This window comes from Streptomyces sedi (genome assembly GCF_006335015.1).
Classification (GTDB): Bacteria; Actinomycetota; Actinomycetes; order Streptomycetales; family Streptomycetaceae; genus Streptomyces; species Streptomyces sedi.
Window position 1 is genome coordinate 115,344 of the sequence record NZ_VDGT01000007.1, and the last position, 57,210, is coordinate 172,553.

A 57,210-nucleotide genomic window follows, 5' to 3' on the forward strand; every position below is an offset into this window, starting at 1 on the left:
AGCGTCGGGGTCGACGTGCCGGGGCGGGTCAGCGTCTTCGGCTGGGACGACGACGAGTTGGGACGGTACTTCCAGCCGCCGCTGTCCACTGTCCGCGTCAACCGGGAGAGCCAGGGCCGGGCGGCGTTCCAGCGGCTGCTGTCCCTGCTGCACGGGAAGCAGCCGGCGGCGCCGATGGACACGGCGGGACTCAACCAGCTGATCTTCCGCGACTCCACCGCCCCACCCCCCACCGTCTGAACACACCCCCGGGCTGAACGCCCCCGGGGGGCGTCGTGCACGCCCCCCCCGCGGACGGCGCGTGAACCCACGCGACCGCCCCCACCAACGACGGGGAACGCCCCGCCTCCGCACCGCCCAACGTCCCCCTCCCAGGCCCCCGTTGACCGGCGGCGGCGCGGCGACCACGGACTCGGCCGGCCGGGGAGCCGCGCTGACGGGGAGGCGACCCCGGCCCGGGCGCCCCCGCATGTCGTCGACCCGCGCCCCCGGTGGACGGTTGCCCGCGAGGTTCCCCACGCCCCTGGGGAACGCGTGGAACCCGGGCCGGCAACGGACTTCCCGAAACCCTTGCACCCCGTCGCCCGACACACCAAAATCGCACGCATACCCACCGACCCGCACATCGGTCGGAGCACCCACCCCCGCGGCTCCGCCTCTCCGCAAAGCTAAACGAGGGACTTGTGTGATCGATAACTCATCCCTAGAGTCCCCCTTGTTGAAAGCGCTTACTGACTGAGGAGCCCCTCGTATGTCCTCACCTCCCTCCCGTCTGCGCGTCGCGGTCGTCGGCACGGGTGGCATCGTCACGGGCAGCCATCTGCCCGCGCTCCGCGCCCACGCCGACCGCGTGGAACTCGTGGCCGCCGTCGACGTCGACCCCGCGCGACTCGCGACCTTCCGTGAGGCGGCCGGCTCGCTGTGGCAGGGGGCCGGCGAGTTCACCGACCTCCCGACCATGCTGGCCGAGGCCCGCCCCGACCTGGTGCTGATCGGCACCCCGCCCTCCCTCCACCGCGAGCAGACCGTCGCCGCGCTGAAGGCCGGCGCCTGGGTGCTCTGCGAGAAGCCGCTGACGCTCTCGCTCGCGGAGTACGACGAGATCGCCGCCGCCGAGGAGGAGTCCGGCGCCTACGCCTCCGTCGTCTTCCAACACCGGTACGGCTCCGGCGCGGTGCACGCCAAGGAGCTGATCGCCGGCGGCGAGCTGGGCGCCCCACTGGTCGCGCACTGCCAGACCACCTGGCACCGCGACACCGCCTACTACTCCGTGCCGTGGCGCGGCCGGTGGGAGACCGAGGGCGGCGGGCCCACGATGGGCCACGGGATCCACCAGTACGACCTGCTGCTCCACCTGCTCGGCGACTGGAGCGAGATCCGTGCGATGGCCGCGCGGCTGGTGCACGACGTGGAGAGCGAGGACGTCTCCACCGCCCTGGTCCGCTTCGCCGACGGCGCGGTCGCCACCGTGGTCAACAGCGTGCTCTCCCCCGACCAGGTCAGCGACATCCGCATCGACTGCGCCGAGGCCACCGTCGAGCTGAGCCACCTCTACGGGCACGGCAACGCGGACTGGAAGTACACCCCGCGCCCCGGTCTCGACGACGAGGAGCGGGTGACCCGCTGGCGCACGCCCAAGGACGACCTGCCCAGCTCGCACGCCGCGCAGCTCGGCGTGGTCCTGGACGCGCACGACGCGGGCGTGCGCCCTCCGGGCAGTGGCCCCGACGCGCGCCGCACCGTGGAGTTCGCCGCCGCGCTCTACAAGTCCGCGTTCACCGGCAAGCCGGTGTTCGCCGGGGAGATCGCCGAGGGCGACCCCTACTACACCGCCATGCACGGCGACCACCCCGACTGGAGGCCCCAGCGATGACGATCCAGGTCACCCACACCCACGGCGAGCGGATCGTCGTCTCCTCAGGCGACGTGGAGCTGCTCTCCTACGTCTACCGCCCCGACCCGGACCCGTTCGAGTCGCGCAAGCCGTACATCCACCCGCTGCGCACCCTCACCGGCAACCTGGTCAGCGGCTACCGGCCCAACGACCACCGCTGGCACAAGGGCCTGCAGATGACCGCCAGCCACCTCTCCGAGCAGAACTTCTGGGGCGGCAACTCCTACCTGGGCCCCGAGGTCGGCTACCAGCGCGTCGACGACCGGGTGGGCTCGATGCGGCACGACGGCTTCAGCGCGGTGGAGTCCACCGACGAGCGCCTGGACATCGCCGAGGAGCTGACCTGGGTCGAGAACGGCGGCGCCGAGTGGGCCAAGGAGCGGCGCGGGGTCTCCGTGCACTCGGTCGACGCGGCCTCCGGTTCCTACGCCATCGACTGGTCGATCGACCTGACCAACGTCCGCGACGCCCCGCTGGCCTTCGGCTCGCCGACCACGGCCGGTCGGGAGATGGCGGGCTACACCGGTCTCCAGTGGCGCGGCCCCAGGGACTTCACCGGCGGCGCGGTCCTCGGCCCCGAGGAGGGGCAGGAGGGCCAGGAGCTGATGGGCACCCAGGGCCCGTGGCTGGCGTTCTCCACCTCGCACGACGACGTGGACGCGCACTCCACCCTGGTCTTCGCGCACGCCCCCGAGAACCTGGACGAGGAGCGGGCGGTGCACGCCTCGCACTGGTTCGTGCGGTCGACGCCGATCCCGACGGTGGCGTTCTCCTGGGCGTTCTTCGAGGAGTTCGAGCTGGCGCCGGGCGAGTCGTTCGCCTTCCGCTACCGCGTGCTGGTCGCCGACGGCGCCTGGGACAGGGAGCGGATCGCGGCCCGGCTCGGTGAGCTCCCGTGGTGAGCCTGGAGCGCCCGCTGCCGGGCGCGATCGGCCTCTCCCATCTGAGCGCCTACGAGTGGGAGGCGGCGGACGGCGTCTGCGGCGGCAGCCCGCATCTGCACCTGGTCTGCACCGAGGCGTACGTGGTGACCGGCGGCAGGGGCGCGGTGCAGACGCTGGCCCCCGGAGGCTTCCGGGAGGTCCCGCTGGAGGCGGGGTCCGTCGCCTGGTTCGCGCCGGGCACGGTGCACCGGATGGTGCAGGGCGGTGATCTGCGGATCACCGTGCTGATGCAGAACAGCGGGCTGCCGGAGGCCGGGGACGCGGTCTTCACCTTCCCGCCCGAGGTGCTGGCCGATCCGGAGCGGTACGCGGAGGCGGCGGGGCTTCCCGCGAAGTCGGGTCCCGAGGCGGAGGCCGCGGCGCGGCGCCGCAGGGATCTGGCGATCGAGGGCTACCGGCCGCTGCGCGCGGCCCTTGAGGCCGGCGACCCCGGCCCGTACCGGGAGTTCCAACGGACCGCCGCCGAGCTGGTGCGCCACCGCGTGCCGGCCTGGCGTGAGCTGTGGCGGGCCGGCGCGCTGGCGACGGCCGAGCGGACGGGCCGGCAGCTCGACGCGCTGGAGGCCGGCGACCCGGCCTATCTGGCCGGGGCCGAGGCGTACGACGCCGTGCCCTCGCGGCTGGGCGGCTTCGGGATGTGCGGCAGGCGCGACGAGTACGAGGTACCGGGCGCCACGCTCCACCAGGACGGCTGAGGCCCCTCACCGGGGCGGGACCGATCGTTCCCGCCCCGGTTCGGAGAACCCGAATGTTCTCCATATTTTCTCTTATTTCAGACCATTGACCCCGCAGTAATCGATTACTAGGGTGGCCGCTCACCATCGGGTGATCGTTCACCTCCCGGCGGGAGAGCCGCACACCCTGTGTCCCGTCCGGGACCCGGTGCCGGCCGGGCCACGGAATCGCAGCTGAACAGTGCGACGGAGGACCCCGGTCCTCGGCAACGTCGACGGGATGACGCACTCAAGGAGGAGCGCCCGTGCATCCGATACAGGTGAAACCGCCGGCGGCAGCCGCCCCGGCACCCCGGTGCCGAGATAACGCGCCACGCGCCGGCGGGTCGGCGGCGCGGGCCACGGCCACGGGACGGGTGCGATGAGCGCGCTCGGCGAGCTGAGGTCGATGAGCCGGTCGCGCAAGCGCGGCGGGCAGCAGCTTGAGGGCACGACCCCCGACAAGAAGCCTGACAACAAGGCGGCGGCGATCTTCCTGGCCCCCTGGCTGCTGGGACTGATCGGCATCACCCTCGGTCCGATGCTGGCCTCGCTCTATCTGGCCTTCACGGACTACAACCTGCTCCAGGACCCGGAGTTCACCGGACTCGACAACATCCGCCGGATGCTGGACGACGACCGGCTGGCGAACTCGCTCCAGGTGACGTTCACCTACGTGCTGGTCTCCGTGCCGCTCCAGCTGGCCGTGGCCCTCGGCCTGGCGATGCTGCTCGACCGGGGGGTGCGCGGGCTGCCGCTGTACCGCTCGATCTTCTATCTGCCCTCGCTGCTGGGCGCCTCCGTGGCGATCGCCGTGCTGTGGCGGCTGGTCTTCGGCGCCGAGGGGCTGTTCAACTCCTTCCTCGACATCTTCGGCATCGAGGGCAGGGGCTGGGTGGCCGACCCGGACACCGCGCTGGGCACGCTGATCATCCTGCACGTCTGGACGTTCGGCGCCCCGATGGTGATCTTCCTGGCCGGGCTGCGGCAGATCCCCCGGGAGCTGTACGAGGCGGCGGCGACGGACGGCGCCAGCAAGAAGCGGCAGTTCCTGTCGATCACGCTGCCGCTGCTGAGCCCGATCATCTTCTTCAACCTGGTCCTCGGACTGATCGGCAGCTTCCAGTCGTTCACCCAGAGCTTCATCGTCTCCAACGGCACCGGCGGGCCGAACGACTCGACGCTGTTCTTCTCGCTCTACCTCTACCAGGAGGGCTTCACCAGCTTCCGGATGGGCTACGCATCGGCGCTCGCGTGGTTGCTGCTGCTCATCATCGGCGCCTTCACCGCCCTGAACTTCTGGGCCTCCAAGTATTGGGTCTTCTACAATGACTGACGCCGTAACGGAAAAGCAGCCAGCCCCGGTGGACGCGCGGCGCGCCGGCGCCGACCGGCGGCGCGGGGCGACCAGCGTTCTCAAGCACGTCGGGCTCATCCTGGTGGCCCTGCTGATGCTCTATCCGCTGCTGTGGATGGTGGTCAGCTCGTTCCGCCCCAACACCGACATCTTCACCGAGCCGGGTCTGCTGATCGACACGTTCGACTTCGACCACTACCCCAACGGCTGGGACGCGCTCGCGTATCCGTTCAACACCTATCTGTTGAACTCGTTCATCGTGGTGCTCGGCTCGGTGATCGGCAACCTCATATCGTGCTCGATGGCCGCCTACGCGTTCGCCCGGCTCAAGTTCCGTGGGAACAAGCTCGCCTTCGTGGCCATGCTGCTCACCATCATGCTGCCCATCCACGTACTGATCATTCCGCAGTACGTCTTCTACGCCCAACTCGGTTGGATCAACACCTATCTGCCGCTGATCGTGCCCAAGCTGCTGGCGACGGACGCCTTCTTCATCTTCCTGATGGTGCAGTTCATCAGGGGCATCCCCAGGGAGCTGGACGAGGCGGCCAGGATCGACGGCGCCGGACACGCGCGGATCTACGGGCAGATCATGCTGCCGCTGATGGTCCCGGCCCTGGCGACCACGGCGATCTTCACCTTCATCTGGACCTGGAACGACTTCTTCACCCAGCTGATCTTCGTGACCAAGCCCGACCTCCAGACCGTGCCGGTGGCGCTGCGCTCGTTCATCGACGCGCAGAGCCAGTCCGACTTCGGCGCGCTCTTCGCGATGAGTGTGGTCTCGCTGATCCCGGTGTTCCTGGTGTTCCTCTTCGGTCAACGGTTCCTCCTCAGAGGCATCGCCACCACCGGCGGCAAGTAGCCGCGCCACCACGGGAATCGACCAGAGATCAGGAGGCACAGCATGACCGGACACGTGCGAGGACGCGTGCGCGCGGGGATGGCCGTCGCCGCCGCCGGTGTCCTCATCACGTCCTGCGGCATCGGGGACGGGTTCGAGGGCGAACCGGAACTCTCCGACGGCGACGTCACGATCAGTTTCAACTGGTGGGGCGCCGACGCCCGCACCCAGATGACGATGGAGGCCATCGAGCTCTTCGAGGAGGAGTACCCGAACATCAACGTCGAGCCCCAGTTCGCCGACTGGAACGGCTACTGGGACCGGCTGGCCACCACCACGGCGGCCGGCGAGATGCCGGACGTCACCCAGTTCGACCAGCTGTATCTCGCCGCCTACGCGGACCGGGGCGCGCTGGTGGACCTGGAACGGGTCGACGAGTTCCTCGACACCTCGCAGATCCCGCCCGAGGTGCTGGAGTCCGGCGAGGTCAACGACGGTCTGTACGCGGTGCCCACCGGCGGCACCGCCAACGGCATCCTCGTCAACACCTCGCTCTTCGAGGAGTACGGCGTGCCGCTGCCGGACTTCGACACCTGGGACTGGGACGAGATGATCGACACCGCCGCCCAGTTGAGCGAGGCGTCGGGCGGCGAGGTGCACGGGCTCAGCCCGTGGGTCTCCGACTCGTTCAGCGTCACGGTCTGGGCGCGGCAGCACGGCAACGAGCTGTTCAACGACGAGGGCGAGCTGGTCCTCGAAGCGGACGTGCTCGCCGCCTACTGGGAGCGGATGCTGGAGTTCATCGACCGGGGCGCCGCCCCGTCGGTGGCCGAGGTGAGCGAGACCAAGGGCCTGCCGCTCGACCAGGGTGACCTGGTGACGCAGAAGACGGCGATGGGCTTCATCCCGGCCGGGCAGTTCAGCACCTTCCAGGCGGCGACGCCGGACGCGGAGCTGATGCTGGCGGACTGGCCGACCGACGAGGACACCCAGGAGGGTTACCAGTACCTCAAGCCCTCGATGTACTGGTCGATGTCGTCGACCACCAAGCATCCGGCCGAGTGCGCGCTGTTGATCGACTTCCTGATCAACGACCCGCGCGTGGGCAGCATCTTCGGCCTGGACCGGGGCGAGCCCGGCAACCCGGCGTTCAAGGAGGCCATCGAGCCCCAGCTGGACGACAGCGAGCGGCGGGCGTTGGAGTTCACCGAGCAGATCCAGCAGGAGGTCGGCCCGCAACCGCCGATCGTCCCGGCCGGCGCCAGCGACGTCGACCCGATGCTCGGTCGCTACAACGACCAGGTGCTCTTCGGGGAGTTGAGTCCCCAGGAGGCGGCCGAGGGCATCCTGGACGAGTTGAACGACGCGATCAGGGCCAACGGCTGACGGCACGTCAGGCGCGTGTCTCCGGAGCCGGGTTCCCGCCCGAAAAGGGCGGGGCCCGGCTCCCGCGCGTGGGCGGCGGGAAAGTTCGCGGCGTCCGGACCGGTGACAGTGCCGTGGGTGCTTGCTTGGATGGCGGCACGTTCCGCCCCGGCCAGGGAGTGTCTCGTGCCGCTGTCCCGCCGTACCCTGCTCGCCCTGCTGCCTGCCGCGACCGTCGCCGCCCAGGCCGCCAACTCCACGCCGGCCTCGGCCCGTTCGTCCCGGCGCGCGGCGGCGGACCCGGCCGTCGACCACGCGCGGCTGCTGGCCAACACGGTCGCCACCTTCGCCGGCACCCCCGAGGCCAACGCCGCGCCCGAGGTCGCGCCGAAGCTGGCCGCGATGGCCGACGCCGCGCGGCGGTGGCTGGCCGACTGGGACGCGGCGGGCGAGGGCGAGCTGTTCGCCGGGCTGCCGCTGGGCAGCGACGACTCGGCGTTGAACGCCTCCTACCAGCGCCTCTACGAGATCGCCCTGGCCACGGTCGCCCCCGGCGACGCCGCCCCCGACCTGGGCGGGAACGCGGCCGTGCGGCGCCGGGTGCTGGACGGGCTGGCCTGGCTGCACGAGCGCTACTACGGGGACCAGTCGGCGGGCTACTACGGCAACTGGTTCCACTGGGAGATCGGCATCTCCACCCACGTCACCCGCGTCCTGGTGCTGCTGGCGGCCGAAGCCGCCGAGCACGCACCGGAGTTGACCGAGACCTACCGTGCCTCGATGGACGCCTACCTGCGCAACGGGCGGGACGGCGACGTCGACCTGGACTCCCGCTTCCACACCGGCGCCAACCTGGCCGACATCACCGTCAACCGAGTCCTCCAGGGCGCGGTCACCGGAGACGAGGCGCGGATCGTGAAGGCCGTCGCCGACCTGGCGACGGTGCTCGACCCGATCGACCCGTACGCGCTGCGCCACGGCGTCACGGACGGCTTCTACGCCGACGGCTCGTTCCTCCAGCACGCCTCGGTGGCGTACACCGGCTCCTACGGCGTCAGCCTGCTGGGGCGGGTGACGCAGGCGTCCCGGGTGCTGGAGGGGACGGGGTACGTGGCGGGCGGCGAGCTGGTGGAGACGGCGCGCGGCTGGCTGGTCGACTCCTTCGCGCCCGTCGTCTTCGAGGGCTGGATGATGGAGACGGTCAGGGGCCGGGCCGTCTCCAGGACCACCGGTGGCTACCAGGCGGCGGCCCCGGTGGTGGAGGCCGCGGTCGACCTGTCGGCCGCCGTGGGGGACCCGGCGTCCGCCGCCGCGCTCCGCGGCTATGTGCGGTATCTGCGCGGCGCCTCTCCCGTCGCGCCGGACCCGGTCGCGTTCGTCTCGCCGGTGAGCGTGGCCCGTTACGCGGAGATCCTGGCCGACGAGGCGACCCCGCCGGCCGATCTCGGCCCCGAGTCCCGGCATCTGGCGTTCCACGCGATGGACCGCACGGTGCACCGCAGGCCCGGCTACGCGTTCGCGCTGGCCCGCAGCTCGCGGCGGATCAGCCGCTACGAGTACATGTCGGGCGAGAACCTGATGCCCTGGTTCCAGGGGGACGGCGCCCACCAGCTGTATCTGACCGGTCAGGACCAGTCGGCGGCGTTCGGCGTTGACCACCTGACCACCGTCTCCCCCTACCGGTTGGCCGGCGTCGTCGCCCCCGTCGAGGAGCGGGCGACGGTGCCCGAGCTGTACGGCGCCGCGTGGTACGACAACCCGGAGGCCGGCTTCACCGCCTCGTCCGAGGCGCAGAACACCTATGTCTACTTCCCGCGCTCCCTCAACTCCCACTCCGGCGGCGCCACCCTGGACGGCTACGGCGCGGTCGGCCTGGTACTCGCCGACGACGTGGCCTGGCGGGACGCGGAGGCGGGTCTGCTGCCGGAGGACTTCGTGGCCTACCGCAACGCGTCGGGGGTGCGTTCCTGGTTCCTCCTGGACGAGGAGGTGGTGATGCTGACCGCCGGGGTGCGGGACGCGGCGGGTCGCGCGGTGACCACGACGGTCGACAGCAGGATCGCCGCGCCGGACGCGGACGTCTCGCTGACCGGGCGGCTCGCCGACGGCCGGCCGTGGGAGGGGCCGGGTGGTGAACAGCCCCTGTCCTGGCTGCGGTTCGCCGACCGGGACGCGGGCGGGGCGGTCGGCTACGCCTTTCTGGAGCCGACCGGGGCGCACGTCGGCTGGCAGACGGTGACCCGCGACCGGCGCGCGGTGCGCACCGGCAACCCGGACACCCCGGTGACCCGGCGCGTCTTCACGCTCGGCACCGAACTCCCGGCCGGGGCGGCCGAGTCGGGGACGCTGGCGTGCGCGCTGGTGCCCGGCGCCACGGAGGAGGCACTGGCCCGTTACGCCGGGGGACCGGTGCGGGTCCTGGTCAACTCGGAACGCGTCCAGGCCGTGGAGCACCGGGGGTTGGGGCTGCTGGGCGTCAACTCCTTCGCGCCGGGGCGCCACCGGGTCGGCCCGGTCGAGGTGGAGGGGGCGGCCTCGTTGCTGCTGCGGCACGCGCCGGACGGCACCGTCGCCCTGGCCGTCGCCGACCCGACGACCGAACGGGACCGCGTCACCGTGACGTTGCGCGGGCGCCGGCTGCAGCCGGTCGAGGCGGACGAGGGCGTGGGGGTGCGGCGGATCCCGGGCGGGACGCGGGTGACGGTCACGACCCGCCGCGCCTACGGCGCCTCCCGCACGGTGCGGTTCGCGCGGTAGGCGCGTCGCCGCGCCGTGCGGAGACGGCCGAGGGGGCCGGCGGTGGGCCGGCCCCCTCGGGCGTGCGGTGCGGTGGCACCCGGTGCGCGTCAGCGGTAGGGCATCGGCTGCGGCGGAGGCATCGGGTACTTGGGGCCGGTGCCGCCGAGGAAGTACCCGGCGAAGAGGGCGGTGGCCGGGGCCAGCGCCATCAGCGGCCAGGTCATGCCGTGGGCGATGTCCGTCCACGCCTCCCAGACGTCCGAGAAGTCCTCGAAGAAGAGTGTGAAGGCGCTCTCGGCCCCGTCGGAGGCATCGGAGATCAGCACCGCCATGGCGAAGGTCTCCCCCAGCAGCATCGCCACCACGGCGCCACCGGCCGCCAGCCAGTAGAGGCCGATGTTCCCGCGGGCCATCAGGGCCGCCGGAAGGCCGATCGCCCCGCCGACCAGCGGTGCCAGCCAGGTGAGTTGGGCGATGTCGATCTCGGTGTCGCCGTTCTCCATGGCCTCCTTCATCAGGTCCTCGAAGTCGACGACCATGCCGGTGAGGAAGCCGTAGAGGAGGAACATCCCGACCGCCACCGCGATTGTCAGACCGAGCGCGGCAGTCGTCCTGTTGGCGGAGCCCGGAGGCGGCGGGGGCGGGAACGGCGCCGGCGCGGGGCCCTGCGGGTAGCCGTAGCCGGGCTGGGGCCCCGGCGGCGGCTGCTGCGGGTAGCCGTAGCCCGGGCCTCCCTGGCCCGGCGGCCCGGCAGGGCCGGGCGGCGGGGCGGCGGGGCCGGGCGGCGGGGCGGCGGGGCCGGGCGGCGGGGCGGCCTGGGGAGCTCCCGCGGGGGCTCCCGGTGGCGGCTGCGGAGGCCCGCCCGGCGGCGGCGCGGTGGGCCGGAAGTCCGGCTGCGTGGCCGCGTGCGGATAGCCGTACCCGGGCCCGCTCGGCTGGCCGGGCGCGCCCGGCGGTGGCGGCGGCTGACTCATGTTTCCCCCTCGTTCCTACCCGGCCGCCCGGCGCGCGCGCCGGGGAGCACGGCCCCCATCAGTTCATCTCCAACGCGCACAGCAACGTCGAGTTCCCGTCCATCGACCAGTAGTAGTACTCCCGGTTGCCCGCGTCCGCGGCGCACTCGTCGCCCGTGTTGTTGCTGGTCGCGTAGACGGCCAGCACGTTGAACTTCCTGTCGTACGGCGAGGGCACGGAGCCGCTCTCGCAGTCGACCCAGCTCATCAGGTTGGCGTTGGTGCCGGAGCCGAGGAAGCACTGACCGATCTCGAACTGGCGGGTCAGGCAGAGCGCCACGGTCTCGGCGCCGGCGGTGTAGTAGATGTACGAACGTCCGGCGTCCGTCGGGCAGTCGCTCAGCGAACCGGTCGTGGCCGAGACCCAGACGCCCGCGTTGTCCGCCGAGCAGTCGACGACCTCGGGCGTGCTGCTGCTCCACTCGGTGTCGCTGGTCATCCAGGTGGCCAGGCAGTCGCCGGCGCTCACCGAGCGGTAGAGGTCCAGCGTCGGGTCGGACGGCTCCTCGGTGGGGGTCGAACCGCTGTCCCCGCCCCAGTCGTCGTCGCCGCCCAGGTCCCCGCTGTCGCCCCCGAGGTCGCCGCTGTCCCCGCCGAGGTCGCCGCTGTCGCCCCCGATGTCGGACTCCAGGTCGTCGAGGTCCTCCAGCCCCTCCAGCTCCGGCATGTCCTCCGGGTTCAAGCCCTCCACGTCCCCCATGCCGGGCGCGGGGCCCATCGCGCCGTTGTCCCTGGCGTCGGCCCCGGTGGCGGCGGCCAGCCCGAAGGCGAGCCCCGTCACCAGCACGACGACCAGCGCGAGAATGCCCAGGCGCCGCCCCTGATCGGCCTTCTGCGGCCCGCCCCCCGGACCCGGCGCACCCGCCGGACCGGGCCAGCCCTGTATGTGGCTCATCGCACTCCCCCGTGTCCCCGTGTCGTGCACTTGTTCACCAGCGGCAGGTTAGCAACTCGCGCGCGTTCGCACACACTCGCGGGCCATTCTGTTGCGAATCGGGAACACGCCCTCGGGCGCCCACGCGGAATAACACGCCAACTCCCCTGTGCGCAAAGCGAGAAGGCCCCGTGAGGACCCGCGCGGCTAGTACACCCGTGCCGCCCGTCGCCCGTGCGGACCTATTTCCCCCGCCGTGGCGCGAGAGGCGCCCGGGATCCGAAATAATCTCCTCAGTCCAACCAATTCCCGGGAGTTGATCCATGCGCCCCTCAGTTCGCACCACCTTCGGCACCGTCGCCGGCGCCTTCTTTCTGGCCGCCACCGCCTTTTCGATTCCGGCCCACGCGGCCGAGGGCGAGGTCTCGGTCTTCAGCACCGAATTCGGCCCGCTGACGACCTACGACAACCCGGTCGGCTGCCACAAGCTCCCGCTCGACGCGCATGTGCTGTCCAACCAGACCGAGCGGCCGGTGACCATCTACGCCGACCCGTTCTGCGTCACCCCCGGCCTGACCGTGCAGCCCGGCTACGGCTCGCACGTCGCGCCGGGCAGCGGCTCGTTCCGCGCCTGACCCGGGCGCCCGCCGGGTGGCCGCCGCGTGCGCACGCGCCCCGAGACGGGCCATCGACACGTGACGACGACGAGACGTGGGAGAGGGAGAACCGGTGAGCGACACGGTCCTGGCGGTGGTCGGCCTGGGGTACGTGGGGCTGCCGCTGGCGGCGCGGGCCTGCGAGGCGGGCCTGGCCGTGGTGGGCTTCGACGTGGAGCCCTCGGTGGTGGAGGGGCTCAACGCGGGCCGCTCACACGTGGGCGACATCCCCGACGCGACCGTGGCCGCCATGCGGGCGAGCGGGTTCGTCGCCCGTGACGATCCCGCGGTGCTGGCCGGCCGGGACACGGTGGTGATCTGCGTGCCGACGGGACTGGACGCGGCGGGCCGCCCCGACCTCTCGGCGCTGCGGGCGGCCGGCCACACGGTCGGCCGCCACCTCGGGCCCGGCACACTCGTGGTGCTGGAATCGACCAGCCATCCGGGCACCACCGACACGTTGTTGCGTGAAATCCTGGAAAAGGAAAGCGGCCTGCGTGCCGGCGAGGATTTCCATCTCGCCTACTCCCCCGAACGCATCGACCCGGGAAACCCGCACTTCGGGCTGAGAAACACCCCGAAAATCGTGAGCGGATACACCCCGCTCTGCCTGAAACACGCCACCGCGTTCTATCACCGACTCGTCGATCGTCTGGTCCTTTCCGCCGGCACACGCGAGGCCGAAATGGCGAAGCTTCTTGAGAACACCCACCGCTATGTGAACATCGCGTTGGTGAACGAGGTGGCACGCTACTGTGAACGGGTCGGTATCGACGTGTGGGACGTGTTGCACTGCGCCGGCACCAAACCCTTCGGCTACACCGCCTTCCAGCCGGGGCCGGGCGTCGGCGGGCACTGCGTGCCGGTCGATCCCCGCTACCTGGACACCCACGCGGCCGAACAGGGCTTCACCTTCGAACTGCTGACAGCGGCCCGCCGGGTCATATCCGCGATGCCGACGCGGGTGGTGGAACGCGCGACCGTCGTACTGCGCCGCGAGGGCCGGGAGTTGGCCGGCAGCCGGGTGCTGCTGCTGGGCGTCTCCTACAAGCCCGACGTGGCCGACGTCCGGGAGTCCCCCGCCTTCCCCATCGCCTCGCTGCTGCGCTCGGCCGGCGCCGAGGTGGCCTACCACGACCCGCTGGTCACGGAGTTCGCCACCGACGGCCTACCGGTGCGACGCGAGACCGAGCTGCCGGCGGCGCTCGGCCGGGCCGACCTCGCGATCCTGCTCCAGGACCACTCCTGCTACCCGGCGCGCCAACTCGCCCAGGCGCCCTGCGCGTTGCTCGACACCCGCGGCAAGACCGCCGGGGCGCGCGTGACGCTGCTGTAGCGCCGCCCCCTCCCCCGCGCCGCACGGAGACCGCTCCGTCCGGCCACTCCAAGCTGGCACCGGCACGCCCCTCGGGCCGCGCCCGGTCGCCGGGCGGCACGGGCACGCCCCGCGCCGCTCCGCTCGCGAGAGCACCATCCAACCCGCAACCATCAAGGAGATCGAGCCATGCCCAACCCCGTGATCGACGCCCGACTGAGCAAGCGCTTCGACAAGTGGGACTTCGACCGCAACGGCGTGCTGGAGCGGGAGGACTTCCACCAGGAGGCCTCGCGGATCGCCCGGTCCTTCGGGAAGCCCGCGGACTCGGCCGAGGCGGACGCGCTCCGGGACGCCTTCTTCGGGCTCTTCGACTACCTCTCGACGCAGAGCGGCGACAAGCCGACGATCTCCCGCGACGAGTTCCTGCGGTCCGCCGGTGACCTGGTGTACACCCAGGGCGAGGCGGCCTTCAACAGGGCGCTCGGCCCGGTGGTCTCCGGCCTCGTCGGCCTGGCCGACCAGAACGCGGACGGCCTGATCAACGGCGACGAGTTCGCCTCCTGGCTGACCGCCCTCGGCCTGGACGCGTCCTCCGCCAAGGAGGCCTTCCAGCAGGTCGACACCGACGGCAACGGTCAGCTGACCGAGGAGGAGCTGCTGGCGGCCGTCCGCCAGTACCACTTCGGCCAGCTGGACGTCGAGCTGCTCGGCTGAGCGAGCCGCCCTCGCACGGCGGCCGGGCCGGCGGTCACCCCGCCGGCCCGGCCGTCCCCGTCTGCGCGGAACGGGTCACGGCGGAAGCGGAACGGGTCACGGGGGAACGGGTCACGTCGGCCAGCAGCCGGACCCTGTCGACCAGCAGGCTCCTGGCCTCGTCACGTTCGAGCTGCCCCAGCAGCACCTGCACGGTCAGCCCGTCGGCCAACGCCAGCAGCGCCCGCGCCTCGGCCGCGGCGTTCACGCGCGCCCCCGACTCCTCCGTGACGTCGGCGACCAGCCGGGTCAGCAGCGACGCGACCTCCGGATGCCCGCCCCGCAGCGTGAGCGCCAGCGGCGGCGTGACCGCGGCGCGCGCCACGAACGCCAACCACACCTGGGCCTCGGCCCGTTGCTCCTCGCCCAACAGCGCCACGTCGAGCAGCACCCGTTCCAGCGCGCCGGGGCCCGGCTCCGCGGCGGCGGCGCGCGCCCGTTCCACGAAGCGTGCGCTCACCCGGGCGAGGGCGACCGCCAGCATCTCGTCCTTGTCGCGGAAGCCGCGCTGCACCGCGCCCATCGAGAGACCCGCCTCGCGCGCCACGTCACGCAGGGTGACCCCCTCGATGCCGTGCCGGTCGGCGAGCCGGTGCACGGCGTCGATGACCCGCTCCCTGCGCTCCACGTAGTCCACCTGCTTCGGCATCCGCGCCCTCCCTGGTCCCGGGTTCTCGCCACCACCCCGGGAGTTTATTCGATGCACTCGCATCGCTTCTCGGGTACGCTCCGATACAACCGCATCGGAACGAGGAATGCACCCATGGACAACACTCTCTGGCAGCGCACTGCCGACGAGCTGGGGGCCGCCGTCGGCAGGGGCGAGCTGAGCGCCGTCGAGGTCGTCGAGAGTCATCTGGCCCGCATCGCCGAGGTCAACCCTCAGGTCAACGCCGTGACACAGTCGATGGCCGAGACCGCGCGCACCGAGGCCGCCGCCCTGGACGCCCGCCGCGACGCCGGCGAGCGCCTCGGCCCGCTCGCCGGGGTCCCGTTCACCGTGAAGGAGAACATCAACGTCGCCGGCGTGCCCACCACCCACGGCATCGCGCGGTTCCGCGAGTTCACGGCGCGGCGCGACGCGCCGCCGGTGGCGCGGCTGCGGGCGGCGGGCGCGATCCCCGTGGGGCACAGCAACATGCCGGACCTGGCGCTCGGCGGGCTGCACTCGCGCAGCGAGCTGTTCGGCGACACCCGCAACCCCTGGAACGCCGGCGTCACCCCCGGCGGCAGCAGCGGCGGCGACGGGGCGGCGGTCGCCAGCGGGATGGCGCCGCTGGGGCTCGGCAACGACTCGGGCGGCTCCGTGCGGCTGCCCGCCGCCTTCTGCGGCGTGACCGGGCTCAAGCCGAGCGCCGGCCGCTTCCCCTCCGACCACCGCATGGGGCCGGACGACCCCTCGCTGGCCTCCCAACTGATCCCCGTCGACGGTCCGTTGGCCCGAACGGTGGGCGATCTGCGGTTGGCGTACGAGACGTTGGCCGGCGCCGACCCGGTCGACCCGCGTGCCGTCGCGATGCCCCTGAACGGTCTGGCGCCGCGGGCGCCGTGGCGGGTCGCCGTGGTGCGCGACCCGGGCGGGCAGGGGACGCACCCGGCCGTGCGGACGGCGGTGGCAGCGGCTGCCGACGCGCTCTCGGACGCCGGGTACGAGGTCGAGGAGATCGAGGACGTCCCGCGGCTGGCCGAGACGCTGGAGGTGTACGGGCGGCTCATCATGACCGAGTTCTCCCTGGCCTGGCCGCACATCGGCCCGGTGATCCCGGAGAACAGCCGCGCCTACATCGAGATGTCGATGGAACGGGCCAAGCCGGCCGATCTGGCCGAGTATCTGCGGCTGACCGGCGTGTGGTTGGGGCTCCGCCGCTCCTGGGCCGAGCTGATGACCCGTCACGAGCTGGTGCTGGGACCGGTCTTCACCGAGCCGCCGGTCGAGCCCGGGCTTGAGTCCTCGGGACCCGAGGGGTTCGAACGGGTCACGGGCGCGATGCGGCTGTGCTCGGCGACCTCGCTGGTCGGCCTGCCGGCCGTCTCGGTGCCCGGCGCGGTGGTGGACGGTCTGCCGCAGGGCGTGCAGCTGATCGGCCCGATGTTCCGCGAGGACCTGTGCCTGACGGCCGCGGAGGCGGTCGAACGCCGCACCGGCGTGCTGACCCCGATCAGCCCTGCCGGGGGCTGAGCCCAACCGTCGTGGCGGGTGCGGGAGCGACTGCCGTCGTGGCGGGTACTGGTGGGTCGTCGGGTGCGGGCCCGTGGACGGTTGCTCGCGCAGTTCCCCGCGCCCCTTCACGCCCCGTGGGCGGCTCGGGGGCGCGGGGAACTGCGCGCGTGCTGGGTGCCGAGCCGCACACGACAACGAAACCGGACCGGGCAGACCGGTGGTCGCCCCCCGGTACCCCTCACGGCGTGAAGGTCACCGCCGACTCCGGGGCCAGGGCGAGGTCGGCGCCGGTGACCAGGCGGGGGGCGTGGACCAGGATGTTGTAGTGGTTGGGGAAGTGGCAGGCGTCGAAGCCCAGCAGCGTCCCGATCCGCCGCCCCCCGACGTGCAGGACGTCGCCCCGGTCGAGGACTCCCGCCGCCTCGATCTCGGCGAAGCCGAGAAAGCCGACGCGGTCGATCCTGGCGCCCGGGGCCTCGTCGCGCTGGTCGGTGACCACCAGTTCGTGGACCTCGCCCCGGCGGACGCAGCGGCTCGCGAACGGTTCGAGCCGCATCCCGCGTTCGGTCCTGGCGTGCAGCAGCACCTTCACCAGCACCCCGGCGACCGGCCGCTTGGCGCCGTTCTCCGTGGCCGCGTTCGCGCCGTTCTCCGTGGCCGCGTTCACCGCACGCCCTCGACGACCGCGCAGGAGGCATACACGTCGGCGACCAGTTCCAGGGCGCGCAGACCGTCCGCGTGGGCGGGCCGGCCCTCGGCCACGATGCCGGCGAAGTCGGCCAGCAGATGGCGGTACTCGTGCCACAGCGAGGACTTGAAGCCGGCGTAGCCGGCGAGCAGGTCGGCGCGCAGTTCGGTGCCGTCTACCAGACGGACCATCACGTCCTTGGTCTCGCCCGGATGTGACCAGTCCAGCTCGACGCGGGCCGAGGCGCCGGAGGCGGCGGACAGCCGCACCGAGGCGCGCCGGTCGACGCCGGCCGCGTCGCGTTCGACCCGCGCTTCCACCACCCGTACCTCGCCGAGGAGTTGGCGGACCAGGTCGAACGCGTTGGGACCGTTGTCGGCGACGCAGCCGCCGCCGCAGCGGGCGGGGTCGAGGTACCAGGTGTCGTCGCCGATGTGCTCCTCGATCCGCTCCAGATAGCGCACGGTCACCGAGTCCACCGGAACGCCGGCGGGCACCCGTCTCACCAGGGCCGCCAGTTGGTCGTTGTAGCGGCGGTGGAACGCGGTGTGCAACGGCAGTTGGGTGGCGTGGGCCAGTGCGGCCAGCGCGCGGCCGGACGCGACGTCCAGCGTCAGCGGCTTCTCCACGAGCACCGGGACGCCGGCGCGCAGCGCGTCGCCGGCGATCGCGGCGTGCAGGTGGTTGGGGGCGGCCACCACCAGGGCGTCCGGCCGGGCCTCGGCGAGCAGCGCCCGGTGGTCGGGGTGGTGCGCGACGCCGGCCGGAAGGTGGTCGGCGACGCCCAGGGGGGCGTCGGGGCGGGGGTCGCAGACGCCGACCAGCTCCCAGTCGGGGCTGTCGGCGATCGCGGCCAGGTAGTAGCGGGAGATGACGCCGAGGCCGGCGAGGCCGAGGCGGCGTGGGGTCGGGTGGGTCATCGACGGGCCTCCAGTGCGGGCAACTCAAGCCCCAGTGCGGTCAGTTCGCTGTGGAGTGCGACGGGCAGCGGAACGCCCCCGGCGCGGCGTTCCGCGGCGCGTTCGGCCTCCCACCAGCCGGGGTAGCGCACCGGTTCGTCGCCCAGCGGCGGGCAGTCCCGCACGGTGGCGAAGACGGAGCGGCTGGCCTCGGCGAAGGCGCCGGGGACGGCGCGCAGCATGTCGGGGTCGATCGCCAGCAGCAGCAGGCCGATGTCGTCGTCGGTGCCGTGTGGGCGGCCGTCGCCGGCGAGCGCCTCGGGGGCGGGGCCGACGGCGGCCCCGGGGAGCAGCGCGGCGAGCAGCTCGACGGCGAGGCCGAGGCCGAAGCCCTTGTGCGCGCCGGTCTCGGGGGTGCCGCCGAGCCAGCGCAGCCGGGCGTCCCCCCGGTCGAAGGCGGCCGGGTCGGTGACGGGCGTGCCGTCGGCGTCCTCCAGCCAACCGGCGGGCACGGCCCGCCCGTTGGCGGCGGCGGTCCGCACCCGGCCGGTGGGCACCACCGTGGTGGACATGTCCAGCACGAAGGGACGTTTCGGCAGGGCGGGGGCGGCGACGCTCAGCGGGTTGGTGCCCAGCAGCGCGGGCCGTCCGCCGGGCGGTCCCGCGATCCGCTGGCCGCCGCAGTTGCTGGCGACGACGCCGACGAGGCCCGCCTCGGCGGCGCGCGCGGCGTGGAAGCCGGCGCAGCCCAGATGGGTGGCGCCGCGCACGGACACGAGGCCGACGCCGTGGCGGCGGGCGCGGGCCACGGCCAGGTCCATGGACTCCGCGGCGGCCCACAGCCCGAGGGCGCGCCTGTGGTCCAGCAGCACGCACGCGCCGAGGTCGTTGGCGATCCGCGGCTCGGCGTCCGGCCGTGCCCTGCCGGAGGCGAGCAGCGGGTGGTAGAGGCGCGGCAGGTTGAACACGCCGTGGGAGTCCATCCCGGTGAGGTCGCCGTGGACCAGCGCCTCGGCGGCGAGCAGCGCGCGTTCCTCCGGCACGCCGTGGTCGGCGAGGAACGCGCCGACGGCTGAGTGGAGTCGGGCGTGTTCAACGGTGACTGTCGGTCCGGCTATCGCGGTCAACGGCGGCTCTCCTCGTGGGTCGGGGTCGCCGCCGCGCGGTCTCGGGCGAAGGCGACCAGGGTGTGGGCGATGGTCTCGGCGAACTCGTCCAGGTCGGCGACGTCGACGAACTCCCCCGCCGCGTGGGCGTGGTTGGCGTCGAGTGAGCCGGGGCCTAGCACGGCGGTGAAGGTGTCGGGGTGGTCGGCGAGCCAGAGGGCGTCGCAGGTGAACGGGGGCTCTTCGACCGGCCACGGCCGCGCGCCGGCGCCGGACAGCAGCGCCTCGGCCCAGGGGTCGGCGCTCTCCAGGGTCGGCAGGCCCCGCTTGTCCCAGTCGAGCCGGGTGAGCGCGGCGGCGTCCCGCGCGGTGCGACCGAACTCGGCGGTGCCGGCGAAGCGTTGGTGGAACGCGGCGAGTCCGGCGGCCAGTTCGTCGGCGAGCCGTCGCTCCAGCGCGGCGCCCTCGGAGGCGTGCCGGTAGGGGAGGTTGAGCAGCAGGGTGCCTCCGCCGTGGACCCGGTTGTGGAGGTGGCCGGTGTGCAGCCCGGCGACGCAGGGTGAGGGGGCGCCGGGTCGGTGTCCCGAGTCCAGGGCGTGGGCGAGGTGTTGGGCGAGGAAGCCGAGCAGCACGGTGGCGTTGTGCCCCGCGCCCGGCCGGTCGTCGACGGCGTCCTGGCCGCGCACGGTGATGCGGGCGGTGGCCGCGGCGCCGACCCGGGTGAGCAGCCGGCCGCCGGTCGGCTCGCAGAAGAGGTTGATCCGCCCGAGGTGTCCGGCGGCGACGAGGGGGCGGGTCCCGATCGTGCCCAGGGCGCCGCCCTCCTCGCCGGCCACGGCCTGGACCAGCACGGCGGCGGAGCGGCCGACGGCCGGCTCGCGCGCGAGGGCCGCCCGCACCCCGGCCAGCAGGGCGACGGCCGGCCCCTTGGCGTCCACGGCGCCCCGGCCGGTGAAGCGGGAGCCGTCGAAGCCGACGGGCTCGACGCCGGCCACGGTGTCCAGGTGGACGTTGCACATCACGGTGGCGGCGCGCGGCAGCGCGGGTCCCAGCCGCATCAGCAGGCTGGGCTGCCCGGCGAGGAAGGCGGGGTCGGCGAGCCGGGCGGCGACGGGCGCGGGCAGCGGTCCCGAGCGCACCGCCTCAGGCGCGGGCGGGGCGTGGCCGAGCACGGTGAGTCCCAGCGCCTCGGCGGCGCGGGCGTAGCGGCGGCCGGCGGCCCACAGCTCGGCGGGCGGGTCGCCGTCGCCGGCCTCCAGCGGGCCGGCGGTGGGCAGCCGCAACAGGTCGAGCAGCAGGGCGTGTTCGCCGGGGGTCAGGGCGGCGTCGGCGGCGTTCACCGGCCGCCCCGCGCGGTGGGCGGGGTGAGGCGGGCCAGCAGCCCGGCCAGGGCGTGGCCGGCGGCGACGAACGGGGCGGAGCCGGCGGTGCGGCGCGCGCCGCTGTGCGGCTGGTGTGCCAGGTGGGGTTCGAGGGACAGCGGCCCCTGGTAGCCGCCGGCCCACAGCAGGGCCAGCATCTCGCGGAGTCGGGCGTCCCCCTGTCCCGGCAAGGTGTAGTGGACCTGGCCTCCCACCTGGTGCGCGTCCTTGACCTGGACGTGTCGGACCCAGGGCAGCAGCCGGCCCAGCATGGCGAGTCCGTCGTAGCCGTGGGGAACGCCGTTGCCGGTGTCGAAGACCACGGCGAGGGCGGGGCTGTCGATCTCCTCCAGCAGCCAGGCGATGCGTTCCGCGCTGGTGCCGGCCCAGCCGGAGCAGTTCTCCAGCAGCAGGGTGAGGTCGAGCTTCTCGGCGCGTTCGGCGAGCCGGGCGAGTCGTTCCAGGACCAGCGCGCGCCAGCGGTCGGCAGCCAGCCCGCCGCCGGGGTAGGTCATCACCCGCACCCAGCGGCAGCGCAGCACCTCGGCGCGGCGGGCGAGGGCGTCCAGGGTGGCCAGGTCGGCGGAGAGCGGGTCCGTGACGTGGCTGGCCCAGTTGCCCAGGGCGGAGTCCAGGCAGACGACGGCGAGGTCGGACTCGTGGAGGCGCGCGGCGAGGTCGGCGCAGGCGCGGGCGGGGAGTTCGGCGACGCCGACGCCGTCGACGGACCTGATCTCGATGGCGTGCCAGCCGAGTTGGCGGAGCGCGGCGCACTGTCCCGGGGCGTCGGGCGCCGCCTCGTCGCCGATGCCGGCCAGCGGGGCACCCCAGGGGGTGCTGCCCACGCAGGGCTCGGACGTCATGAGAGGGCCTCCAGGGAGGGTGAGCCGGTGGGGATGGCGGCGCGTTCCTTCGCCTCGCACAGCAGGCGCACCACCGCGTGGTGGACGGGGTAGGTGACCCGGCGGCCGGTGGCGAAGTTCCGGTAGGCGTCGCGCAGGAACGCGGCCAGCGCGTCGTCGCGGAAGATCGCCGGCTCGCGGCCGGTCACGGTCAGCCGGGCATGGTCGTCGCGTTCGCTGATCGGGTAGTGGCCGACGGCCTCGCCGTCGGCGAACCGCAGCCGGACGCTGCGGCGTTGGATGGGCGCGGTCAGGTCGGAGCGCAACTCGCTGACCACGCCGCCCTCGTGTCGGAGCGTCAGCCAGGCCCCGCCCATCAGGGGGCGGCTGGCGGTCTCGGTGCGCAGGTCCTGGCAGCCGGCGCGGGTGACGGTCGCGGGCCCGGCCAGCCGGAGCACCACGCCCAGGGCGTGCGGTATCTCCACGTCGAACGCGCTGGGGTGTCCGTCGTCGCTCTGGCCGCGCAGCAGGCGCGGCTTGTCCTGGTGGAAGCTGACGGAGCGCAGCAGCCCCCACTCCCCCGCGTCGACCAACTCGGCGAGTTCGTGGGTGAGTCGGGCGGAGAGCCAGTGCGAGACGACCTCGATGTGCAGGTCGTGGCGGCGGCGCAGCGCGTCGAGCCGGTCGAGCTGGGCGCGGTCGGCGGCGAGCGGCTTCTCCACGAGCACGCGGGTGAAGCCGAGCGCGGCGAGCTCGCCGAGGACCGCGACCCGTCGGGACGGCGGGGTGCAGAGGTGCACCACGGTGGCGGCGGGGTCGCTGAGGCTGGCGGCGTGCTCCGGTGAGTCGACACGGACCACCCCGTCGAGCCGGGCGCCGGCCTCGGGGCGCGGGTCGAGGGCCAGGGGTGGGCCGGCGAACCAGGTGTCTCCCACGGCGCCGGCGCGCAGCAGGGACGCCACGTGCAGTCCGGCGCCCGAGCGACCGAGCCCGACGACAAAGGGCCGCACATTTCCTCCATGGGGATGCGGAAGGGCGCGAAGAAAAGGGACGGGAGGGGGACGGGGAATACACGCGTTCGGATCGCTCGGCGCCGTACGGAAAACGGCTCGAAGCGTTTCGAACGAGGCTTCGAACGAGTTCCCGGTGACGCTTTCGACGGGACGCGGGAGGCCCACCGGGGAAAGCACGGGGGTGACTTTCACAGCAGCCCCCGCAGGGTGTCAAGTAATGCCAACAGCTGATACCTCAAAGGGTGAATCACACCGGAGGCGGCACGAGAGAGGCGGCGCCGGGCTATACGTTGGGGCGGCCCCGGCGGGTCCGAGCGCCCCGCGCCGCACGCCCGGGCCCCCCGTTGCCCCTCCCATCTCCGGTTGGCTTCCCTTGGTTTCGAGGAATTCCTCGCGCGCAATACCCGAAGAGGTCGCGTTCTTCTCGCAGGCCGCCACCTTCGACCGGCTCTGGCCCGCGATAACGGACCGTCTGCACGAGGTCTTCGACGACGGAAAGTTCTCGCACGGCGCGCAGGTCGCCGCGCTTGAAAGGGAGTTGGCCGACTACACGGGAGCCGGCCACGTGCTCGGGGTCAACAGCGGGACCGACGCGCTGGTGCTGCTGCTGCGGGCGTGCGGGCTGCGCCCCGGGGACGGGGTGCTGGTGCCGGCCTACTCCTTCGTCGCCACCGCGTCCTCCGTCGTACTGGCCGGCGGCAGGCCGCAGTTCGTCGACATCGACCCGGTCGGCTACGCCATGGCCCCGGAAGCGCTGCGCGCCGCGATCACGCCGGAGAGCCGCTTCGTCATGCCCACCCATCTCTTCCATCGGCAGGCCGACATGGCGGCGCTCGGCGCGATCGCGCGGGAACACGGGCTGGTCGTGGTGGAGGACAGCGCCGAGGCGATCGGGATGCGGCAGGCCGGCACGCACGCCGGGCTGCACGGGCGCGGCGGCGTGCTGTCGTTCTTCCCCAGCAAGACCCTGGGCGCCATCGGCGACGCCGGGGCGGTACTCACCGACGACCCGGAGCTGGCCGAGACCGTCGGCGCGCTGCGCCACCACGGCCGGCTCGGCCGCACCCTCGCGCACTTCCCCGGGATCGCGCACGAGACGGCGCTGCCCGGGATCAACAGCAAGATGGACGACATCCAGGCGGCGGTGCTGCGCGCCAAGCTGCCGGAGCTGGAGGCGGCGATCGCCCGCCGCGCCGAACTGGCCGCCGCCTACGGCGAGCGGCTGCGCGGCCTGCCCGGCGTGCGGCGGCTGCCCGAGCCGCATCCCGAGGGCCCGGGCGAGCGCGGGGTGTTCTACGTCTATCTCGTCGAGGTGGAGGAACGCGACGCCCTCGCCGCGCATCTCGCCGGGCGGGGCATCGGCACCGAGACCTACTACCCCGTGCCGCTGCACCGGCAGCCGTGCTTCGCCGAACTCGCCACGGGCCAGGGCGCGTTCCCCGTCGCCGAGAGGGCCAGCCGGCACGCCCTGGCGCTGCCGCTCTACCCGGACCTGACGTCCGACCAGCTGGACCGGGTCTGCGACGCGATCGCCGCCTTTCCCCTCGGGGGTGGGCGATGAGCGGGTGGACCGTGCCGTTCTTCTCGCCGCGCCTCTTCGAGGAGGAGCGCGCGCGGATCCTGGAGCTGATCCACGAGGTCGGCACCGCGCCGGAGCAGCGTTTCCTTCTCGGCGCGCACACCCGCGCCCTGGAGGACGCCCTCTCCCGGGAACTCTCCGGCGCCCACGTGGTGGCCTGCGGCAGCGGCACCGGCGCGCTGGTCATGGCGCTGTCCGCGCTCGGCGTGGGCCGGGGCGACGAGGTGGTGGTGCCCGCGCTGGGCTGCGCCCCGCTGGCCGCTGCCCCGGTCGCGCTGGGCGCCGTCCCCGTCTTCGCCGACGTCGACCCGGTCACGCTGACCATGGACCCGGAGGACGCCGAGCGCCGGGTGACCGGCCGCACGCGGGCGGTGGTGCCGGCCCATCTGTTCTCGACGATGGCCGACATGCCACGCCTGCGCGCGCTGACGGACCGTCATAGGCTGCGGCTGCTGGAGGACTCGGCGGTCGCCCAGGGCGCGGTGCTCGACGGCGTGCCCGCCGGGCTGTGGGGCGACGTCGGCCTCTACTCCTTCGTCCAGGTGAAGACGTTCGGGATGCCGGGCGAGGGCGGCGTCGTGGTGACGCGCGACCCCGAACTGGCCGCGCGGGTACGGCTGTCGCGCAACCACGGGCAGGCCGAGGGCGAACGCTTCCGGCACCGCGCGGTCGGCCACAACAGCCGCTTCGACGAGGTGCAGGCCCGCGTGCAGCTCGCCCGACTCCCCGACCTGGCCGCACGGTTGGCGCGACGGGCCCAACTCGTCGACCGCTACGACGCGTCGCTCGCGCCGCTCGCCGGGCGTGGCGTCCTCGCCCCGCCGTCCGGCCGCGACGGCCGGTTCGGCTACGTGTACACGGTGCTCGCCGACGACCGCGAGGGCCTGGCCCGAGCGCTGCGCGAGGACGGGGTGGACAGCCATGTCTACTACCCGCGCGCGCTGCCGCGGCACGCCGCGTTCCGCCCGTTCGCCCCCGAGGGGGCGCGCTGGCCGCGAGCGGAGTCGGCCGCGGACCGGATGCTCTCGCTGCCGCTCCACCCGGACCTCACCGACGCCCAGCTGGCCCGGGTCGTCGACGCCGTGCGGCGCTTCGCCGAGCGGCCGGCCACCGCCGTTCCCGCCCCTTCCCGCGACCCGGAGTCCACCCACCGATGACACAGTCCCTGACCGGAACGCCCTCCCCGGCTCAGCCATCCCCCGCACGGCCCGCCGAGAGCCGGCTGCGCGCCTTCGCCCGGCTCGGCAAGCTGGACGTCTACGACTACTACCCGAGCATCGCCGTCGCCCTGTCGGCCGTGCTGCTGCCCTGGGACGACCTCCCGGCCGGCGCGGTGGCGGCGTTCGCGCTCTTCCTGCTCGGCGAGGTGTGCGTGGTCATGGCGATGGTCGCGCTCGACGACATCACCGGCTACCACGACGGCAGCGACGCGGCGAACTACGGCCCCGACCATCCGCTGCGCAACATCCTGCGCAAGCCGCTGGTGGCCGGCACGCTGACGCTCCGTCAGGCGCACCTGTTCGCCTGGGGAAGCGCCACGGCCGGAGCCGCGCTGTGGGGGGCGGCGGCGCTCGCGGCGCCGCACCGCCCCGGGTGGGCGCTGGGGCTGACGGCCGCGCTGCTGGTGGTCTCGCTCCAGTACTCCTACGGGCTGAAGGTCAGCTACCACGGCTTCCAGGAGGTCTTTCTCTGCGGCCTCGGCGCCGGCCTCGTGGTCGCGCCGCACGCGCTGGTCACCGGCTCGTTCTCGGGGTTCCTGCTGGTCCAGGGCGTGCTCTTCGGCGCGGGGCCGCTGCTCTTCGGGGTCTACTCCAACACCAACGACATCGCGGGGGACCGCGCCGTCGGCCGGCGCACCGTGGCGGCGCTGGCCTCGCCCCGGGGCAACGCGCGGTTCGTACTGGCCCTGTCCGTAGGCGAGTTCGCGGTCGCCGCCGGCGCCTCGCTCACCGGGATCGCGCCCTGGTGGTTCGTGCTGGCGATGCTGCCGGTCACGGCGGTCCGGGCCCGGCAGTACCGCACCGGCTTCGTCCACGGGGACATCATGCGCGCCCGCCGGATGGGCTTCGCGGCCCACCGGCTGGCGACCGTGCTGCTGATCGGCGTCAACCTGGCGCTGGGCGCCGGGGTGCTCGCGTGAGCGCGACCGGCTCCGGCGCGGAGCTGGACGTGGCCGTCGTCGGCGCGGGGATCGCCGGGCTGAGCGTGGCCGCGGAGCTGCGCAGGGCGGGGCGTTCGGTGCGGGTCTTCGAGTCGCTGGACCGGGTCGGCGGCCGGATGCGGACGCTGCGCCGCGCCGGCTTCACCGTGGACGAGGGCGCGGAGCAGATCTCGGCGCACGGATACCGGGCGACCTGGCAGCTGGTGCGGCGACTCGGGCTGCGCCCGCCGGAGGTGCCGGTGATCGGCCGGGCGGTCGGGGTCTGGCGCGGCGGGCGCGCCCACCCGGGAGTGGGCTCGCCGCTGGCGCCGCTGACCGGCGCCGGGCTCTCGCCGAGGGCGCGGCTGGACCTGGTGCGCTTTCTGGCCTGGGCGGCCCGGCACAGCCGGGAGTTGGACCCGGACCGCCCCGAGCACGGGCCGCTGGGCGCGCTGACCGTGACCGAGTTCGCCCGGCGCTACCACCCGGAGCTGCACTCCCATCTCTTTCAGCCGTTGACCGGCGCGTTCTTCGGCTGGGACCCGGACAGGTCGTGCGCGGCGCCCGCCGTCGGGCTGCTGCGGGAGGTGGGGCCGGTGTCGGCGTGGCGCACCTACCGGGGCGGCATGGACCTGGTGGCCCGCCGGCTGGCCGCCGGGCTCGACGTGACGACGGGAACGCCGGTGCGCCGGGTGGCGGTCGACGGCGAACTGGCCCGGCTGGAGGTCGGCGAGCGGAGCTGGACGGCGCGGGCCGTCGTGCTGGCGGTGCCGGCCCCGGTGGCGGCGCGGCTGCACGCCAACCCCCGTGCGGAGGAACGCGCGTTCCTCCAGGCGTGCACCTTCTCCCCCATGCTGAAGGTGAGTTGCGCGCTGAGCCGCCCGCTGACGCCGCGCGGCGGCCGTTCGCTCTACGCGCTGCTCACCCCGCGCGTCGAGGAGGAGACGCTGGCGGGCCTCGTGCTCGACCACGCCAAGCACCCGGGTCGGGTGCCGCCGGGCCGGGGACTGGTCAGCCTGATCGCCAGCCCCCGGCAGCTGCCGGCGCTGCTGGAGGCGCCGCCGCAGGAGGCCGTGGAACGGCTGACCGAGGCGGGCGAACGGTTTCTGCCCGGGCTGCGCGCGGCCCGCACCGACGCGTGGGTGCACGCCTTCCCGCACGGGCTGCCAGAGGCGACGCCGACGGCGCTGCGGCGGCGCGGCGCCTTCCATCAACGGCCGCCGGGGCCGGTCGAGTACGCCGGGGACTGGGTGCTGCTGCGCCCGGCGAGCGAGGGCGCGGTGCGCTCGGCGGCGCTGGCCGCCGCCCGGGTGCTGGCCCGGCTCGACGGCGCGCCGCCCCCGGTCCCTTACCACCAGAGCTGAGGAGTTCACCGTTGCGACCCGACGACATGGGGACGCTCTTCGAGACGTGCGCCAGCAGGGGCGCGGCCACGCTGGTCCATCTGGACCGGCCGTTCGACCTGCCGGGAGCCGGCGCCGTCACCCACGACCTGGCACAGCTGGCGGCGCTGGTCGAGGAGACGTCAGGCTGGTTGGCCGCCGCCGGTCTTGGCCGGGGCGACCGGCTGGCCATCGTCAAGGACAACCACTGGGACTACGACCTGCTGGCCTGCGCCGCGATCCGGCTGGGCGCGGTGCCTGCCCAGCTCTCGGCACACCTGGACACTGGTCAACTGATCCCTCTACTGGTCAGGTTGACACCCCGGCTGCTGGTCACCACGGCGGCGCTGCTGGAGCGGCACCGCGCCGCGGGCGAGGACCCGGCGCTCCACGCCGGGCGCACCGTGGTGCTCGACGCCCCGGCGGAGGGCGCCGTCGCCGTGGACGAGGTGCGCGGCGCGCGGGCCCCGGGGCCGCGCCGCAGGGACCCGGGCGCCATGCTGGTCATCAACCACACCTCGGGAACCACCGGGGTGCCGAAGCTGGTCGGCCACTCCACGCGGACCATCATCCACAAGCTGGCCAGGTTCGAGTCGTTCCGCTACCCGAGGATCGGGGTGCGGCGCGACGACACGGTGGTCAACGCCAGTTCCTACGCGCACGGCCGCACCTTCTGCTGGACGGCCAGCGTGCTCTGCCTGGCGCCGCGCGAGATCGCGGTGGTCACCTCCCGGTCCCCCCAGGAAACCGACCTCTTCCTACGAGATCACCCGCCGACGGTGTTCGAGGCGTTGCCCGACGTCTTCAACCGGCTGCGGTCGCTGACCGGTCGACTCGACCACCCGTTCCGGCGGACACGGCTCTTCGTCTCCACCTACGACGCGGTCCACCCGCCGACGCTGCGCGCGTTCCTCGGCGGGACCGGGCGGCGGGACGCGGTGTGGATGCAGGGCTGGGGCCAGACCGAGACCGGGCCGCTCACCTTCCGCTTCCACACCCGCCGTTCGCTGCGCGGCGGCAGGGACGGCGACGCGCGCGACCTCGGCCACCCCGTGCCCTTCAAGACCCGGCTGCGGGTCGTGGACCCCGGCACCATGGCGCCGCTGCCCGCCGGGCGGCCCGGGCTGCTGCTGGCCCGCACCGGCGCCCGGTCGCCGGGCTACGTAGGCGAGGAGGAACGCTGGCAGGCCAAGGAGCGCGACGGCTGGTGGAACACCGGTGACATCGGGGTCCGCGACCGCCTGGGCGCGGTGCGGCTGCTGGACCGGGAGGTGGACCACGCGCCCGGGCTGAGCTGTCTGGCGCTGGAGGACGTCCTGGAGGACCGGCTGCCCTGGCTGCTGGAGTGCGTGGTGCTCACCCCGCCGGGCCGCGACCCGCTGCCGGTGCTGGTGACGGCCGACGGCGGCTTCGACGCCGAGGCGTTCAAGCGGGCGACCGTCGACCTGCCGCCGCTGGCCGAGCCGGTGGCGCGCGCCGACGACACGATCCCCCGCACCGGGACCGGCAAGGTGCGCCGGCACGCGCTGCTGGAGCAGCTGACCGGCAGTTCCGAGGCCGCCGGCACGGGGCGGTGGACCTGATGGGCCGACTCCCCGCGCCCGGCTACGCGTTCGCCCCGGACCCGAGACGGGTCGGGCACCAGATGCGCTGGTTGGCCGCCGCCTGCGACGGGATGTCGCTGCCCCGGCTGGCCGCCACCGGTGTCACCCGGGGCTGGCGCTGCCTGGAGATCGGCACGGGTGGCGGCTCGCTGGCCCGCTGGCTGGCCGAGCGGGTCGCGCCGGAGGGCGAGGTGATCGCCACCGATCTGCGGCCCCCGGACGCGCCGCCCACGGCCGGGCTGCGGTACCTGGCCCACGACGTGGTCCACGACCCGCTGCCGGAGGGCGAGTTCGACCTGATCGTCTCCCGGCTGGTGCTCCAGCACCTGCCGGAGCGGGAGAAGGTGCTGGCCCGGCTGGCCGGGGCGCTGGCGCCCGGCGGCTGGCTCCAGATCGACGAGTACGACATCTCGGCCGAGGCGCCGCTGCTGCTTCCCGACCCGGAGGCGGAGCGGCTCTACCGGCGCTTTCTGGCCGCCAAGGACGAGGCGCTGCGCGCCGCCGGCGCCGATCCGCGCTGGGGGCGGGAGGTCGCGGCGTCGATGCGGGCGGTCGGGCTGGTGGGGATCGACCCCCGCCCGCACGTCGAGCTGCGCACTCCGGAGACGGCCAGCCTGCGGCTCCAGATCCACCACACCTACCACCTGGTGGACCGGCTGGTGGCCGCCGGAATGACGGAGGCGGAGGTGACGGCGGTGCGGGAGCTGATGTGCGACCCGTCGTTCCGCGCCTGCTCCAGCCTCTTCTACTCGGTGCACGGCCGCCGACCGCCGGTCTGAGCCCGGCGGCCGGCCGCCCGGCGGACCTACCAGCCGTCTGACCAGCCGTCCGTTGGCCAGTTGGCCAGTCGCCCCGCTGACCAGTTGACCCGCTGACCAGTCGCCCCGCTGGTCCGCTGGTCCGCTGACCAATTGACCAGTCTCGTCCCGTTGCCCCGCTGGCCCGTTGACCAGTCGACCAGTTGGCACGTGGCAAGCCGACCACTGGTCAACGGGTCGGCTGACCGGTCGCCTCGGGAGATCACCCCGGCTGTCGTGGGGCAGGGCCTTCTCGACGGCGGCCGGCTGAGCCGCTCCGGGCGTGTTGTTGCCCGGTCACTCGGTCAGTCCCGGGGCCGCGCCGCCGTCTTGGGGCGACAGCCCCTGGCGCGGGCGGATCGCGGCCTCGATGTGGGTGAGATGGGCGGCGAGGATCTCCTCGAACGCGGTGTGGCGGTCCGCACCGAGGGGGCGGACGTCGCGGGCGAAGTGGGCCAGGGCGGGGAAGCGTTCGGGGTCGGCGCCGAACACCGCGACGCGGAACAGCTCCATGCCCTGCTCGTGCTCCTCGCGGGTGAGGGTGTCGACTCCGGCCTCGGAGGTGATCAACGCCACGATGAGGACGGCGAGCCGGTGGTAGCGCGCCGGGACCTCCTCGTCGGGCAACCCGGACGCGCGCAGCGCCTCCAGCACCTCCTCCATCACCAGCCGGGAACCGGCGCCTCCCGACGCGTAGCGTCCCCAGACCGCGGCGAGCTGGGGCTGCCGCCCGAACGCCTCTCGCACGCGCAGGGCCAGCGCGGTGATGCGCTGCTTCCAGTCGCCCTCGGCGCGGTAGCCGTCCATGGACGCCAGCAGGATCCGGTCGGCGACCGCGCGCAGCAGTTCGGTCCTGCTGCGGAAGTGGCGGTAGAGGCTGGAGGAGTCGGTCCCGAGGGTCGCGGCGAGCTTGCGCACGCTGAACGACTCCGCGTCGTCCGTGCGCAGCAACTCCGCTGCCGCGTCCAGGATCTCCTCGCTCGTCCAGCGCCTTCGAGCTGCCATCTCGCCCCTCTCGTCGGCCCCACCCTACCCTTTGCACGCGCCATCGCACGCACCATTGCACGCGGTGCGTGCATAATGAGGGCGAACGAGCGTGCCGCACGCCCCCGCCACCCCGGGCCGGGCGGCCGTCGCGGAGCTGCCCGGGGAAAGACGAGAGGACGCATGACGTGAGGAACCCACTGGATCCGGCGGCGCTGGACGCCGCCATCGAGGACGTCCACCGCGCCGGTGTGCCGGGCCTGTTCGCCGAGGTGCGGGACGGCGAAGAGGTCTGGCGGGGCGCCGCCGGGGTCGCCGACGTCGCCACCGGCCGCCCCGTCACCGCGGACATGCGGCACCGGGTCGGCAGCGTCACCAAGACCTTCGTGGCCGCGGCGGTCCTCCGGCTGGTCGAGGGCGGCCGGATCGCTCTGGACGCACCGATCGGCCGGTACCTGCCGGAGCTGGTCCCCGGAGCACGCGGGGAGGCGATCACGGTCCGGATGCTGATCAACCACACCAGCGGCCTCGCGGAGTTCCTCCCCTACGCCTACCCGTCCCTGAAGGGGATGCCCGTCGTCGCTGACACCGGGCCCCAGAGCCTGGAGGACCACCGGTTCACCCGGTTCGACCCCGTCGAACTGATCGGGATGGGGGTCGCCGCGCCCGCCGTCGGCACACCGGGCGGCGCCCCCGGGGTGTACTCCAACACCAACTACCTGCTCCTGGCCCGACTCCTGGAGGAGGTGACGGGCACCGAGGCCGAGCGCCACATCACCCGCGAGGTCATCGAGCGCGCCGGGCTCCGGGACACCACGTTCCCCACCGGCCCCCACATCGAAGGACCGCACTCGCGGCTCTACGAGGCGTGGTTCGGCATGATCGACCCACCGCGCGACCACAGCGTCTGCGACATGTCCTACGCGGGGCCGGCGGCCTCCCTGATATCGACCGTCGCCGACCTCAACCGCTTCTACCGCCTGCTGCTGGCGGGGGAGATCGTCAGCCCGTCGTCACTGGCGCGGATGCGCCGCGTCGGCCCGGTCATCTCCCAGGACGGCAGGCCGATCGACTACGGCCTCGGCCTGCACCCGATGGAGGGCGCGGAACCGGGCGCCTTCTGGGGCCACGGCGGCACGGTCTGGGGCGGGGGAACACTGGCCATGATCCGGGCGGACGGCGAGCGGCAGATGGCCGTCGCCGTGAACCTCCAGCGGTGGAACCGGATCGACTCCTCCGGCAGGCCGACGCCCCACCCCGTCGACGACGCGCTCGCGCGCTTCCACCGCCTGGCGTTGTACGGCTGACCGGGCCGGTGGGCGAACCGGCGCTGTCGGCTCACCAGTAGCCGACGCGCCCGTCGAGCAGTTCGCGGACGGCGTCCAGGTGGCCGGCGTGCCGGGCGGTCTCCTCCAGCATGTGCAGCAGCATCCAGCGCAGCGTGGCCGCGGAGCTGGAGACGTCGGGGTGGCGGCCGGTCTCGTCCAGGGAGTGCTCGGCCACGATGGCGTTGGAGACCGCGCACTGCGCGCGGTACTCCTCCACCAGCCGCTCCAGGGGGACGCCCTCGGCCCGCATGTCGGCGTCCTCCGGCTCGTCGACGAACTGCGGGTTCCCCTCGGTCGAGCCGCCGAGGAAGAGCACCTCGAACCAGGTGCGCTCGACCCATCGCAGATGGGAGAGGATCCCGGCGACGGTCATCAGCGGCGAGGCGGGCAGCACCGGCTGGCGGGCCTGCTCCTCGGTCAGTCCCTCCGCCTTCCAGCGGACGATGTCCCGCTGGAGGTCGAGCCAGCCGAGCAGTTGGGTGCGTTCGTCCGCGACGAAGGGCGGACGGCTACGGGGTGAGGTCATGCGCGAGGACGCTAACGGGCGGCGGGCCGCCGCGCACCGGGTTTTCCCCCGTGCGCGGCGGCACTTCGCCGGAAACGAGCCCGCCGTCAGATCAGCCCGAGCGCGAGCATCGCGTCGGCGACCTTGGTGTAGGCGGCGATGTTGGCGCCGGCCACGTAGTTGCCCGGCATCCCGTACTCCTCGGCGGTCCGCGCGCAGCTGGCGTGGATGCCGCGCATGATGTCCTGGAGCCGCTGCTCGGAGTACTCGAAGCTCCAGGAGTCGCGGGAGGCGTTCTGCTGCATCTCCAGCGCGGAGGTGGCGACGCCGCCCGCGTTGGCCGCCTTGCCGGGGCCGTAGGCGAGCCCCGCGTCCTGGAAGACCCTGATGCCCTCCGGGGTGGTGGGCATGTTGGCGCCCTCGCCGACCGCGACGCAGCCGTTCTCGACCAGGGCCTTGGCCTCCCGGCCGGTGATCTCGTTCTGGGTGGCGCACGGCATCGCCACGTCGCACGGCACCTCCCACACGCTCCGGTCGGGGACGTAGCGCGCGTCCGGCACGGCCTCCGCGTAGGCGGTCAGCCGCTCCCTGCGGACCTCCTTGATCTCCTTCAGGAGCGCGACGTCGATGCCCTTGGGGTCGTGGACATAGCCGCCCGAGTCGGAGCAGGCGACGACCCGGGCGCCGAGCTGGTGCGCCTTCTCGGTGGCGTAGATCGCGACGTTGCCGGAGCCGGAGACGGCGACGGTCTTGCCCTCCAGGGAGTCGCCCCTGGCCAGCAGCATCTCCTGGACGAAGAACACGCAGCCGTAGCCGGTCGCCTCGGAGCGCACCTGGGCGCCGCCGTAGGTCAGGCCCTTGCCGGTGAGCACGCCCGACTCGTAGCGGTTGGTGATCCGCTTGTACTGCCCGAAGAGATAGCCGATCTCCCGGCCGCCGACGCCCACGTCACCGGCCGGCACGTCGGTGTACTCCCCCACGTGGCGGTGGAGTTCGGTCATGAAGCTCTGGCAGAACCGCATCACCTCGCGGTCCGAGCGGCCCTTGGGGTCGAAGTCCGCGCCGCCCTTGCCGCCGCCGATGGGCAGCCCGGTGAGGGCGTTCTTGAAGATCTGCTCGAAGCCGAGGAACTTGACGGTGCCCAGCCGCACGGAGGGGTGGAAGCGCAGCCCGCCCTTGTAGGGGCCGAGCGTGCTGTTGAACTCGACGCGGAAGCCCCGGTTGATGTGGATCTCGCCCCGGTCGTCCTCCCACGGCACCCGGAAGATGATCTGGCGCTCGGGCTCGCAGAGCCGGGCGACGATCTTGGCGTCGGTGTAGCGGGGGTGCTTGCCGAGTACCGGGCCGATGCTCTCCAGCACCTCGCGCACCGCCTGGTGGAACTCCTCCTCCCCGGGGTTGCGGGCGAGCACCTCGGCGTAGACGGCCTCCGACTTCTCGTGCAACGGCATGACGAACCCACTCCTGTCCTGGCAATCACGTGCCCCGCCGCGCGGGCGGCCGGAAACGACCGTGCGGACCCGCGCCCGCCACGGTGCGCCCAACGGTGCCTGCCAGGCGCCGTTGCCTGGACGAGCTCACAACATCGGCCACTGTATACAGCCAGGTGGAGGCCGAGAAGGGGCGCCGCACGGGGCGCGTTCCCCCGTCTCGCGGCACGCCCGCCGCGGCCGGCTCCCGCCCCGGCGGACCCTGGGGCAGAGACCGCCGCGGCCGGAACGCGACGCCCCGCCCGGCCTGGTGCGGCCGGGCGGGGCGGAGGGGCGGTGCCGTCAGTCGAGGGGGCGGTAGTGGACGCCCAGGGCGTCCAGCAGCGGCAGATGGCCGCGGAGCCTGCGGTCGAAGTCCGCGGGATCCCGCTCGTCCTCGGCCGACCAGCCGGTCTCCGCGATCGCCGCCAGCCGGGGGAAGGCGCGCCACTCGACGGCCTCGGGGGTGGGCAGGTACTCGCTCCACAGCTGGCCCTGGACGCCGAGCGCCGACTTCGGCGGGCGGTAGGCGTGGACCTTCGACAGCGGCAGCCCGCCGCCGATGGCCAGGGGCTCGTCGGGCCCCTCGGCCTCCGCGTAGTCCAGATAGGTGTGCTGCTGGGGAACGGCCACCAGCTCGTGTCCGGCGCGCTCGGCGAGCGCGACCCGCTCCTCGTTCTGCCAGGCGAAGACGATCGCGCCCTCCGGAACGCCCTGCTCCAGCAGCTCGTCCCAGACGGCGACCCGGCGCCCGTGCCCGGCCAGGTGCGAGGCGAGCCTGCGGGCCCACCAGCCCAGCAACTCCTCGGGGCCGCCGAGCCGTTCGGCCGCCGCCCGCTCCCTCGCCTCGGGGCTGGCCAGCCACTCGTCGGTCGGCACCTCGTCGCCGCCGATGTGGACGAACTCGCACGGGAAGACGTCCACCAGCTCGTCCAGCACGTCGCGGACGAACTCCACCGTGCGCTCGCGGGCGTTGAGCACATGGCGGGAGATGCCCCACTCCACGCGCACCGGCAGCCGCGCGTCGGGGCGGTTGCCGAGCCACGGGTACGCGGAGATCGCCGCCTGCATGTGCCCCGGCGCATCGATCTCCGGCATGATCCGCACCCCGCGCCGCGCCGCGTAGGCCACCAGCTCGCGCAGCTCCGCCTGGGTGTAACTGCCGCCGTGCGGCACGTCGTTGGTGCGCCCGTCACGGTTGTGCCCGACGACCGAGCCACGGCGGAACCCGCCGATCTCGGTCAGCTTCGGGTAGCGGGTGACCTCGAAACGCCAGCCCTGGTCGTCGGTGAGGTGGAGGTGCAGGGTGTTCAGCTTGTGCAACGACAGCAGGTCCACGAAGCGGTACAGGAACGACAGCGGCTGCATGTGGCGGGCCACGTCCAGGTGCGCGCCGCGCCAGCCGTAGCGTGGCCGGTCCACGATCTCCACGAACGGCAGCCGCCGCCCGCGCAGCAGCTGCCGCAGGGTCTGGACGGCCCAGACCAGCCCGGTGGCGGTGCCTGCGTGCGCGCGGGCACCGCTCTCGTCGACGGTCAGCCGGTAGCCCTCCTGGCCGAGGCCCGGCTCGTCCACCAGCGTCAGCTCCACCCGGGGCCCGGAGCCGGTGGGGTCACCGGACAGGTCAAGCGACTCCCGCGCCAGCGCGGTCACCTCGTCAGGTCCCGTGACCCCGGTCTCGGGGCCGAGGGTCCAGTACTTCCCCGGACGCGTCCGCAGCGTCTGGGGGCGCGGCACCAGGGCCGGCGTCTCCTCGTGGGTCGGCGGCGTGGTCTGCGGCTCATCGGTCACGTGTCGCACTCCCGTCGATCTCTGGCAGGGCCGCATCGACGCTAACCGTCCGTTCTCCCGGTGCCAAGGTGCCCCGACGCGGCCCGTGCGGGCACGGGCACGGGCACGGGCACGGGCACGGGCACGGACTTTTGGTGACGCGGACGGAACTTTCTCTTGACTGTGCGCAAAGCCGTTTCTACGTTGTCGGCCGAGGCGAACGCGGTGCAGGCGTCCCGCCCGTCGTGTACGACGAAGGATTCGCACCTCGCAAGAACGGCAGGACTTCGCCCATGTGCTACGGACTCGACGACCGAAAAGCCCTCGCGATGGCGCGTGCCGGACGCGCCCCCAGCCGGCGCGCGATGCTGCGCGGCGCCGCCCTCGGCGCGTTGGGCGCCGGCGCCCTCGCCGCCACCGGCGTCGCCGCGGCGCCGGCCGCCCAGGCCCGGCCCGGCGGCGGCTGGGGCCGGGTACGGATACCGAGGAACCGCATCAGCATCCAGCTCTACACCGTGCGGGACGCGCTCAACGGCGACCCGGGCTACGACGAGTCGCTGCGCCACATCGCCGGGCTCGGCTACCCCAGGGTCGAGCAGGCGCTCGGCTTCTTCGGCCGCACCGCCGAGGAACTGCGCGACTTCTACCGCGAGTTGGGCATCCGCGCCACCTCAAGCCACAACGAGGTCAGCGAGGACGACGAGGCGCTGGAGACCAAGCTGCGGGACGCCCGCACGCTGGGCCAGTCCTACATCAACGTCCCCTACCTGGACTCGGACGACGCCGACGAGTGGCGCGGGTTCGCCGAGCGGATGAACCACGAGGCGTCCAGGGCCCGCCGCTACGGGCTGCGCTACGGCTACCACAACCACGCGCACGAGTTCACCAGGGACCTCGGCGGCGGGCTGACGCCGTGGGACATCCTCACCGGCGAGCTGGACCCGCGCCTGGTGCACCTGGAGATCGACATCCACTGGACGGTCACCGCCGGCATCGAGAGCGGCGACGGCGTGGACGACCCCGAGCAGTACACGATCGACGTCATCAGGTCGGCGCCGCAGCGGGTGCTCCAGTTCCACGTCAAGGACCGCGACCCGGAGACCGGCGACACCTCGGACCCCGGCACCGGCATGATCGACTTCCCCCGGATCTTCCGCGCGCACACGGTGCGGGAGTACATCGTGGAGAACGACACCCCGGACGTGACCCCGCTGCACAGCGCGGACGTCGGCTGGGCCTACCTCCGCGGCCTGCGCTGACCGGCTGACCGGCTGGCCGCCGGGGCGTGGGCGACCGCTCCGCCCCGCCGTGGCCCCGCGCGCGACGGCGCGCGGGGCCCGCCGGCCGGCGACCCGGCCGGCCCGGCCGGGTTCAGGCGCGCAGGGACTCCAGTGCCTCGGACACCGCGTCGAAGAAGCGGGCCTGGGCCAGCGCGCTCGGGGGGAGTTCCGGGTTCCAGGGCAGCACCCGTGCGCCGCGCGAGAGGCGCAGCCAGCCCTCGTTGTCGCGGAACTCCGCCGGCCTGGCCGCGTTCCCACGGACGTCGCCGAGGACGATCGCCGGGTCGAGGGCGGCGGCGTCCGACCAGGCGCCGGTGGCCCAGTTGGCGCCCGGGCCCTCGGGCGGGGTGGCCAGCGTCACCCCGTGCTCGGCCAGGGCCCGCAGGTCGGGCCAGGCCGTGGCGCGCGCCAGATAGGCCGCGTCGGGACCGGCGGGCGAGAGCGCCAGCACCCGCGCCCCGCGCGCGCCGGCGGCAGCCGCGCGGAGCCGTTCCCGCGCGCCGTCCAGCCGCCGCGCCAGTTCGCCGGCCGGCACCGCCGTCCGCGCGCCCAACGCGCCGGCCAGCGCGGTCAGTCGGGCCGAGACCTCGTCCAGGCTCCGGCCGGGGCCGACGTCCAGGGCCACCAGGGGCAGCCGGGCCTCCAACTCCTCCGCGACCGGCTCCTCCACGCCGTAGAGCCGCTTGCCGTCGTAGGTGACGCCGACGAGCAGGTCGGGGCTGGTGGCGACCAGTTCCTCGACCCGCAGCCCGCCGCCGGGACCGTGGTAGGGGACCTCGTCGAGGGGCAGCAGCCCCGACTTGGCCGGGTCCGGCGCGTCGCCGTCGTGCAGCGAGCCGAAGTGGCCCAACGGGCGCACCCCCTCGTCCCAGAGGGCGGCGGCGATCTGGGTGTAGGCGACGACCCTCCGGGGCGTCCGGTCCAGCGCCACCCGTGCCCCCCGGTCGTCCTCGAACTCCCAGCGCCCTTCCCCCCGGTCCGCGTTCCCGGTACCCGAGGTGTGCTCCTTCGTCATCGGTCCGCGCCTCCTGGTCGTGGTGTCCGCGCCAACGGGTCGCGGGGCGCCGACGGCCTCGGCCGCGCGCCCCCGTGCCACCGCATCCGCTATACCTGCCCACCGCGGTGCCCGTTGTCCCCCCGGAACCCGCCCGGCCCGGACGGGACCCGCCGGGTCAGGCGTTGGCCGGCGTGATCACCAGCACCTCCGACTCGTCGTGCGGCAGGTACTGGGCGCGGACCACCATGCCCGGCTGCACGTGCGGAACGACGCTGGGCGGCAGCGGCTTCTCCTGCGTGATGTCGAACGTGGAGCCGTCGGGGCGGGAGACCCGCAGGGTGTAGGCGATCACCGCGTGTTCGCCCCTGATCTCGCCGGTGGGGCGCGTCTGGAGGACCACGGCGCGGGTCTCGTAGCCGTTCTCGGCGATCCGCAGCTGCTTGGGTGTGATCTCGCCCCTGGCGAGCCGGACCCGGTTCATGGCGTCCTGCGTGTCCTCGGGCGGCGCGTCGGTGGCGATCACGACGCGCCCGTCGTCGCTGCCCGGCAGGTAGCGCACGGGAAGCATCGTGCCGGGACGGATCAGGCTCAGCTCGCTGAGATCGACCAGCTGCCGGGCCACGCCGCGGAAGGACTGGCCGTCGAGGGTGCCGACGTCCATCAGGATGTCCATCTGCGGCGCGTCGTTGACCGTCAGCCCCGTGCGTTCCATGCTCACCACGGTGCCGATGCCGACGGGCGCGTCGCGGAACTCCCTCGGGGGGCCCGAGCCCAGCGCGCCGTCCAGCATCCGGCTGGTGGAGAAGAGCACGGGAACGACGCTGACCAGCAGGATCGGCCCGACCATCCAGCCGTTGAGCCACGGCATCGGGGTGTCGGCCTCCAGGCCGGTCAGGACGTAGGGGATGGTCAGGCCGACGCCGACGGCGATGAACAGCCAGTTCAGATACCTCATGGTGGGTTCCTCTCGTTCCGTTCGTGGGGTTCGTGGCCGCGCGGCGGTCAGTCGACGTTGCCGAAGAAGTCGGTCTCGCCGACGGTGACGTCGGTCAACGTGCCGTCGGGGGCGACCAGCAGCAGCCCGTCGTGCGCGGGGAACTGGGCGTCCTCGTCCGTCACCGGCAGGACGGTGACGCCCTCGGGGGAGGTCAGGGCGGGTCCGGCCTGGGACCGCATGGTGCGGCTGGCCAGCACCTCGCCGGTCTCCAGGGAGACCACGACCAGGCGGTAGCGGTCGCCGACCGCGTCCGCCGCCTCCTGCACCAGGACGTGACCCCGCTCGGCGCCGAGCGCCAGCGGCACCGGCTCGGTCCCGGGGCCGTCGTCGTTCAACGGCCATGGCAGCGGGGGGAGTTCGGCGAGTCCGCCGTTCAGGGCGCGGACCAGCTGCTCGTCCAGCCGCTCCTCCAACTGCCCGGCGTTCCCGGGGTCGACGCCGACGCCGACGGGCGCGGCGGTGGCCACCCGGGTGCCGTCGGCCAGCAGGATCTCCGGCTCGCGGAAGGCCCGTCCGCCGAGTTCCCTGCCGCCGTCCGGCCCGTCGAGGAGCAGCGCCCCGCTGGGCCGGGCGGCGGTGGTGGGCTCCAGCGTCAGATGGCCCGCCTCGCCCGCGCAGGCGTCCTCGGCGGTGAGCGCCCGGCTCTCGACGGACATCGGCCCGTCGGAGAGCCGGCCGGCCCAGGCGTCGGTGGTCGCCTCGTCGGCCGGCGAGGCGGCCAACTCCCCGACGGGGAGGGTGTGGAAGGCCCCCCGCACGTCCATGGCGACGACCGCGCCCCGCGCGCTGTCGTAGCCGTAGGCCGCGCCGGAGGCGATGTGGTCGGCGCCGATGCCGGGGATCTCGTCCGGCGCCACGGCCAGGGAGCCGTCGGTCAGGTCGACGATCATCAGTCCGTCGTCGGTGGCGAGATAGGCGTGGGTGTCGCCGGCGACCAACACCCGGGCCTGCCAGATCAGTTCGCTGGAGAGCCGGACGTCCCACGCCCGTTCGCCGGTGGTCAGGTCGACGGCGGCGAGCCGCTTCTGCCAGGGGTCGCCGCCGAACGGTCCGAACGGGCCCGCCTCGCCGTCGCGTTCGTAGGGCACCAGCGCCAACTGGCGTGCGGGGGTGACCGCCAGGCCGATCCCGGGCTGGACGGAGATGTCCGGGTCGGGATGGCCGGCGATCACGCCGCCGATCACCGCGGCGCCGATGCCCAGCGGCAGCACCACCGTGGGCAGCGCCAGCAGCCCCCAGCGCGGCCCGCGCCGCCCGGTCGCCGGCCACCGGGGCTGGTCCGGGGTGCCCCAGGGCGAGGTGATCCGCCCCTGGTCACCACCCGCGCCGTTCGTGTTCCGCATCTCCCCGCTCCTCCCGTTCGGCTGTGGGAGTCACACCGTCTCCGGACGCTCGGCGCTACCGATCACAGAAACGTGCGGGCGGGCCACCGGCCGGCGCCCCGACGGGCGTTCGGGGTCCGGCGTTTCGGATCACCGCGCAGATCCGGCCGGTTACCATGCGGGCATGTGCCCGGGTGAAGCGTTGACCGCCGAAGCGCCGGCCACCATGCCCAGGGCACTGCTGATCGCCGAGGTCTGGGCCGAGCTGGGCGCCGAACTGGCGCCGTTGAGCAACGGGTTGGGGCAGCCGCTGGCCCGCACGGTGAAACTGCTGCTCGATCCGCTGGTGCTGCGGCCGGTGCTCAACCCGCGGTTCGCCGCGGGCCAGGTGCGGGGCGAGGACGTCGACGAGCTGCGTGCCACGCTGCGCGCGGCCGGGCCCCGACTGGCCGCGACCGCCGCCTGGTTCACCCGGCTGAAGCGGGCGCGCCGCACGCTGCGGATCGCCGAGGGCAACCCGCAGGACCTGTACTTCCAGCGGTGCTTCGAGCTGGCGGGGACGCTCGGCCCGCCGGGGGCGGACGCGGAGCGGGTGGCGCGCGAGGTGGTCGCCGAGATACGCGAGTCCGCCGGCGAGTTGACCGTGGCGGCGCTGCGGAGCCACATCACGGAGCCGGCGCGCGCGGCGGAGCTGCGGGCCCTGCTGGCCCGCGCGTGGGAACGGGCGCCGGCGGCCCGCCCCGCCCCGGACCGGGGCGCGTTGACGGCGGCGTTGGACGGGGTGCTGGACGGGGTGGCCGGCGGCGCCGACCGGGCGGCGCTGGACGCGCTGGTGGCCGGGGGTGCGGGCGCGGCGGACGCCGCCTCGCTGCTGCCGCCGGGGGCGGCGCTGGCCTGCGGGTTGACGCTGCGGGAGCGGATCGAGCCGCCGGAGCTGGGTGAGAGCGCGTCGAAACGGAGCCTGCCGCCGCCGTTCGACCGTTCCGTCTTCGAGCGGCTCTTCGCCGGCTTCACCTCGGCGTTCCACCGCGAGTCGATGCCGGGGCTGTCCGAGCTGGTGGTCCAGGAGGTGCGACGCACGGCGGAGCCCTGGCAGTTGGCGGAGGAGTCGACGCGGGTGACGATGGCGCTGGGCCGGCGCGCCAGCACGGCGCTGGCGCCGGGCGGTGAGGCCGGCAGCGACGCGGGCGCGCGGCTGGCGGCGCGGTGGCGGCGGGAGCCGTTCGTGCACCGGGCGCTGCGGCTGCCGCGCGGGGAGGGCGGGGGCCCCGGCGAGGCGGTGGGCCGGGTGCGGGAGGCGTATCTGCGGCGGCTGTGGGTGCGGGTACACGGCCGGGAGCTGCGCGGCGAGCCGGTGGCGGCCGGGGACCTGTGGGATCTGCTGGACGGGGTGCTGCGTTCGGTCATCATGGACCAACGCGACCGGGTGCGCGCGGAGTTGGACCGCGCGGGCGGCGTCGTCGCGGACGGCGTCGTCGCGGACGGCGGTGAGCGATGAGCGGGACGCGGGTGCGGCGCGAGGCGGGGACGCTGCGGGTGGGGCGGGCGCCGGAGCATCCGGAGTGGACCGCGCTGGTGGAGGCCGGGGGCGCGGTGTTGACCTGGGACGTTCCGGCCGGGCAGCGGCTGCCTTCGGCCGAGGTGCACCATCCAAGGCGGGCCGCCGACTGGCTGTGGCAGGTCTACGGGGCGGCGGCCGACGCGCTGCTGGCGGTGCCGGAAGGCGCCGAGCGGGAGGTGGAACTCCCGCCGGGGGGTGGCCCGTTGGCCGAGCCGCTGGCGAGGCTCGCGCGGCTGGGCTGGCTCGCGGCGTGGTGGCCGGCCTCGCATGTGGCCCGGGTGCCGGCGCTGTCGGGGGCGCTGCTGGCGGCGGAGGCGGCCGTGGTCGCCGCCGACGTGGAGGCGGTGCTGGACGACCCGGAGGCGGTGGCGCGGCTGCTGGGGCGGGCGGCGCCCGCGGTGCACGCGTTGGCCGCGCTCGCCTCCCATCGTGAACTGGGCGCGGAGGCGCGGGAGTTGTCCGAGCGGCTGGCGGAGGTCGCCGACGACTTCGGCGCCGAGCTGCCGGCGCCGGTACCGCTGGCCGCGGACCGGGGCGGCTGGGCCCTGGCGGCCGGCGGCGAGCCGGCGGGCGGGGTGACCGCGATGAGCGGCGGCGGGCCGCTGGACTGGCGGCGGCTGCCGCCGGGGGTGGTGGACGCGGCGGCCGAGCTGCGCTGGGCGCTGGTGCGGCGCGAGGGGCGGTTGCTGCTGGACGTGGCGGTGGCCAGGGCGCCGCTGGCCTTCGCCGAACGGGCGGGCCGCGCGACGCTGCGGGCGCGCGCGGACGCGGTGGAGTTTCCGCTGGACGCCGGCGAGGACGGTGGCGAGTTCGGGGGCGCGGCCGAGGTGCCGCCTTCGGCGCTGCTGGTGCCGGCGCCCCGGCGCACGGTCACCGTGTGGGCGCCGGGCTACGCGCCGGCGGACGAGGCGCCGCCGGACGGCGCCTGGTTGGCGGAGCGGCAGGAGCCGGTGCTGCTGCACGCGGAGGAGCGACTGACGGCCGGGGGCGACTCGTTCGCCGAACGGGTCGCCGCGCTGGTCGATCCGGAGGTGGCATGAGCGGGGGCGGCATGGGCGGGGACGGCGGCGAGGTCCCCGACGGGGGCGGCGACGGGGACGAGCCCTTGGGGTTGAAGCCGACCGTGCCGTCGTCGCCCCGCTGGCACCGCTGGCGCGACCTGCACCGCGAGGGCACCGACCTGATCGGGGCGGGGCGGTTGGCCGAGGCGGGCGCCCGGCTGCGGGAGGCGGAGGCGGAGACCCGGGTGGCGGACGTGGACGCCGAGGGGCTGCTGCACCGGGCCCGCAGCCTCGCCAACCTGGCGGGGGTGGCGGAGGGCGCGGGTGAGGCGGCGGAGGCGGAACGGCTGTGCGGGGAGGCGATCGGGCTGTGCCGTTCGCTGCTGCCCGACGCCGGGGAGACCGTCCGGACGGGGCTCGCCGTGCCCCAAGCGGTGCGTACGGACGCCGCGTTGACGCTGGTCAACACGCTGACGGCGCGGGCGCAGGCGTGGACGCTCGCCGGGCGGCCCGAGCGTGTCGAGGCCGACCTGGACGAGGCGTTCGCGCGCGCCGGGGCGCTGGCCGAGCCGCCGCCGGCGCTGCTGGTCTTCTCGCTGCACGGCGCGCGCACCGGGCAGTTCATGCTCACCGGGCAGCTGGAGGAGGCGGAGCAGGAGGCGCTGATCGCGTTGGACATCGCGCTGGCCCACCATCCCGAGCTGGCCGCCTACCCGTGTGACAACCTGGCCAGGATGGCGCTGGCCTGCGGAAATCCGGAGAGCGCCGAGCAGTTCCGGGCGATCGCCGCCGATCCGCGGGCGTTCAGCGAGGAGTTGAGCGAGGAGGCGCCGCACGTCGAGCGGTTCGCCGTCGGGTCGGCCGAGACGATGAGGGCCGGCCCCACCGCGGTGGTGTGGCCGCTCTCCCCACGCTGGCGGCGTTGCACCCTGCTCAACGCGGAGGGTGTCCGGCTGGCACTCGGCGGGCGGCTGGAGGAGGCCGACCAGCTGCTGGCGGCGGCCGAGCGGGCGACGCGGACCGTGGGCGGCGGCCTGGACACCCTGGTCTGCCGGGCCGGGGTGCTGCTCAACCGCGTCGGCGTCGCCGAGTCGACCGGCGCCCTCGGGCCGGCGCTGGACCTCGCCGACGAGGCGATCGCGCTGCTGGAACGCGTCGTGGCCGAGACGCCGGACGACGACCGGGGCGACGGCGACCAGGGCGGCGGGGGCCCCGGCGACGGCGACCGGGGCGGTGGGGGCGGCGGGCAGCTCGGCCAGCTGCTCGGGGCGCGGAATCTGCGCGCCGCGCTGCTCCGCGAGTCCGGCCGGCACGGGGAGGCGCTCGCCGAGCTGGACCGGGTGGACGCCGCGTCGCCCTCGCTCGGCGCGGCGGAGCGGCCGACCGTCGAGGTGTGGGCGCGGCTGGTGCGGGCCACCGTGGCCGCAGCGCTGGGCCGGCTCGCCGAGGCCGACGCGGCCGGGCGTTCCGCCCTGGCGCTGGCCCAGGAGCGCGTGCCGGCGCTGACGCCCCGGATCCATGTGCTGCTCGCGGACCTGGCCGGCACCCTCGGGGACGCCTCGACCAGCGAGGAACGCTTCGCGCTCGCCGGCGAGTTGTTCGCGGTGCTCGGCGACGCCGGGGGCGAGGCCGCCACGTTGGCGAGCCTGGGCCGCAGCGCCTATCTGGCCGGGGACTGGGAGACGGCGGACGTCCGGTTCGCCCGGGCGGAGGCGCTGCTGCCGGGCGAGGGGCACGCCGCCCAGCGCGCGGCCTGCCGCCTCGGCAGGGCGGCCGTCGCGGTGAGCGCGGGGCGCGCCGCCGAGGGCCTGGCGCTGCTGGACACCGCGCGCGCCGCGCTCGGCACCGAGGCGACGCCGCTGTCCCGGATCGCGTTCCACCAGGTGCGGGGCGGCGCGCTCGACGCGCTGGGGCGCTTCCCCGAGGCCGACGACGAGGTGCTGGCGGCGCGGGCCTTGGCCGAGGAGTCGCAGGGGTGGCACGTGGCGCTCACCCTCGACTGGTGGCGCGCCGACGCGCACGCCCGCTGGGCCGCGGCGCTGCCGCCGGAGGAGCGCGGCCCGGTGCTGGAGCGCGCGCTGGCGACGGCCGTGCCGGCGGCCCTGGCGGCCGAGGCGGCGCGGCAGTTCTTCGCCGCCGGCGGGGACCGGGAGCGCTGGGTGGCGCTCGCCGCGGCGCCCGCGCTGCGCGCGGCGCTGCTGGCGACGCGCAACGCCGGCCGGCCGGCCCTGGCCGTGGCCCTGCTGGACCATCTGACGGCGACCGCCTCGCTCAGCGCGGGGGCGCCGGGGGGCGCGGTCCCGCCGCCTGGCACGAAGGCGCCGCCCGACGTGGCGGACGTGCCGCTGCCGCGTCGCGGGCCGTTGACCGAGGAGCGCCTCTCCTACACGGCGGCGGCGATCGGCCTGGCCACGGGCGGTGACCCGGCGTTTCCGGCGCCCCGGCTGGCACTGCCGCCCCGGGTCCGGGTGGCGCCCGGGACGCCGTCGGAGCTGGAGCCGTGGATGGAACGGGCGGAGCGGATCTACGGCTTCCCCGTCCGGGCGCCCGAGGCGGTCCGCGCGTGGTGAGCGGGCCGCTGCCCCGGCGCGGCGGCGAACGGGAGCCGGACGCCGAGGAGCTGCTGGGGGTGCGCACCGGTACCAGCTACGGTCCGCGCTGGTCGGGGCACGCCTCGCTGGTCAACGAGGCGGCCGGCGCCGTGGCCGGGGGCCGTTACCGCGAGGGCGTGCGGCTGCTGGAGCGGGTGGTGGCCGCCACGGAGGACGTCGACGGCGACGTCGAGGGGCTCGACGTGCGCTGCCGCGCGCTGGCGAACCTCGCCGGGCTCGCCGGGGAACGCGGCGCCCCCGAGGAGTCGCTGCGGCTGGCCGGGCTGGCGCTGGCCTGCTGCGACCGCGTCGAGGAGCTGGCGGGCGCGGACCGCGGCACCCCGAAGGTCCGGGCGAGCGTGCTGGTCAACCGCGCGCAGACGCTCCAGCTGCTGGGGCGGAACGTGGAGGCGCTGGCCGACTGCGACGCCGCGGTCGCGCTGCCGACGGCGGGGCCGGGCAACGCGGTGCTGGACTTCACCCTGCGCAACACGCGTGGCTGCGCGCTGATCGCGCTGGGCCGCTACGCGGAGGCGGAGACGGAGGTGCGGGCGGCGCTGGCGGTCGCGGAGGAGCGCGAGCCCCGGCTGGCGGGCCACGCGCACACCAATCTCGCGGTGCTCGCCCAGCGCGCCGGCGACGCCGAGACCATGGCGCGCCATCTGGCGCTGGCCAAGGACTTCCACGCGCTCGGCGGCGACGCCTCGGCCCGGGCGCTGACCGAGGAGAACCTGGCCCGGTTGGCGCTCGGCCGGCGGCGGCTCGCCGAGGCCAGGCGGCATCTGCGCCGGGCGGAGCGTGCCCACGTCGCGCTCGGCGCCGAACACCGGGTCGCGGCCTGCCGGTTCGGGCTCGCGCTGGCGTGGTTCCTGAGCGGCAGGGTCGGGCGGGCCCGGCGGGTGCTGCGCGGCGCGAGCCGGGTGCTGGAGCGGACGGGGGATGTCGCGGGGCTGATCGAGTGCGAGCTGCTGGCGGGCGACCTGGCGGCCTGCCGGCTGCGTTTCCGTGCCTCCGACCGCCACTATCTGGCCGCCCGCGCGCTGTGCCTCGACTCGGGGGCGCCGCACGAGGCGGCGCGGGTGGATGCCAGGCGGGCGCGGGTGGCGTTGGCCCTGCTGCGCTTCGCGTGGCTGCCGCCGCTGCGGCGCCAGTGGCTGGCGTCGGCGCTGGACGTGGGGCTGCCGGCGGCGCTGGCGACCGACGCGCTGCGGCACTCGTTCCCGCCGGGACCGACCAGGGAACGGTGGACCACCGAGGTGGCGCGGCCCGCCGTGGCGACGGCGCTCCGGCTGCTCACGATGGCCGAACAGCCCCGTCTGGCACTGGAGTTGGTGGAGCATTTGGCCGCCTCCGCGACGCTGGACGCGGAACGGCCGCCGGCCGGCGCGGGCGGCGCCCCGTTCGTCGAGGAGCTGCGCGCCAGGATCGGCGCGCGGGCCCCCGTCGGCGCCGAGCTTCCCGAGCCGTTCCCGGCCCCGGCCGAGCCGGCCGTCGCCGGCGCGTTCACCGCCTCGGCGCTGGCCGCCGGCGGCGAGGACCCGGCCGACGGCTTCCCGGCGCCGAGGCTGGCACTGCCGCCGAGGCTGCGGGTCTTCGCCAGCGCCGCCCCCGGCCTCGGCGATTGGATCGCGGCCGGCGAGCGGCGCTACGGCCGGCCGATCCGGTCGACCGTCGAACTCGACGCGTGGTGAACGGAGTGGGCAACGGTGGGGAGGACACGATGACGGCGAGGACCGGGCCGCCGGAGGTGGATCTCGGGGTGGTCGAGGGGTGCGACGGCTCCTTCCAGCCGACCGTGCAGCTGAAGTACGTGGACGCCGACGACCTGTATCTGACGTGGCGCTGGGAGCACGCGCCCGACGAGCCGAGGGTGCTGTACTTCGAACGGGCCGCCGTCGCCGGGGTGTTGGCCGAGCTGGCCGCCGCACTGCCGACGCCGCTGCCGGGCGAGTCGATCGAGCGGGCGCTGACCAGGTCGCTGGGCGAGGGCCCGCTGACCGCCCCGGAGCGGGAGGCGGCGCTGCTCGGCCGGCTGGCGACCGCGTTGATCCCCTACCACCTGGGACGGGAACTCGACCTGCTGCTGGAGCGCGGCATCCGCCCGAGGCTGCGGGTGCAGCCCTCGCCCTCCACCGGGCAGGTGCCCTGGGAGGCGCTGCGGGTGGATGTCACGGAACGCCTGGTGGAGCATCTGGACGTCGCGGCGCTGCCGCCGGCGACGGTGCGCCACTCCCCCGAGCGCGTCGTCTCGCCGTGGGACCCGGCCGGCCCCGTGGTGGCCGCGCTCGACCCGAGGGTGCCGGGGCCGGCCGCGCGCACCGGTCTGGGCTCGGTGCTCGGCCCGGTCGGCGAGGACTCGCCGCTGGTCGCGATGGTCGCCGCGCTGGGCGACCGGCTGCGCCCCGAGGTCCCGCCGGCGGAGGCGTTCCGCCGTTCCGGGCTCACCAGGGACGTGCTCCAGCCGCTGCTGGCCGACGCCGCCAGGTTTCTCTATGTGGGCCATGTCACCACCGGCGAGCACGGTCTGGACGCGCGGCTCCACCTGGGGTGCGGGCCTGACACCACGGGCCGCGCGGCGCCGCTCGGCGGGCACCGGCCGCTGACGGCCGCCGACCTGGTCCTCGGCCACCGGCCCGAGGCGCCCACGCCGTGGCGGATGCCGAACCGGGTGGCGCTGGTGGCCTGCGAGAGCGGCGGGGAGGTGCGGTTCGCCGAGCCGACCGGGCTGGTCGCCGCCGCGATCCACGCCGGCGCCGAGTACGTGGTCTCCACGCGCTGGACGCTGCCGACGGACGCCGGCGTGCGCCGGTTCGCGCCGGGCGCGGACGCGGAGACCTCGGTGATCGCCCGCGCGGTCCTGGCGGTGGACGCGGCGGGCGACGCGCCCGATCCGGTGGTGGCCCTCAACGACTGGCAGCGCGGCGAGTTGGCGCGCTGGCGGGAAACGGGGGCGGTGGCGCACGCGCCGTTCACCTGGGGTGCGTTCACCACCGCCCACGGCTGAGAGGACGGGAGCGGCTTCGGGACCGGAGGGGGCACGGGATATCTTGATGTCGAGCAATGTTGCAGACGTGGAGTGGAGAGCGCCCGGTGACTGACTCGACCGTCATCTACACACAAACCGACGAGGCCCCCGCCCTGGCGACGTTTTCGCTGTTGCCGGTGATCGAGGCGTACGCGGCGACCGCCGGCGTCCGGGTGGAGCAGCGGGACATCTCGCTGGCCGGTCGGATCATCGCCAGCTTCCCCGAGCGGCTGGAAGCCGACCAGCGCATCGACGACGCACTCGCCGAGCTGGGCGACGCCGCCCAGACGCCCGAGGCGAACATCATCAAGCTGCCCAACATCTCCGCCTCCATCCCGCAGCTGAAGGCGGCCATCGCCGAGCTGCGCGAGCGCGGCTACGACCTGCCGGAGTACCCGGACGAGCCGCGCACCGACGAGGAGCGCGAGGTACGGGCCCGCTACGACCGGGTCAAGGGCAGCGCGGTCAACCCCGTGCTGCGCGAGGGCAACTCCGACCGCCGCGCCCCCGCCTCGGTCAAGAACTACGCCCGCGGCAACCCGCACCGCATGGGCGCGTGGTCCTCGGACTCCCGGACCAATGTCGCGCACATGACCGCCGACGACTTCCGTTCCACGGAGCTCTCCGCGATCCTGCCGAACGCCGGTGAGCTGCGCATCGAACTCGCGGGCGAGGACGGCACCACCACCGTGCTGCGCGAGTCGGTGCCGGTGCTGGAGGGCGAGATCGTCGACGCCTCGGTGCTGCGGGTCGCGGCGCTGCGGACGTTCCTCGGCGAGCAGATCGCCCGCGCCAAGGCGGAGGGCGTGCTGTTCTCCGTGCACCTCAAGGCCACCATGATGAAGGTCTCCGACCCGATCATCTTCGGCCACGTGGTGCGCGCCTTCTTCCCGAAGACCTTCGCCGCCCACGGCGAGACCCTGGCCGCCGCCGGGCTCAGCCCCAACGACGGGCTCGGCAGCATCCTCAAGGGCCTGGAGAGCCACCCGGAGGGCGAGACGATCCGCGCGTCCTTCGAGGCCGAGCTGGCCGACGGGCCCGAGCTGGCCATGGTCGACTCCGACCGGGGCATCACCAACCTGCACGTGCCGAGCGACGTGATCGTCGACGCCTCGATGCCCGCGATGATCCGCACCTCGGGCCACATGTGGGACCCGGCGGGCGAGGAGGCCGACACCCTGGCCGTCATCCCGGACAGCAGCTACGCCGGGATCTACCAGGCCGTGATCGACGACTGCCGCGCCCACGGCGCCTTCGACCCGGCGACCATGGGCTCCGTGCCCAACGTGGGCCTGATGGCGCAGAAGGCCGAGGAGTACGGCAGCCACGACAAGACGTTCGAGATCCCGGCCGCCGGGACCGTTCGCGTCGTGTACGCCGCCTCGGGCGACGTGGTGCTGGAGCACCCCGTCCAGCCGGGCGACATCTGGCGGATGTGCCAGACCAAGGACGTGCCGGTGCGCGACTGGGTCAAGCTCGCCGTCAACCGCGCCCGCGCCACCGGCGACCCGGCCGTCTTCTGGCTGGACGCGACCCGCGCGCACGACGCGAGCCTGATCGAGAAGGTCAACACCTACCTGCCGGAGCACGACACCGAAGGCCTGACCATCGAGATCCTGGCGCCGGTCGAGGCCATCGCCTACTCGCTGGAGCGCATCCGCAGGGGCGAGGACACCATCTCCGTCACGGGCAACGTGCTGCGCGACTACCTGACCGACCTCTTCCCGATCCTGGAGCTGGGCACCAGCGCCAAGATGCTCTCGGTGGTGCCGCTGATCAACGGCGGCGGCCTCTTCGAGACCGGGGCCGGCGGCTCGGCGCCCAAGCACGTGCAGCAGCTGGTCAAGGAGAACTACCTGCGCTGGGACAGCCTGGGCGAGTTCCTGGCGCTGGCCGTCAGCTTCGAGCACCTGGCGCAGCGGACGGGCAACGCCCGGGCGCAGGTACTGGCCGACACGCTGGACCGGGCGACCGCGACGTTCCTCAACGAGAACAAGTCGCCCAGCCGGCGGCTCGGCGGCATCGACAACCGGGGCAGCCACTTCTACCTGGCGCTGTACTGGGCGCGGGAGCTGGCCGGGCAGTCCGACGACGCGGCGCTGGCCGAGGCGTTCGGCCCGCTGGCCAAGACGCTGGGCGAGCAGGAGGAGACCATCGTCGGCGAGCTGATCGCCGTCCAGGGCTCCCCCGCCGACATCGGCGGCTACTACCTCCCCGACCCGGAGAAGGCGGCGGCCGTGATGCGCCCCTCGGCGACGTTCAACGAGGCCCTGGCCACGCTGAACTGACCCGGCCCGGCGCCCACCCGCTCCGCGCGGTTCCCCCGCCCCCCACGAAGGGGCGCGGGGAACCGCGCGAGCAATCCCCACAGGGGCGCGGGGAACCGTGCGAGCGACCACCCACCGGGCCGAGGACAACGACGAAACGCCGCCCCCTACCGCCAATCCACGTCCGCGTCCGCGTCGGCGCCGGCGTCCGCCGCCCGCATCTGCTCGATGTGCGCGCGCATCAGCGCCCGCGCCGCGTCGCGGTCGCGGAGGGCGACCAGCTCGACCAGCCGCAGATGTTCCTCCGCCGCCGCGCCGAGCCGCCCTCGCCTCGCCACCGAGGCGAGCCCCAACAACCGTGTTCTGGCGTGGAGTTGCGAGACCGTCTGGACGAGCGCCGGGTTGCCGCCGTAGGCCAGCAGCGCCAGGTGGAAACGGCGGTCGGCCTCGCTGTAGGAGAGCAGATCGCCCGCCGCCGCGTGGTCCATGATCCGCTGGGCCATCGCCCGCAGCGTGGCGAGATGCTCCTCGGGAACGTCGGGGACTATCCGCCAGACGGTGGCCGGCTCGATCAGCAGCCGCAGCTCCACGATGTGGTCGAGGTCGGCGGGAGAGATCTCGGTGACCCGGAACCCCTTGTTGGGCACGGAGTCCACCATGCCCTCCCTGACCAGGTCCAGCATCGCCTCCCGCACCGGGGTCGCGGAGACGCCGAAGCGGGCGGCGAGCGCGGGAGCCGAGTAGACCACCCCCGGCTCCATCTCGCCGGAGACGACGGCGGCGCGCAGCGCGTCGGCCACCGCCTCGCGCAGGATCTCGCGTCTCCTGACGGGTTGTCGGCCATGCTCGGCACCGGTCATGTCGTTCCTCTTGGCGTTCCCTCGTCACCCACCCCCCGGCGGGTCGCCGGCGGGTGCCCGGCCCCGCGGGCGGGTCAAGCGCCCCTGGCTGGTCGGGACGATCTTGCCGCCAACGTGCGGTCCAGGTCGAACAGGAAAGCTACCTTCCGTTCGCGCGAGCGAAACTGACACCCCCTCAGAAAGCCTCGACCGCCCCCGCCTCACGGAGCGCGCCGCGCAGCGCCGACTCCAGCGTCGCCATCGTGGGAAGCTCCCAGGTGGCCTCGGCCGCCGCCAGGCAGACGGGCCGCCCGAGCCCTGGGGACAGCGGGCGGGAGACCACCCCGGGGTGGGGGGTGCCCAGCGCGAGCGACGGGATGACGGCGACCCCGAGGCCGGCCGCCACGAACCCCTGGGCGGTCGGGTAGTCCTCGCTCTCGACCGCCAGATCGGGGCTGAAACCGGCGGCGGCGCAGGCGTCGAGGACGCGTCGCAGGCACGGGCCGACCGGCCACTCCCCGGTCACCCAGGGCTCGCCCGCGAGTTCGGTCAACGCCAACTCGGCCTGTCCGGCGAGCCGATGGCCGCGCGGCAGCACCACCCGGAACGGGTCCTCCGCCACCGGCCGCGACACCACGCCCGGCGCCGTGTCGCCCGCGTCGCGCACGACGAGGGCGGCGTCGACCGTTCCCCTCGCCACCTCGTCGAGCGACTCCCCCGGGGCTTCGAGCCGCAGGGTCAGGCGCACGCCCGGATGCTCGGCGCGGAAGGCCGCCAGCGCCGGGGCGACCACGGGACCGCCGGCACTGGCGAAGTAACGCAGCGTCAGCCGACCGGAGCGGCCGGCGCGCAGCTCGGCCAACGCCGTCTCGGCAGCCGCGACCTGACGGGCGATCAACTCCGCGTGCTCGGCGAGCAGTCGGCCGGCGGCTGTCGGACGGACCCCGCGCCCGACCCGGGCCAGCAGCCGGGTCCCGGCCTGCCGTTCCAGCACGCCGAGCTGCTGGCTCACGGCGGAGGGGGTGTAGCCGAGGTGTTGGGCGGCGGCCGTCACGGAGCCGCTGGTCACCACGGCACGGAGTACCTGGAGTCGTCGCACGTCAAGCATGTAGGACAGCTTAACGATAACCCGTGAATCCTTCGCTTGTCCTTGGCTGTCCGCGCTGCGATCGTCGTCCTGTTCCTGTTCCCGTTCTCACTCCCGCTCCCGCTTCGCCGCGCCCGGCACGGCCCGGCCTCAGGAGGCTCGCGTTGTCCTCGCTCACCGCCCGCCACCGCACCACCGCCAGGATGGCTCTGCTGGCACTGCTGTGGGGCTCGGCCTTCCTCTGGATCGACGTCTGTCTGGACCACGGCCTCTCCCCCGCCCAGATCGCCTTCGGCCGCTGCCTGTTGGGGGCGGCGGTCCTGTGGGTCGCCGCGCGGGTGGCCGGGCAGGCGCTGCCCTCGTCGGCGGCGGTGTGGGGCAGGCTGCTGGTGGCCGCGCTGTTCTGCAACGCGCTGCCGTTTCTGCTCTTCGGCCTCGGCCAGCGGACGGTGGACTCCGGCGTGGCCGGGGTGATCCACGCGACCACCCCGCTGTGGTCGCTGCTGCTCGGCCTGGCGCTGGGCGCCGAACGGCGCCTCGGCGGCGCCCGGTTGGGCGGGCTGCTGCTCGGCCTGGCGGGAACGGCGCTGCTCTTCGCCCCGTGGCGCGGTGCGGGCGGGCTGATGGGCTGGGGGGCGCTGGCGCTGCTGGGCGCCGCCGTCAGCTACGCGTTGGCCTTCGCCTACATGGCCCGGCGGCTGACGGGCACCGGGACCGGCCCCCTGGCCCTCTCCGCCGCCCAACTCACCGCAGCCACGGCGCTGTCGGCGCCGGGGTTGCTGACGGGCGGCGCGGCGGCGGGCCAGGGGCCGGACGCCACGGGCCTGTGGGCGCTCCTGGTGCTGGGGACGCTCGGCACGGGGGTGACGTTTCTTCTCAACTTCCGGCTGATCGCCGACGAGGGGCCGACCACGGCCGCCACCGTGGGCTATCTGCTGCCGGTGGTCTCGCTCGGCCTGGGCGCGTGGCTGCTGGCCGAGCCGCTGAGCCCCCGGGTGGTGCTGGGCATGGCGGTGGTGCTGGCGGGGGTGGGGCTGACGAGGGCGGCCTCGGGGAACATCGGTACAGCGGTTGACGCTAAGCCCGCGATCATGGCGCCTAGCACAGGTGACAGGCCCGGCGACGAGGTTCGACGGAAGATCCCTGAGCGGCTCCGGGCGCCGATAGCTTCGCGCTCATGCCGGTGGCGTTCCTGACCGACGAACAGGCGGCGCCGTACGGCAAGTTCAATGAGGAGCCGACCCGGCCGGAGCTGGAGCGGTTCTTCTTCCTGGACGACGAGGACCGCAAGCTGAGCGCGAAGCGGCGCGGGGACCACAGTCGGCTCGGGTTCGCTCTCCAGATGTGCGCGGTGCGCTACATCGGCCGGTTCCTCCCGGGCGACCCGCTGGACGTGCCGTGGGGCGTGATCGAGCACCTGGCCGCGCAGCTCGGCATCGCGGACGTCTCGTGCGTGAAGCGGTACACCGAGCGCAAGCCGACGGCGTACGAGCACGCGTGGGAGATCCGGGACGCCTACGAGTACCACGAGTACGAGGATGGGGAGTGGTCGCGTCGGTGTGGAAACAGCTCGCCGAGCGTCTTCGGGAGGCGGGGCCGGCGGCGAAGGTGTCCATCGAGGTGCAGGACGACGGGCGGGCGAAGCTGAACGTCGACAAGCTCGGCGCGCTCGGTGAGCCGAAGTCCCTGACCTGGCTGCGGGGGCGGGTCGAGCGGATGCTCCCGAAGATCGACCTGCCGGACCTGTTGTTCGAGGTGAATGCCTGGACCGGCTTCCTGGACGCCTTCGTGCACCTGGGGGACGGCACGACCCGGATGAAGGACCTGTCCACGTCGGTGGTCGCGCTGCTCGTGTCGGAGGCGTGCGACATCGGCCTGGCCCCGGTGGTCAACCCCGCTCATGAGGCGCTGACCCGGGCCCGGCTCGTGCACGTCGACCAGTACTACCTCCGCGCCGACACCATCGCCGCCGCGAACGGGCGGCTGATCGCCGCCCAGGCCGAAGTGCCGATCGTGAAGTTCTGGGGCGAGGGCCTGCTCGCCTCGGTGGACGGGCTGCGGTTCGTCGTTCCCGTCCGCACGGTCAGCGCGGCGCCATCACCGAAGTACTTCGGGTTCAAGCGGGGCATCACCTGGCTCAACGCCGTCAACGACCAGGTCGCGGGCATCGGACAGATGGTCGTCCCAGGCACCCCGCGCGGCGTTCTCACTGCGGTGATCAGCCTGTCAGACCCTTTGGAGGTGGCGGCGGGCGTTGGCGACGGGTCACCGGTCACCCGATTCGGCAGTGTGGCCGGCGGTCTGATGTGCCGGTCCGTCGCGATCCACCACGACGGACGCCAGCAAGGTGTGAAGGTGGCGCTGACACCGCTCGGGGCTCGGGCCATCTACGGCATGCCCGCCGCTGTGCTCGCCCACCGACTGGTCCCCCTGGACGAGCTTCTCGGAGCGCTTGGCGTCGAACTGGCCGACCGGCTCCGAGCGGCATCGACATGGGCAGCGCCGTTCGCCCTACTGGACGAGTTGCTCCTGCGAGCTGTCGGTCGTGGCGCCGGCAGCGACCGTGTGCGCCGGATGCGCCCCGAGGTGGCCGAGGCCTGGCGCCGCCTCGTCGCCGCGCGGGGCCGCGTCCAGGTCGGTGCAGTCGCCGCGGAACTGGGCTGGAGCCGCCGGCACCTCACCGAACGGTTCCGCGGCGAGCTGGGCCCGTCGCCGAAAACCTTCGCCCGCGTTCTCCGCTTCGAGCACGCGCACGACCTGGCGACGGCGCGGGACCCGGTCCCGTGGGCCGATGTGGCGACCATTTCCGGCTACGCCGACCAGGCCCACCTCGTGCGGGACCGGACCGAGTTCACGTGCCGAACGCCGACGGCCTGGCGGCACAGCGAGGTCCTCCTCGGGACCGGGTAGTCGCCGACCGACCGCCCGTCGCGTCGGCTTGTGTTCCCATTCTTTCAAGACCACCCGATCGCTGCGGTGTGACGATCGTCGGCATGAGACTCGTCAACGAACACAACGCCATCGACCTGCGGACCGCCCCCGTGCACCTCGGACTGGGATCGACAGCGAAACCCGTCGAGGGCTTCGCCTGGGACCCGGAGGCGCTCCAGGCCTACAGCGCCGCGGTTGCGGCAGACGGCGCCGAGGGCCGGATGGTGATGATCTTCGACGGCTACGGCCCCGGCGACCATTGGGAGAGCCACCCCGCCGGCGACGAACTGGTCGTCTGCCTCAGCGGGTCGGTGACGGTCACCCGCGACCTGGACGGAGTGCCCGACCGCGTTCTGCTCGGGCCCGGCGAGGCCACCATCAACCCGGCCGGGGTATGGCACGCGGTCGACATGACCGGGCCGACGTCCATCCTGACCATCACCGCCGGCCTCGGCACCGACCACCGTCCTCGCACCGACACCCACCCGACCGAACGCGTCGGCGTGCCGGGACCGGAAGCACCATGACGACACGCATCGCCTGCCTCGGCGACAGCCTCACCCGCGCGCTGATCAGCGTCGACTACCTGGACCTCCTCGGACGACGCCACCCTCCCGGTGATCTGCAGCTTGCCCGCTTCGGCGCCAACGGTGACTTCGCCTACAACCTCTTGCGGAGCCTCGACGCCGTCATCGCGAACCCGCCCGACGTCATCACCGTGTTGATCGGGACCAACGACGCCCGAGCGAGCCTTGCCGGCTACCGCGTAGACAAGGCCATGAAGCGCAAACAGCTCCCCGAACGCCCGTCAGCCGGCTGGTTCCAGCAGTGCCTGGGAGCCGTCGTCGAACGACTGCGAGCGGAAACCGACGCGACGATCGGTCTGCTGTCGCTCCCGGTTCTCGGCCAACAACTCGACGGAGCAGCGGCGCAGGCATCGCAGCGGTACAGCCGGATGATCGCCGAAGTCGCCACCACCAACGAGGTGACTTACCTTCCACTCCACGAACGCCAGATCGAGGAACTGCGCCAAGCGGACCCACCGCCGATTCCCTACCGGGAGGTGACGCCCGCAGCGGGCCTCGGCGTCCTCGTCCAACACGCCGTGCTCCGCCGCAACCTCGACACGATCTCGCGGCGCCGAAACCTCGTGCTCACGACCGACCACATCCACCAGAACAGCCGCGGCGCCACCCTGATCGCTGAGGTCATCG

At 74.1% G+C, this 57,210-nt stretch carries 48 protein-coding genes and 1 pseudogene (2 of these 49 running past the window's edge); 31 read left to right on the top strand and 18 right to left on the bottom strand.

What is annotated here, in order from left to right:
- The 8 genes from FH715_RS11595 to FH715_RS11630 all read left to right on the top strand — a co-directional run.
- A protein-coding gene (locus FH715_RS11595; RefSeq protein WP_139644132.1) for a LacI family DNA-binding transcriptional regulator crosses the window boundary here: on the top strand, positions 1–240 show its 3' end. It extends 804 nt beyond the left edge of the window; the window shows 240 of its 1,044 coding nt (coding positions 805–1,044); its start codon lies beyond the left edge, outside the window; its stop codon occupies positions 238–240.
- A 511-nt stretch (positions 241–751) separates the two neighbouring features.
- A complete protein-coding gene (locus FH715_RS11600; protein ID WP_139644134.1) occupies positions 752–1,873 on the top strand; it encodes a Gfo/Idh/MocA family protein in 1,122 nt (373 codons plus the stop codon).
- The gene (locus FH715_RS11605) at positions 1,870–2,796 is read left to right on the top strand and encodes a DUF6807 domain-containing protein (protein ID WP_139644137.1); all 927 of its coding nucleotides are present in this window, start codon (positions 1,870–1,872) and stop codon (positions 2,794–2,796) included. The genes FH715_RS11600 and FH715_RS11605 overlap by 4 nt, the downstream gene beginning before the upstream one ends.
- On the top strand, positions 2,793–3,533 hold the full coding sequence (locus FH715_RS11610) for a cupin domain-containing protein (protein WP_246108693.1): 741 nt from the start codon (positions 2,793–2,795) through the stop codon (positions 3,531–3,533). The genes FH715_RS11605 and FH715_RS11610 overlap by 4 nt, the downstream gene beginning before the upstream one ends.
- A gap of 400 nt (positions 3,534–3,933) precedes the next feature.
- Positions 3,934–4,887: a carbohydrate ABC transporter permease gene (locus FH715_RS11615; RefSeq protein ID WP_097231863.1), complete on the top strand. Its 954-nt coding sequence runs from the start codon at positions 3,934–3,936 to the stop codon at positions 4,885–4,887.
- The gene (locus tag FH715_RS11620; protein WP_139644141.1) at positions 4,880–5,773 is read left to right on the top strand and encodes a carbohydrate ABC transporter permease; all 894 of its coding nucleotides are present in this window, start codon (positions 4,880–4,882) and stop codon (positions 5,771–5,773) included. The genes FH715_RS11615 and FH715_RS11620 overlap by 8 nt, the downstream gene beginning before the upstream one ends.
- Before the next feature lie 42 nt (positions 5,774–5,815).
- Positions 5,816–7,138 carry an ABC transporter substrate-binding protein gene (locus tag FH715_RS11625; RefSeq protein ID WP_139644144.1) on the top strand — a complete coding sequence of 441 codons (1,323 nt, stop codon included), beginning with the start codon at positions 5,816–5,818 and terminating at the stop codon, positions 7,136–7,138.
- Between the two features lie 129 nt (positions 7,139–7,267).
- A complete protein-coding gene (locus FH715_RS11630; protein WP_246108694.1) occupies positions 7,268–9,874 on the top strand; it encodes a polysaccharide lyase family 8 super-sandwich domain-containing protein in 2,607 nt (868 codons plus the stop codon).
- 89 nt (positions 9,875–9,963) lie between these two features.
- Here the strand turns inward: FH715_RS11630 and FH715_RS29305 are convergent, their stop codons facing one another.
- Complete coding sequence (locus tag FH715_RS29305) at positions 9,964–10,830, bottom strand: hypothetical protein (RefSeq protein WP_211367561.1); 867 nt, start codon at positions 10,828–10,830, stop codon at positions 9,964–9,966.
- A 58-nt stretch (positions 10,831–10,888) separates the two neighbouring features.
- Complete coding sequence (locus FH715_RS11640; RefSeq protein WP_139644147.1) at positions 10,889–11,764, bottom strand: LppU/SCO3897 family protein; 876 nt, start codon at positions 11,762–11,764, stop codon at positions 10,889–10,891.
- A 302-nt stretch (positions 11,765–12,066) separates the two neighbouring features.
- Here FH715_RS11640 and FH715_RS11645 point away from each other — a divergent pair, with 302 nt between their 5' ends.
- The 3 genes from FH715_RS11645 to FH715_RS11655 all read left to right on the top strand — a co-directional run bounded on the left by FH715_RS11645 (position 12,067) and on the right by FH715_RS11655 (position 14,431).
- Complete coding sequence (locus FH715_RS11645) at positions 12,067–12,378, top strand: hypothetical protein (protein ID WP_211367563.1); 312 nt, start codon at positions 12,067–12,069, stop codon at positions 12,376–12,378.
- Positions 12,379–12,472: 94 nt separating this feature from the next.
- Positions 12,473–13,735 carry a nucleotide sugar dehydrogenase gene (locus FH715_RS11650; protein WP_139644150.1) on the top strand — a complete coding sequence of 421 codons (1,263 nt, stop codon included), beginning with the start codon at positions 12,473–12,475 and terminating at the stop codon, positions 13,733–13,735.
- A 168-nt stretch (positions 13,736–13,903) separates the two neighbouring features.
- A complete protein-coding gene (locus FH715_RS11655) occupies positions 13,904–14,431 on the top strand; it encodes an EF-hand domain-containing protein (protein ID WP_139644153.1) in 528 nt (175 codons plus the stop codon).
- 34 nt (positions 14,432–14,465) lie between these two features.
- On the opposite strand, the gene FH715_RS11660 is transcribed toward FH715_RS11655, so the two are convergent.
- Entirely contained in the window at positions 14,466–15,119 is a 654-nt protein-coding gene (locus FH715_RS11660) for a TetR/AcrR family transcriptional regulator (RefSeq protein ID WP_139644156.1), read from the bottom strand.
- A gap of 114 nt (positions 15,120–15,233) precedes the next feature.
- Here FH715_RS11660 and FH715_RS11665 point away from each other — a divergent pair, with 114 nt between their 5' ends.
- Positions 15,234–16,649, top strand: coding sequence for an amidase (locus tag FH715_RS11665; RefSeq protein WP_139644159.1), 1,416 nt, complete (start codon positions 15,234–15,236; stop codon positions 16,647–16,649).
- Between the two features lie 220 nt (positions 16,650–16,869).
- Here FH715_RS11665 and FH715_RS11670 read toward each other — a convergent pair whose 3' ends face one another.
- From FH715_RS11670 to FH715_RS11695, 6 genes are read right to left on the bottom strand one after another with little or no spacing between them, the layout of a single operon-like run.
- Positions 16,870–17,298, bottom strand: coding sequence for a DUF6917 domain-containing protein (locus FH715_RS11670; RefSeq protein ID WP_139644162.1), 429 nt, complete (start codon positions 17,296–17,298; stop codon positions 16,870–16,872).
- Positions 17,295–18,239, bottom strand: coding sequence for a Gfo/Idh/MocA family protein (locus FH715_RS11675; RefSeq protein ID WP_139644166.1), 945 nt, complete (start codon positions 18,237–18,239; stop codon positions 17,295–17,297). The genes FH715_RS11670 and FH715_RS11675 overlap by 4 nt, the downstream gene beginning before the upstream one ends.
- Positions 18,236–19,345 carry an Ldh family oxidoreductase gene (locus FH715_RS11680; protein WP_211367565.1) on the bottom strand — a complete coding sequence of 370 codons (1,110 nt, stop codon included), beginning with the start codon at positions 19,343–19,345 and terminating at the stop codon, positions 18,236–18,238. Before FH715_RS11680 ends, FH715_RS11675 begins: the two co-directional genes overlap by 4 nt.
- Positions 19,342–20,664 carry a M20/M25/M40 family metallo-hydrolase gene (locus FH715_RS11685; RefSeq protein ID WP_139644169.1) on the bottom strand — a complete coding sequence of 441 codons (1,323 nt, stop codon included), beginning with the start codon at positions 20,662–20,664 and terminating at the stop codon, positions 19,342–19,344. The genes FH715_RS11680 and FH715_RS11685 overlap by 4 nt, the downstream gene beginning before the upstream one ends.
- The gene (locus FH715_RS11690; protein ID WP_139644170.1) at positions 20,661–21,548 is read right to left on the bottom strand and encodes a sugar phosphate isomerase/epimerase family protein; all 888 of its coding nucleotides are present in this window, start codon (positions 21,546–21,548) and stop codon (positions 20,661–20,663) included. The genes FH715_RS11685 and FH715_RS11690 overlap by 4 nt, the downstream gene beginning before the upstream one ends.
- A complete protein-coding gene (locus tag FH715_RS11695) occupies positions 21,545–22,537 on the bottom strand; it encodes a Gfo/Idh/MocA family oxidoreductase (RefSeq protein ID WP_139644173.1) in 993 nt (330 codons plus the stop codon). The genes FH715_RS11690 and FH715_RS11695 overlap by 4 nt, the downstream gene beginning before the upstream one ends.
- Before the next feature lie 376 nt (positions 22,538–22,913).
- Between FH715_RS11695 and FH715_RS11700 the strand changes: the two genes are divergently transcribed.
- Genes FH715_RS11700 through FH715_RS11725 form a run of 6 tightly spaced genes read left to right on the top strand, consistent with a single transcriptional unit; the run spans position 22,914 to position 30,024 of the window.
- On the top strand, positions 22,914–24,101 hold the full coding sequence (locus FH715_RS11700; RefSeq protein WP_246108695.1) for a DegT/DnrJ/EryC1/StrS family aminotransferase: 1,188 nt from the start codon (positions 22,914–22,916) through the stop codon (positions 24,099–24,101).
- On the top strand, positions 24,098–25,276 hold the full coding sequence (locus tag FH715_RS11705) for a DegT/DnrJ/EryC1/StrS family aminotransferase (protein ID WP_139644181.1): 1,179 nt from the start codon (positions 24,098–24,100) through the stop codon (positions 25,274–25,276). The genes FH715_RS11700 and FH715_RS11705 overlap by 4 nt, the downstream gene beginning before the upstream one ends.
- Positions 25,273–26,259 (top strand): UbiA family prenyltransferase, encoded by a 987-nt coding sequence (locus FH715_RS11710; RefSeq protein WP_139644184.1) that lies wholly within the window; start codon positions 25,273–25,275, stop codon positions 26,257–26,259. Before FH715_RS11705 ends, FH715_RS11710 begins: the two co-directional genes overlap by 4 nt.
- Positions 26,256–27,623, top strand: coding sequence for a protoporphyrinogen/coproporphyrinogen oxidase (locus FH715_RS11715; protein WP_246108696.1), 1,368 nt, complete (start codon positions 26,256–26,258; stop codon positions 27,621–27,623). The genes FH715_RS11710 and FH715_RS11715 overlap by 4 nt, the downstream gene beginning before the upstream one ends.
- Positions 27,624–27,634: 11 nt before the next feature.
- Complete coding sequence (locus FH715_RS11720; RefSeq protein WP_342782170.1) at positions 27,635–29,224, top strand: class I adenylate-forming enzyme family protein; 1,590 nt, start codon at positions 27,635–27,637, stop codon at positions 29,222–29,224.
- Positions 29,224–30,024 (top strand): methyltransferase domain-containing protein, encoded by an 801-nt coding sequence (locus FH715_RS11725; RefSeq protein ID WP_139644187.1) that lies wholly within the window; start codon positions 29,224–29,226, stop codon positions 30,022–30,024. The genes FH715_RS11720 and FH715_RS11725 overlap by 1 nt, the downstream gene beginning before the upstream one ends.
- A 315-nt stretch (positions 30,025–30,339) precedes the next feature.
- Here the strand turns inward: FH715_RS11725 and FH715_RS11730 are convergent, their stop codons facing one another.
- Complete coding sequence (locus FH715_RS11730) at positions 30,340–31,047, bottom strand: TetR/AcrR family transcriptional regulator (RefSeq protein WP_139644190.1); 708 nt, start codon at positions 31,045–31,047, stop codon at positions 30,340–30,342.
- Between the two features lie 167 nt (positions 31,048–31,214).
- Between FH715_RS11730 and FH715_RS11735 the strand changes: the two genes are divergently transcribed.
- Positions 31,215–32,333: a serine hydrolase domain-containing protein gene (locus FH715_RS11735; protein WP_139644193.1), complete on the top strand. Its 1,119-nt coding sequence runs from the start codon at positions 31,215–31,217 to the stop codon at positions 32,331–32,333.
- A gap of 31 nt (positions 32,334–32,364) precedes the next feature.
- On the opposite strand, the gene FH715_RS11740 is transcribed toward FH715_RS11735, so the two are convergent.
- From FH715_RS11740 to FH715_RS11750, 3 genes are all read right to left on the bottom strand, one after another.
- Positions 32,365–32,880 (bottom strand): DinB family protein, encoded by a 516-nt coding sequence (locus FH715_RS11740; protein WP_139644195.1) that lies wholly within the window; start codon positions 32,878–32,880, stop codon positions 32,365–32,367.
- A gap of 86 nt (positions 32,881–32,966) precedes the next feature.
- On the bottom strand, positions 32,967–34,310 hold the full coding sequence (gene gdhA, locus FH715_RS11745) for an NADP-specific glutamate dehydrogenase (RefSeq protein WP_139644198.1): 1,344 nt from the start codon (positions 34,308–34,310) through the stop codon (positions 32,967–32,969).
- Positions 34,311–34,631: 321 nt separating this feature from the next.
- Positions 34,632–36,119, bottom strand: coding sequence for a beta-N-acetylhexosaminidase (locus FH715_RS11750; RefSeq protein ID WP_246108697.1), 1,488 nt, complete (start codon positions 36,117–36,119; stop codon positions 34,632–34,634).
- A gap of 272 nt (positions 36,120–36,391) precedes the next feature.
- Here FH715_RS11750 and FH715_RS11755 point away from each other — a divergent pair, with 272 nt between their 5' ends.
- On the top strand, positions 36,392–37,357 hold the full coding sequence (locus FH715_RS11755) for a sugar phosphate isomerase/epimerase family protein (protein WP_139644203.1): 966 nt from the start codon (positions 36,392–36,394) through the stop codon (positions 37,355–37,357).
- A gap of 112 nt (positions 37,358–37,469) precedes the next feature.
- Here FH715_RS11755 and FH715_RS11760 read toward each other — a convergent pair whose 3' ends face one another.
- The 3 genes from FH715_RS11760 to FH715_RS11770 all read right to left on the bottom strand — a co-directional run bounded on the left by FH715_RS11760 (position 37,470) and on the right by FH715_RS11770 (position 40,715).
- Positions 37,470–38,393: a TroA family protein gene (locus FH715_RS11760; RefSeq protein WP_139644206.1), complete on the bottom strand. Its 924-nt coding sequence runs from the start codon at positions 38,391–38,393 to the stop codon at positions 37,470–37,472.
- A 157-nt stretch (positions 38,394–38,550) separates the two neighbouring features.
- Positions 38,551–39,330 (bottom strand): hypothetical protein, encoded by a 780-nt coding sequence (locus FH715_RS11765; RefSeq protein ID WP_139644209.1) that lies wholly within the window; start codon positions 39,328–39,330, stop codon positions 38,551–38,553.
- A 47-nt stretch (positions 39,331–39,377) separates the two neighbouring features.
- On the bottom strand, positions 39,378–40,715 hold the full coding sequence (locus tag FH715_RS11770; protein ID WP_170184706.1) for a PA2928 family protein: 1,338 nt from the start codon (positions 40,713–40,715) through the stop codon (positions 39,378–39,380).
- A gap of 163 nt (positions 40,716–40,878) precedes the next feature.
- Here FH715_RS11770 and FH715_RS11775 point away from each other — a divergent pair, with 163 nt between their 5' ends.
- From FH715_RS11775 to FH715_RS11800, 6 genes are all read left to right on the top strand, one after another.
- Positions 40,879–42,192, top strand: coding sequence for a hypothetical protein (locus FH715_RS11775; protein ID WP_139644214.1), 1,314 nt, complete (start codon positions 40,879–40,881; stop codon positions 42,190–42,192).
- Entirely contained in the window at positions 42,189–43,295 is a 1,107-nt protein-coding gene (locus FH715_RS11780; protein ID WP_139644216.1) for a hypothetical protein, read from the top strand. Before FH715_RS11775 ends, FH715_RS11780 begins: the two co-directional genes overlap by 4 nt.
- Positions 43,292–45,826: a hypothetical protein gene (locus tag FH715_RS11785; protein ID WP_139644219.1), complete on the top strand. Its 2,535-nt coding sequence runs from the start codon at positions 43,292–43,294 to the stop codon at positions 45,824–45,826. The genes FH715_RS11780 and FH715_RS11785 overlap by 4 nt, the downstream gene beginning before the upstream one ends.
- On the top strand, positions 45,820–47,538 hold the full coding sequence (locus FH715_RS11790) for a tetratricopeptide repeat protein (protein ID WP_139644221.1): 1,719 nt from the start codon (positions 45,820–45,822) through the stop codon (positions 47,536–47,538). The genes FH715_RS11785 and FH715_RS11790 overlap by 7 nt, the downstream gene beginning before the upstream one ends.
- Positions 47,539–47,567: 29 nt before the next feature.
- Positions 47,568–48,851, top strand: a complete 1,284-nt coding sequence (locus FH715_RS11795; protein WP_139644225.1) for a CHAT domain-containing protein — start codon at positions 47,568–47,570, stop codon at positions 48,849–48,851.
- A gap of 86 nt (positions 48,852–48,937) precedes the next feature.
- On the top strand, positions 48,938–51,160 hold the full coding sequence (locus tag FH715_RS11800; protein WP_139644228.1) for an NADP-dependent isocitrate dehydrogenase: 2,223 nt from the start codon (positions 48,938–48,940) through the stop codon (positions 51,158–51,160).
- A gap of 146 nt (positions 51,161–51,306) precedes the next feature.
- On the opposite strand, the gene FH715_RS11805 is transcribed toward FH715_RS11800, so the two are convergent.
- The gene (locus tag FH715_RS11805) at positions 51,307–51,999 is read right to left on the bottom strand and encodes a GntR family transcriptional regulator (RefSeq protein WP_139644230.1); all 693 of its coding nucleotides are present in this window, start codon (positions 51,997–51,999) and stop codon (positions 51,307–51,309) included.
- Positions 52,000–52,174: 175 nt separating this feature from the next.
- Positions 52,175–53,086 (bottom strand): LysR family transcriptional regulator, encoded by a 912-nt coding sequence (locus tag FH715_RS11810; protein ID WP_139644233.1) that lies wholly within the window; start codon positions 53,084–53,086, stop codon positions 52,175–52,177.
- Positions 53,087–53,268: 182 nt separating this feature from the next.
- Between FH715_RS11810 and FH715_RS11815 the strand changes: the two genes are divergently transcribed.
- The 5 genes and pseudogenes from FH715_RS11815 to FH715_RS11830 all read left to right on the top strand — a co-directional run.
- On the top strand, positions 53,269–54,261 hold the full coding sequence (locus FH715_RS11815) for a DMT family transporter (RefSeq protein ID WP_139644427.1): 993 nt from the start codon (positions 53,269–53,271) through the stop codon (positions 54,259–54,261).
- Positions 54,243–55,273, top strand: a pseudogene (locus FH715_RS29440) (Tn3 family transposase); the annotation flags it as partial. The gene FH715_RS11815 and the pseudogene FH715_RS29440, both read left to right, overlap by 19 nt.
- A gap of 366 nt (positions 55,274–55,639) precedes the next feature.
- Positions 55,640–55,975 carry a helix-turn-helix domain-containing protein gene (locus FH715_RS29535; protein WP_425472707.1) on the top strand — a complete coding sequence of 112 codons (336 nt, stop codon included), beginning with the start codon at positions 55,640–55,642 and terminating at the stop codon, positions 55,973–55,975.
- Between the two features lie 83 nt (positions 55,976–56,058).
- Positions 56,059–56,523, top strand: coding sequence for a cupin domain-containing protein (locus FH715_RS11825; RefSeq protein WP_139644236.1), 465 nt, complete (start codon positions 56,059–56,061; stop codon positions 56,521–56,523).
- Positions 56,520–57,210: the 5' portion of an SGNH/GDSL hydrolase family protein gene (locus tag FH715_RS11830; RefSeq protein ID WP_139644240.1), read on the top strand. 29 nt of this gene lie beyond the right edge of the window; only the first 691 of its 720 coding nucleotides appear in the window; it begins with the start codon at positions 56,520–56,522; the stop codon falls past the right edge of the window. Before FH715_RS11825 ends, FH715_RS11830 begins: the two co-directional genes overlap by 4 nt.

Excerpts from the sequence above, each read along its gene's own strand:
- FH715_RS11600 (WP_139644134.1), top strand. The coding sequence starts at position 752 with ATGTCCTCACCTCCCTCCCGTCTGCGCGTCGCGGTCGTCGGCACGGGT.
- FH715_RS11605 (WP_139644137.1), top strand. The coding sequence starts at position 1,870 with ATGACGATCCAGGTCACCCACACCCACGGCGAGCGGATCGTCGTCTCC.
- FH715_RS11615 (WP_097231863.1), top strand. The coding sequence starts at position 3,934 with ATGAGCGCGCTCGGCGAGCTGAGGTCGATGAGCCGGTCGCGCAAGCGC.
- FH715_RS11620 (WP_139644141.1), top strand. The coding sequence starts at position 4,880 with ATGACTGACGCCGTAACGGAAAAGCAGCCAGCCCCGGTGGACGCGCGG.
- FH715_RS11625 (WP_139644144.1), top strand. The coding sequence starts at position 5,816 with ATGACCGGACACGTGCGAGGACGCGTGCGCGCGGGGATGGCCGTCGCC.
- FH715_RS11630 (WP_246108694.1), top strand. The coding sequence starts at position 7,268 with ATGGCGGCACGTTCCGCCCCGGCCAGGGAGTGTCTCGTGCCGCTGTCC.
- FH715_RS29305 (WP_211367561.1), bottom strand. The coding sequence starts at position 10,830 with ATGAGTCAGCCGCCGCCACCGCCGGGCGCGCCCGGCCAGCCGAGCGGG.
- FH715_RS11640 (WP_139644147.1), bottom strand. The coding sequence starts at position 11,764 with ATGAGCCACATACAGGGCTGGCCCGGTCCGGCGGGTGCGCCGGGTCCG.
- FH715_RS11645 (WP_211367563.1), top strand. The coding sequence starts at position 12,067 with ATGCGCCCCTCAGTTCGCACCACCTTCGGCACCGTCGCCGGCGCCTTC.
- FH715_RS11655 (WP_139644153.1), top strand. The coding sequence starts at position 13,904 with ATGCCCAACCCCGTGATCGACGCCCGACTGAGCAAGCGCTTCGACAAG.
- FH715_RS11660 (WP_139644156.1), bottom strand. The coding sequence starts at position 15,119 with ATGCCGAAGCAGGTGGACTACGTGGAGCGCAGGGAGCGGGTCATCGAC.
- FH715_RS11665 (WP_139644159.1), top strand. The coding sequence starts at position 15,234 with ATGGACAACACTCTCTGGCAGCGCACTGCCGACGAGCTGGGGGCCGCC.
- FH715_RS11675 (WP_139644166.1), bottom strand. The coding sequence starts at position 18,239 with ATGACCCACCCGACCCCACGCCGCCTCGGCCTCGCCGGCCTCGGCGTC.
- FH715_RS11690 (WP_139644170.1), bottom strand. The coding sequence starts at position 21,548 with ATGACGTCCGAGCCCTGCGTGGGCAGCACCCCCTGGGGTGCCCCGCTG.
- FH715_RS11705 (WP_139644181.1), top strand. The coding sequence starts at position 24,098 with ATGAGCGGGTGGACCGTGCCGTTCTTCTCGCCGCGCCTCTTCGAGGAG.
- FH715_RS11710 (WP_139644184.1), top strand. The coding sequence starts at position 25,273 with ATGACACAGTCCCTGACCGGAACGCCCTCCCCGGCTCAGCCATCCCCC.
- FH715_RS11725 (WP_139644187.1), top strand. The coding sequence starts at position 29,224 with ATGGGCCGACTCCCCGCGCCCGGCTACGCGTTCGCCCCGGACCCGAGA.
- FH715_RS11730 (WP_139644190.1), bottom strand. The coding sequence starts at position 31,047 with ATGGCAGCTCGAAGGCGCTGGACGAGCGAGGAGATCCTGGACGCGGCA.
- FH715_RS11740 (WP_139644195.1), bottom strand. The coding sequence starts at position 32,880 with ATGACCTCACCCCGTAGCCGTCCGCCCTTCGTCGCGGACGAACGCACC.
- gdhA (WP_139644198.1), bottom strand. The coding sequence starts at position 34,310 with ATGCCGTTGCACGAGAAGTCGGAGGCCGTCTACGCCGAGGTGCTCGCC.
- FH715_RS11755 (WP_139644203.1), top strand. The coding sequence starts at position 36,392 with ATGTGCTACGGACTCGACGACCGAAAAGCCCTCGCGATGGCGCGTGCC.
- FH715_RS11760 (WP_139644206.1), bottom strand. The coding sequence starts at position 38,393 with ATGACGAAGGAGCACACCTCGGGTACCGGGAACGCGGACCGGGGGGAA.
- FH715_RS11765 (WP_139644209.1), bottom strand. The coding sequence starts at position 39,330 with ATGAGGTATCTGAACTGGCTGTTCATCGCCGTCGGCGTCGGCCTGACC.
- FH715_RS11770 (WP_170184706.1), bottom strand. The coding sequence starts at position 40,715 with ATGCGGAACACGAACGGCGCGGGTGGTGACCAGGGGCGGATCACCTCG.
- FH715_RS11775 (WP_139644214.1), top strand. The coding sequence starts at position 40,879 with ATGTGCCCGGGTGAAGCGTTGACCGCCGAAGCGCCGGCCACCATGCCC.
- FH715_RS11780 (WP_139644216.1), top strand. The coding sequence starts at position 42,189 with ATGAGCGGGACGCGGGTGCGGCGCGAGGCGGGGACGCTGCGGGTGGGG.
- FH715_RS11785 (WP_139644219.1), top strand. The coding sequence starts at position 43,292 with ATGAGCGGGGGCGGCATGGGCGGGGACGGCGGCGAGGTCCCCGACGGG.
- FH715_RS11795 (WP_139644225.1), top strand. The coding sequence starts at position 47,568 with ATGACGGCGAGGACCGGGCCGCCGGAGGTGGATCTCGGGGTGGTCGAG.
- FH715_RS11805 (WP_139644230.1), bottom strand. The coding sequence starts at position 51,999 with ATGACCGGTGCCGAGCATGGCCGACAACCCGTCAGGAGACGCGAGATC.
- FH715_RS11810 (WP_139644233.1), bottom strand. The coding sequence starts at position 53,086 with ATGCTTGACGTGCGACGACTCCAGGTACTCCGTGCCGTGGTGACCAGC.
- FH715_RS11815 (WP_139644427.1), top strand. The coding sequence starts at position 53,269 with ATGGCTCTGCTGGCACTGCTGTGGGGCTCGGCCTTCCTCTGGATCGAC.
- FH715_RS29535 (WP_425472707.1), top strand. The coding sequence starts at position 55,640 with ATGCGCCCCGAGGTGGCCGAGGCCTGGCGCCGCCTCGTCGCCGCGCGG.
- FH715_RS11825 (WP_139644236.1), top strand. The coding sequence starts at position 56,059 with ATGAGACTCGTCAACGAACACAACGCCATCGACCTGCGGACCGCCCCC.